The sequence below is a fragment of the SAR324 cluster bacterium genome, from assembly GCA_015232315.1.
In the GTDB taxonomy this organism is placed as follows: Bacteria; SAR324; SAR324; order SAR324; family NAC60-12; genus JADFZZ01.
In genome coordinates this window covers 1-56,074 of sequence record JADFZZ010000033.1, presented here as the reverse complement: position 1 = coordinate 56,074, position 56,074 = coordinate 1, and the positions used below count along the sequence as shown (strand labels likewise).

37 protein-coding genes and 1 pseudogene are annotated in these 56,074 nt (G+C 46.2%); 25 read left to right on the top strand and 13 right to left on the bottom strand.

Features of this window, described 5'->3' with window-relative positions:
• Positions 1-904 precede the first annotated feature (904 nt).
• On the bottom strand, positions 905-1,930 hold the full coding sequence (locus HQM11_17490; GenBank protein ID MBF0352831.1) for a lipid A deacylase LpxR family protein: 1,026 nt from the start codon (positions 1,928-1,930) through the stop codon (positions 905-907).
• A gap of 521 nt (positions 1,931-2,451) precedes the next feature.
• On the opposite strand from HQM11_17490, the gene HQM11_17485 reads away from it, so the two are divergent.
• The 21 genes and pseudogenes from HQM11_17485 to bioA all read left to right on the top strand — a co-directional run bounded on the left by HQM11_17485 (position 2,452) and on the right by bioA (position 23,390).
• On the top strand, positions 2,452-2,934 hold the full coding sequence (locus tag HQM11_17485) for a hypothetical protein (GenBank protein ID MBF0352830.1): 483 nt from the start codon (positions 2,452-2,454) through the stop codon (positions 2,932-2,934).
• Between the two features lie 534 nt (positions 2,935-3,468).
• Positions 3,469-4,812, top strand: coding sequence for a Na(+)-translocating NADH-quinone reductase subunit A (locus tag HQM11_17480; protein MBF0352829.1), 1,344 nt, complete (start codon positions 3,469-3,471; stop codon positions 4,810-4,812).
• Entirely contained in the window at positions 4,812-6,026 is a 1,215-nt protein-coding gene (locus HQM11_17475; protein MBF0352828.1) for an NADH:ubiquinone reductase (Na(+)-transporting) subunit B, read from the top strand. Before HQM11_17480 ends, HQM11_17475 begins: the two co-directional genes overlap by 1 nt.
• A complete protein-coding gene (locus tag HQM11_17470) occupies positions 6,016-6,798 on the top strand; it encodes a Na(+)-translocating NADH-quinone reductase subunit C (protein MBF0352827.1) in 783 nt (260 codons plus the stop codon). Before HQM11_17475 ends, HQM11_17470 begins: the two co-directional genes overlap by 11 nt.
• Positions 6,791-7,411: an NADH:ubiquinone reductase (Na(+)-transporting) subunit D gene (locus HQM11_17465; protein ID MBF0352826.1), complete on the top strand. Its 621-nt coding sequence runs from the start codon at positions 6,791-6,793 to the stop codon at positions 7,409-7,411. The genes HQM11_17470 and HQM11_17465 overlap by 8 nt, the downstream gene beginning before the upstream one ends.
• Before the next feature lie 4 nt (positions 7,412-7,415).
• A complete protein-coding gene (gene nqrE, locus HQM11_17460) occupies positions 7,416-8,024 on the top strand; it encodes an NADH:ubiquinone reductase (Na(+)-transporting) subunit E (protein MBF0352825.1) in 609 nt (202 codons plus the stop codon).
• A gap of 74 nt (positions 8,025-8,098) precedes the next feature.
• A complete protein-coding gene (locus HQM11_17455) occupies positions 8,099-9,325 on the top strand; it encodes an NADH:ubiquinone reductase (Na(+)-transporting) subunit F (GenBank protein MBF0352824.1) in 1,227 nt (408 codons plus the stop codon).
• Between the two features lie 3 nt (positions 9,326-9,328).
• Positions 9,329-10,357: an FAD:protein FMN transferase gene (locus HQM11_17450; GenBank protein MBF0352823.1), complete on the top strand. Its 1,029-nt coding sequence runs from the start codon at positions 9,329-9,331 to the stop codon at positions 10,355-10,357.
• A gap of 6 nt (positions 10,358-10,363) precedes the next feature.
• Positions 10,364-10,549 carry a (Na+)-NQR maturation NqrM gene (gene nqrM, locus HQM11_17445; GenBank protein ID MBF0352822.1) on the top strand — a complete coding sequence of 62 codons (186 nt, stop codon included), beginning with the start codon at positions 10,364-10,366 and terminating at the stop codon, positions 10,547-10,549.
• A gap of 866 nt (positions 10,550-11,415) precedes the next feature.
• Positions 11,416-11,991 carry a 50S ribosomal protein L25 gene (locus HQM11_17440; protein MBF0352821.1) on the top strand — a complete coding sequence of 192 codons (576 nt, stop codon included), beginning with the start codon at positions 11,416-11,418 and terminating at the stop codon, positions 11,989-11,991.
• A pseudogene (locus HQM11_17435) lies at positions 11,991-12,563 on the top strand (aminoacyl-tRNA hydrolase). The gene HQM11_17440 and the pseudogene HQM11_17435 overlap by 1 nt, the downstream one beginning before the upstream one ends.
• 3 nt (positions 12,564-12,566) lie before the next feature.
• Positions 12,567-13,658, top strand: coding sequence for a redox-regulated ATPase YchF (gene ychF, locus HQM11_17430; protein ID MBF0352820.1), 1,092 nt, complete (start codon positions 12,567-12,569; stop codon positions 13,656-13,658).
• A gap of 157 nt (positions 13,659-13,815) precedes the next feature.
• Positions 13,816-14,223 carry a 30S ribosomal protein S6 gene (gene rpsF / locus HQM11_17425; protein MBF0352819.1) on the top strand — a complete coding sequence of 136 codons (408 nt, stop codon included), beginning with the start codon at positions 13,816-13,818 and terminating at the stop codon, positions 14,221-14,223.
• Between the two features lie 29 nt (positions 14,224-14,252).
• Entirely contained in the window at positions 14,253-14,543 is a 291-nt protein-coding gene (locus HQM11_17420) for a 30S ribosomal protein S18 (GenBank protein ID MBF0352818.1), read from the top strand.
• 61 nt (positions 14,544-14,604) lie between these two features.
• Positions 14,605-15,141 carry a 50S ribosomal protein L9 gene (locus HQM11_17415; protein ID MBF0352817.1) on the top strand — a complete coding sequence of 179 codons (537 nt, stop codon included), beginning with the start codon at positions 14,605-14,607 and terminating at the stop codon, positions 15,139-15,141.
• Positions 15,142-15,192: 51 nt separating this feature from the next.
• Entirely contained in the window at positions 15,193-16,548 is a 1,356-nt protein-coding gene (gene dnaB, locus HQM11_17410; GenBank protein MBF0352816.1) for a replicative DNA helicase, read from the top strand.
• Positions 16,549-16,561: 13 nt separating this feature from the next.
• Positions 16,562-17,575 carry a hypothetical protein gene (locus HQM11_17405; GenBank protein MBF0352815.1) on the top strand — a complete coding sequence of 338 codons (1,014 nt, stop codon included), beginning with the start codon at positions 16,562-16,564 and terminating at the stop codon, positions 17,573-17,575.
• A gap of 218 nt (positions 17,576-17,793) precedes the next feature.
• Entirely contained in the window at positions 17,794-19,404 is a 1,611-nt protein-coding gene (locus HQM11_17400; GenBank protein ID MBF0352814.1) for a CTP synthase, read from the top strand.
• An 8-nt stretch (positions 19,405-19,412) separates the two neighbouring features.
• On the top strand, positions 19,413-21,683 hold the full coding sequence (locus tag HQM11_17395; GenBank protein ID MBF0352813.1) for a hypothetical protein: 2,271 nt from the start codon (positions 19,413-19,415) through the stop codon (positions 21,681-21,683).
• Positions 21,680-22,102 (top strand): FKBP-type peptidyl-prolyl cis-trans isomerase, encoded by a 423-nt coding sequence (locus tag HQM11_17390; protein ID MBF0352812.1) that lies wholly within the window; start codon positions 21,680-21,682, stop codon positions 22,100-22,102. Before HQM11_17395 ends, HQM11_17390 begins: the two co-directional genes overlap by 4 nt.
• A gap of 1 nt (position 22,103) precedes the next feature.
• Entirely contained in the window at positions 22,104-23,390 is a 1,287-nt protein-coding gene (gene bioA, locus HQM11_17385) for an adenosylmethionine--8-amino-7-oxononanoate transaminase (GenBank protein ID MBF0352811.1), read from the top strand.
• On the opposite strand, the gene HQM11_17380 is transcribed toward bioA, so the two are convergent.
• From HQM11_17380 to HQM11_17365, 4 genes are all read right to left on the bottom strand, one after another.
• Positions 23,385-24,785 (bottom strand): hypothetical protein, encoded by a 1,401-nt coding sequence (locus HQM11_17380; GenBank protein MBF0352810.1) that lies wholly within the window; start codon positions 24,783-24,785, stop codon positions 23,385-23,387. The two genes, bioA and HQM11_17380, sit on opposite strands and share 6 nt — an antisense overlap.
• 647 nt (positions 24,786-25,432) lie before the next feature.
• Positions 25,433-26,728 carry an adenylate/guanylate cyclase domain-containing protein gene (locus HQM11_17375; protein MBF0352809.1) on the bottom strand — a complete coding sequence of 432 codons (1,296 nt, stop codon included), beginning with the start codon at positions 26,726-26,728 and terminating at the stop codon, positions 25,433-25,435.
• Between the two features lie 9 nt (positions 26,729-26,737).
• A complete protein-coding gene (locus tag HQM11_17370; GenBank protein ID MBF0352808.1) occupies positions 26,738-27,415 on the bottom strand; it encodes a hypothetical protein in 678 nt (225 codons plus the stop codon).
• A complete protein-coding gene (locus tag HQM11_17365; protein MBF0352807.1) occupies positions 27,412-28,176 on the bottom strand; it encodes a hypothetical protein in 765 nt (254 codons plus the stop codon). Before HQM11_17365 ends, HQM11_17370 begins: the two co-directional genes overlap by 4 nt.
• Positions 28,177-28,334: 158 nt before the next feature.
• Here HQM11_17365 and HQM11_17360 point away from each other — a divergent pair, with 158 nt between their 5' ends.
• Positions 28,335-31,364: a long-chain-acyl-CoA synthetase gene (locus HQM11_17360; protein ID MBF0352806.1), complete on the top strand. Its 3,030-nt coding sequence runs from the start codon at positions 28,335-28,337 to the stop codon at positions 31,362-31,364.
• Positions 31,365-31,737: 373 nt separating this feature from the next.
• Here the strand turns inward: HQM11_17360 and HQM11_17355 are convergent, their stop codons facing one another.
• From HQM11_17355 to zorA, 5 genes are all read right to left on the bottom strand, one after another.
• The gene (locus HQM11_17355) at positions 31,738-32,367 is read right to left on the bottom strand and encodes a c-type cytochrome (protein MBF0352805.1); all 630 of its coding nucleotides are present in this window, start codon (positions 32,365-32,367) and stop codon (positions 31,738-31,740) included.
• Positions 32,368-32,527: 160 nt separating this feature from the next.
• Entirely contained in the window at positions 32,528-33,919 is a 1,392-nt protein-coding gene (locus HQM11_17350) for a polynucleotide adenylyltransferase (GenBank protein MBF0352804.1), read from the bottom strand.
• Positions 33,920-34,171: 252 nt separating this feature from the next.
• Positions 34,172-35,635, bottom strand: coding sequence for a hypothetical protein (locus HQM11_17345; GenBank protein ID MBF0352803.1), 1,464 nt, complete (start codon positions 35,633-35,635; stop codon positions 34,172-34,174).
• Positions 35,636-35,649: 14 nt separating this feature from the next.
• Positions 35,650-36,543, bottom strand: a complete 894-nt coding sequence (locus HQM11_17340; GenBank protein MBF0352802.1) for an OmpA family protein — start codon at positions 36,541-36,543, stop codon at positions 35,650-35,652.
• The gene (gene zorA, locus HQM11_17335; protein ID MBF0352801.1) at positions 36,543-38,801 is read right to left on the bottom strand and encodes an anti-phage defense ZorAB system ZorA; all 2,259 of its coding nucleotides are present in this window, start codon (positions 38,799-38,801) and stop codon (positions 36,543-36,545) included. Before zorA ends, HQM11_17340 begins: the two co-directional genes overlap by 1 nt.
• 588 nt (positions 38,802-39,389) lie before the next feature.
• Between zorA and HQM11_17330 the strand changes: the two genes are divergently transcribed.
• Positions 39,390-39,782, top strand: a complete 393-nt coding sequence (locus tag HQM11_17330) for a hypothetical protein (GenBank protein MBF0352800.1) — start codon at positions 39,390-39,392, stop codon at positions 39,780-39,782.
• Here HQM11_17330 and HQM11_17325 read toward each other — a convergent pair.
• Both HQM11_17325 and HQM11_17320 read right to left on the bottom strand, forming a co-directional pair.
• A complete protein-coding gene (locus HQM11_17325; GenBank protein MBF0352799.1) occupies positions 39,775-40,473 on the bottom strand; it encodes a hypothetical protein in 699 nt (232 codons plus the stop codon). The two genes, HQM11_17330 and HQM11_17325, sit on opposite strands and share 8 nt — an antisense overlap.
• A gap of 51 nt (positions 40,474-40,524) precedes the next feature.
• On the bottom strand, positions 40,525-50,013 hold the full coding sequence (locus tag HQM11_17320) for an Ig-like domain-containing protein (GenBank protein MBF0352798.1): 9,489 nt from the start codon (positions 50,011-50,013) through the stop codon (positions 40,525-40,527).
• Between the two features lie 404 nt (positions 50,014-50,417).
• On the opposite strand from HQM11_17320, the gene HQM11_17315 reads away from it, so the two are divergent.
• Complete coding sequence (locus tag HQM11_17315) at positions 50,418-51,392, top strand: SDR family NAD(P)-dependent oxidoreductase (GenBank protein ID MBF0352797.1); 975 nt, start codon at positions 50,418-50,420, stop codon at positions 51,390-51,392.
• A gap of 123 nt (positions 51,393-51,515) precedes the next feature.
• The gene (locus tag HQM11_17310; protein MBF0352796.1) at positions 51,516-54,701 is read left to right on the top strand and encodes a hypothetical protein; all 3,186 of its coding nucleotides are present in this window, start codon (positions 51,516-51,518) and stop codon (positions 54,699-54,701) included.
• Between the two features lie 28 nt (positions 54,702-54,729).
• Here the strand turns inward: HQM11_17310 and HQM11_17305 are convergent, their stop codons facing one another.
• Entirely contained in the window at positions 54,730-55,491 is a 762-nt protein-coding gene (locus HQM11_17305) for an SDR family oxidoreductase (protein ID MBF0352795.1), read from the bottom strand.
• Between the last annotated feature and the right edge of the window lie 583 nt (positions 55,492-56,074).

Sequence of the window (56,074 nt, the reverse complement as noted above, 5' to 3'; positions counted from 1 at the left end):
GCAGGGAGTGTGGCCTTGGCTTCGGTGACGGCCTTAAAAAAGAATCAGGAATATCCAACCTGGTTTAAGCATCATGTCCTTGAGTTTAAACTGGTTGCGTAAAATACACCTGCACAGGTGGAAAAATGTTGTCCTTTGGAATGGAAGAGGAGGGAATTGATCCCTCCTCTTTTGGATTAGCAGGCATACCCATAACTGGGTTGAACATAAAAACCTTTTCTCCAACCTTTTTCCACAAAATCTATTACGGAATCAGGGAAATACGGTTTGTCACTTTTTGACAAAATAATATCCATACCATCTACATGCATGGTGTCATCACTGTCTTTTGGCTCATCCAGAGCCAGGCCCCAGCGGGGCCCGCCTCAACCAAATCCTGCAATAAATATCCGAACTTTCTTTCCAATATCTTCTTTTAACAATTTAGCCAGTTCCTGCCTGGCTGTCGGTGTGACTTTGATTTGCATATTTCTCCTGCGATCAATGATCATTAAATGGATTTTGTAAATCACCTCCTGAAAAGTTCAATCCCCCCTTTCAAAAAATAATTCACTGTTTTATTTATAATTAATTTATATATAGATATTTGAATATTTCAATAGAAAATTTCTGTTTATTTTCCAGAGTTTCAACAAATGGATATGTCCCGATTGAACCCCATTAGTTTCTTAGAAATTAAATTCTGCGGAAAATGGCAAAAGAATTTAACCACAGAGTCGCAGTATCACAAAGTATGTTTTAAAAAATTTTCTGTGGCTCTGTGGCAAAAATTGGTTCCGGCTATGCCGGGTTAGGGAATGCTGATACTGGCGGCAAAGAATTGCTCTCTTTTGATCACGGAGGGTTTTATGATATCGGATGAATTGCTGGTCAAACACTGAAAAATCTGGAGAACCAAAAGATTTTAGAAACTACCAGTTAGAGTGATTCTTCCCCATCGGGAATTTTCAGATTGAGCAACAAATTCTTTGCTACGCAGAAACACAGAATAACCCAAGGATACACCATAATGGCTTTTTAGAGCCAGTGCTCCTTCCAGAGTGGTTACAATCGGTACTATGTCTTGATATTCATAATGGTGAGGACTGCCACGTCCACGATTGAACACTCGATCCAAACCACCACCCTGGAAAGTAGCATCATAGCCCACAATTTTAACATCTGTTTTCAATGAAAAGAAAATCACGGTATGAGGTGTCGAATAGGGAGAGAATAGCGGAAAAAGCGGATTGAACAGGCTAACCCTGACTATTGTTCCAAGGCCGGCATCAATAAAAATATTTCCGCCACGTCCATTAAATAACCAGTTCAGATCCATTTTATGGCCGTTACTTCTGAACATTAAATCCGAAAAATGATAGACAGCCACTAAACCCGGTTCAGATCCAATTTGATGTTTCCATCCCTGGGCATTGTTTTTACTGTTTCCATAGAATTTTCGGTGAAATAAATTTTGAAATTCTTCCGCTTTTGAATATTTCCCGAGAACACCCACCTCCAATTCTCTTCTTTCATAATTTTCTTTGGACACTGTTTCCCGAAAATAACTACCATAAAGCCATCCTGCATAAGGTCTGTCATTTTTGATAATTTCATGATTCTCCAAATCTGCCGGGGTAAATATCATTTGCCCCAGACCAAAACCAACGTGGTGATTGGAGTCATTTTCGGTGGTCTGATACCTTCCCTCGTAAAAAAATCCGCTAGTATACCATTCATCTTCATTGGAGCATTTATAGGGCAGTTTTAGACCGATTTTTTTACCATCACGATCGACACATCGAAAATTAAGAAAATCGTTTTCATAGGAAATGTGCTGGCTGGATTGATCGGAATAGGCAAGAGGTGGAGCGATTGATATAAAAATTATGGATAAATAAATATAAATCCTAAGGGTTGCTATTTGTGGATACCTACAAAACTGGATCATTTTATTATTGGCCTGGTTCAAATCAAGGTAACAAAAGGAGTGGTGTTGCCAAACCCTAACCCGGCATAGCCGGAACCAATTTTTGCCACAGAGACTCAAAGACACAGAGAATTTTTTAAAACATACTCTGTGACACTGTGACTCTGTGGCTAAATTCTTTTGCCATTTTGCGCAGAATTTAACTTCTAAGAAACTATTGAGGGATGTTAGTATTTGTTTAGAAGCAAATACGATATTCCCCGAATAGTGAGGTTTTATGACAACACCGTTGAATCATATACCAGCCGAATTCCAGCAATCAAGTCCGCTCCTCCTTGGGGCCTATGGATTAGACAGCGAGCAACGGAGCCAAGCGCTGGATGAGGTATGCCAACAAGTCTCCGTCAGCGCCCAAGCTGAAGTTCACCAGGTCAGTAGTAAATTTGTGTACCAACAAGTTCACAAAGCCCAAGCCGCAAATAACGCCTCCGCCGCCTTGGGTCGGAGCGCTCTCGCGTTCGCAGGATCGACAAAAAGAACGCTTGCTTGCCTTCGCCCGTTACCAGGACGCGGTTTATGCGATCACGACCATTCTTGCCTTTGCGGCGGTGATCTATTTTTTTGATAATGACACATCCGACGATCTGGAAGGCTTCAAGGGGATGTTCATGAAAAAACCCCTGGCAGCCGGATTCCTGATTTTCGCGATTTTTTCACTGGCAGGAATCCCTCCATTCCCCGGTTTTTATGCCAAATTTTTTATCTTCAAGAATGTCGTCGCGTCAGGGTATTCAATGCTTGCGCTGTTAGCGTTCATCTGTAGTTTTCTGGGGATTTTCTTTTATATCCGCATTCTGGTGTATGTCTTCATGCACTCTGAATCAGAGACCCACGGAACAGCTAAACTCATCCCTCCATCAAATTCAGGAACGCATAATTTCTGGGTGTTCGAGGCGTTGGCTATCAGTCTGGTGATCATGTTAGTCATGGCAGTGAGTCCTCAAAGTTTCATCCAGGTATTTTAAGGAAGCATGAACAGAATAACCTGAAAAATCAGAATTCCAGCCAATCCCCTCTATACTTGATGTGGGGATTCCTTCAAAATTATTGCCTTCCAAACATTCATGTCCTTGCTTTCAAATTTTGTTACATTGATGTAAGTCTTTGTAATCATTCATGTCACCTGAGTCCTCTCGAACAACCTGGGCTTGATTTTGAAAACAATTGAATCAAAAAATAAATCTTCAGGTGCTCCAGAAGATACTGTTACCATAGAGAAGGCGTTGTTAACTCAAGCCTTTTAAACGCGGTCCCTCAGAAATTGGCTTCAAATATAATACTTGAATATTCTTAAAAATTCTTTTACTTGTCCAACAAAAAGTATAGCTCAGAAACGCAAAGGTGTGGATAACCTGTTTCGGAAAATGTCAGAAAAGGTAACTTGAAAGTCCGCACACACTGTGAGCAGCGCTGGTGATCAACCAACTGCGATTCATCCCAGAGATCGCAAGATATTCTGGTTCCCCCTGAAAACTCATTTCCATCCGATACACATGCAAATCATCAATATTAAAAAAGGACTGGATCTCCCGATCACCGGAGCTCCGGAACAAAAAATTCAGGCCGGTCCTAAGGTCAGGAGCGTGGCTGTGATGGGGCCGGATTATGTCGGAATGAAGCCCACCATGGCTGTCAGTGAAGGCGACCGTGTGAAGCTCGGACAGGTTCTGTTTACTGATAAAATGAATCCTGAAGTGAAATATACAGCACCGGGATGCGGCACCATCAAAGCAATACATCGCGGTGAAAAACGGGTGTTTCTATCGCTTGTTATTGAACTGGATGGCAATGATGAAGAAACATTCACCTCCTGGGAGCCTTCTAAAATCAGTGGCATGACCAGAGAACAGGTCGTGGAAAACCTGGTCAATTCCGGTTTATGGACGGCATTGAGAACCCGCCCGTTCAGCAAGGTTCCGGTTCCATCCTCCAAACCCAATTCAATTTTTGTCACAGCGATAGACTCTAATCCGCTGGCGGCTGAACCCACACTGGTCATCAACGAACGCAAGCCCGATTTCAATATGGGCCTCAAAATTTTGTCAAAGCTGACAGAAGGCAGTATATTTCTGTGTCAATCTCCCAAAGCCAATCTGGATGGCGGCAACGCGGAACGGGTGATTCCTGTAGGTTTCGATGGCGTTCATCCGGCAGGATTGCCGGGAACACACATCCATTTTCTTGATCCGGTTCACGCCCATAAAACGGTCTGGTATGTGAATTATCAGGACGTGATTGCCATGGGCCATTTGTTTCTGACAGGGAAACTGGATGTTAGCAGGGTGATCTCGTTGGCGGGCCCTGTTGTCAAGTCCCCGACACTGTACAAAACCCGTTTGGGCGCATCCATTGAGGATCTGGCCGCAGGAAAACTGGCAGAGGGAGACAATCGACTGATTTCAGGATCAGTGCTTTCCGGGCGAACCGCTACAGGCACAATGGCATACCTGGGGCGATACCACATGCAGGTTTCCGCACTCAAAGAAGGGCGTGAACGGTTTTTCCTTGGCTGGCTGGGGCCTGGCTTTGAAAATTTTTCTGTCAAACCCATCTTTTTGTCAAAACTGAACGCCGCGAAAAAATTCGCGTTTACCACCACAACCAATGGAAGTCCCCGCGCAATGGTTCCGATCGGGATGTACGAAAAAGTCATGCCGCTGGACATCATGCCGACCTTTCTGCTTCGTGCACTGATCACAAAGGATGGCGACAAGGCACAAGATCTGGGGTGTCTGGAACTGGATGAAGAAGATCTCGCGCTGTGTACTTTTGTATGCCCGGGAAAAACGGAATATGGTCCTATTTTAAGAGAAAATCTTACCCAAATCGAGAAGGAGGGTTGATGAAATTTTTGAGAAAAGCTCTGGATCAGGCGCATCATCATTTTGCCAAGGGCGGAAAACTGGAGAAATTTTATGCCATTTATGAAATGGCTGACACGTTTATGTTCACACCGCCTGATGTCACCCGGTCCGCGTCTCATGTCAGAGATGGCATGGATCTCAAACGGATGATGATCACGGTGGCTGTGGCCTTGACCCCCTGTATGTTTTTTGCCATGTACAACACCGGTTATCAGGCCAACATGGCCATGATGCAACTGGGTTTGACCTCCACAACCGGCTGGCGTGGAGGGGTGATGGACATGCTGGGAGTTGGATTTGATCCGAACAGCATTATTTCCAGTATGATTCACGGTGCCCTCTATTTTTTGCCGGTGTTTCTGGTTTGTAACATTGCCGGAGGGTTCTGGGAGGTTTTATTCGCCTCAATCAGAGGCCATGAAATCAATGAAGGCTTTCTGGTCACAGGGATGCTGTTCCCCTTGATTCTGCCCCCCACAATTCCCTTGTGGCAAGTGGCTGTGGGAATCAGTTTTGGAGTCGTGATTGGAAAAGAAGTATTTGGCGGAACCGGCAAGAATTTCATGAACCCGGCTCTTACCGCACGGGCCTTTCTCTTCTTTGCCTACCCGGCTCAAATATCAGGAAACAACGTCTGGACCGCAGTGGATGGTTTCAGTGGTGCTACTCCTCTGGGGATCATGGCTGAAAGCGGAATCAAAGGCGTTACCGATGCCGGTTTCACCTGGAGTCAGGCTTTCATGGGATTTATTCCCGGTTCGATGGGAGAAACATCCGCACTGGCGTGTCTGTTCGGAGCGGCCATCCTCATCATGACCGGTGTGGGTTCCTATCGGGTGATGCTGTCTATGCTGATTGGTGGGCTTGGGATTGCTTCCTTGCTGTATGTGATTGGGAGCCAGACAAATCCTATGTTTGGAATTCCTCCTGTCTGGCACCTGGTTGTGGGCGGTTTTGCTTTTGGACTGGTGTTCATGGCAACCGATCCGGTTTCTTCTGCGATGACGTCAACAGGACAATGGGTTTATGGATTTTTGATCGGGGCTATGGCGATTGTGGTACGTTCACTCAACCCGGCATTCCCTGAAGGTGTGATGCTGGCAATTCTGTTTGGTAACATCTTCGCGCCAGTCATAGATTATTTTGTTGTCAAGGCTCACATCAAGAGGAGGAAATTGCGCTATGTCCAATAATTCGATCAGTAAAACATTTATTGTCGCGACATTGCTGTGTGTCGTGTGTTCTGTGATGGTTTCCGGTGCCGCGGTTTTTCTGAAACCCGCACAGGAACGGAACAAGGCCCTGGATAAAAAGAAAAACATTCTGGCGGCCGCGGGATTGTATAAAGACGAAAGCCAGAACATTGATGAGCTTTTTAAAAAAGTGGAAACACGATTGGTGGATCTGGCGACAGGAACGTATGTGTCTGATATCAACGCTACAAGTTTCGATGCTTATGCGGCGGCAAAAGATCCCAAACTTCAAGTGATGCTCACCCGTGAGCAGGACAAGGCTGGCGTTAAACGGATCGCAAAATACGCGCCGGTCTATCTGGTACAGGAAGGCGGGATAGTGCAAACCATCATTCTTCCGATTCATGGAAAAGGGCTATGGTCCACCCTGTATGGGTTTATCGCACTTGCCACAGACACCAACACGGTCAAAGGACTCGTGTTTTATGAACATGGAGAAACCCCAGGACTTGGCGGCGAAGTGGACAATCCCCTGTGGAAAGCAATCTGGCCGGGAAAAACAGTGTTTGATGATTCATGGAACCCTGTGGTTCAGATTCTCAAAGGGGCTGTCAATCCTCAGGATGCCGGCGCGATTCATCAGGTCGATGGACTTTCAGGTGCGACACTGACCTCACGGGGGATCGAAGGCTTATTACGTTTCTGGTTGGGTGAAACAGGTTTCGGCCCATACCTGACAAAACTCAGACAGGAAGGAGGGTCCAATGGATAGTAAAAAAAAGGTATTACTGAGTCCGGTTTTTCAAAACAATCCGATCGCGTTGCAGATTCTGGGAATCTGTTCCGCGCTTGCAGTAACCAATAAACTTGAAACCGTGATAGTCATGGCCGCCGCCGTAACGCTGGTCACCGCTTTTTCCAATGCGGCCGTGAGTGCTATCCGAAACCATATTCCTTCCAGTATCCGGATCATTGTGCAAATGGTGATCATCGCATCGCTGGTGATTGTGGTGGATCAGTTGCTCAAAGCGTATGCGTTTGCTATCAGCAAACAGTTATCCGTCTTTGTGGGCTTGATCATCACCAACTGTATCGTCATGGGACGGGCAGAGGGCTACGCCATGAAAAACGGCCCATGGATGAGTTTTCTCGATGGGATCGGCAATGGTTTGGGATATAGTCTGGTTTTATTGCTGGTAGGCATTGTACGTGAGTTATTTGGTGCTGGAAAACTGTTGGGTTTTGAAATTTTGAAACTCACTACCGATGGTGGCTGGTATGTCCCTAACGGTTTGCTGGTTCTTCCACCCAGTGCGTTTTTTCTGATTGGCCTGCTGATTTGGGCACTTAGAACCTGGAAAACCGATCAAATAGAGGAAGGTTGATATGTTGGAATATTATCTGAGTTTGCTGATCAAATCGATCTTTATTGAAAACATGGCTTTGGCCTTTTTCCTGGGGATGTGTACTTTTCTGGCAGTCTCCAAAAAAGTGGACACCGCCATAGGTTTGGGCGTTGCGGTTGTTGTGGTACAGACGATCACTGTTCCAGTCAATAACCTGATTTTTCAGCATGTGCTGAAAGAAGGCGCACTGGGATGGGCCGGTTTGCCTGAACTGGATCTGAGTTTCCTCGGATTTATCAGCTATATCGGTGTGATTGCGGCCATTGTCCAGATTCTGGAAATGACTCTCGATCGTTTTTTCCCGGCGCTTTACAATGCGTTGGGTATCTTTCTGCCCTTGATTACAGTGAATTGCGCGATTATGGCTGGATCGTTGTTCATGGTGGAACGAGATTACAATTTCCCTGAAAGTGTCGTGTTTGGTTTTGGTTCCGGCTTTGGTTGGGCACTGGCTATTGTGGCATTGGCAGGCATTCGTGAAAAAATGGCTTACAGCGATGTTCCTCCCGGCTTACGCGGATTGGGGATCACGTTTATTACCGCTGGTTTGATGTCTCTGGCATTCATGTGTTTTTCAGGCATTCAGTTGTAATTCCTTTAGAATTTTCCATGGAAAGCTCGCTTTCCTCTTCTCATGGTTAGAACGGCAAAAATACAAAGGGTATTATGTTGCAGATTGTATTAGGAGTCACCATGTTCACCGTCATCGTGCTTGCGCTGGTGACGGTGATTTTATTTGCCAAAGCCAAACTGGTTCCTGCGGGAGATATTAAAATTGAGATCAATGATGATCCCAATCTTGCGGTAACCTGTGGTGGTGGTGGAAAACTGCTGGGTGTTCTGGCAGATCAGAAAATTTTTCTGTCCTCCGCTTGCGGCGGCGGCGGAACCTGCGGTCAGTGCAGGGTTCAGATTCACGATGGCGGCGGAGAAATTCTGCCAACCGAACTTGGGCATATTTCCAAGCGCGAAGCACGCGAAGGCTGGAGGCTTTCCTGCCAGGTCGCCGTCAAACAAAACATGAAAATTGAAGTTCCTCATGAATTCTTTCATGTGAAAAAATGGGACTGCGTCGTCAAATCCAATCATAATGTGGCCACGTTCATCAAGGAACTGGTACTTCAGTTGCCCGAAGGTGAACATGTGGATTTCCGTGCCGGTGGTTATATCCAGATCGAATGCCCCCCTCATGAAGTGCATTACAAGGATTTCATTGTTGAGGAAAAATACCGTGGCGATTGGGATAAATTCAATGTATGGCGTTATTCTTCCATCGTGAAAGAAGACGTGATACGGGCCTATTCCATGGCCAATTATCCTGAAGAACGCGGCATCATCATGCTCAATGTCAGGATCGCGTCACCTCCGCCCAATAATCCCAATGTTCCCGCGGGAAAGATGTCGAGTTTCATTTTTAATTTGAAACCCGGTGACCATGTGACCATTTCCGGACCATTTGGCGAATTTTTTGCCAGAGATACGGATGCGGAAATGGTATTTGTCGGGGGTGGTGCGGGAATGGCGCCGATGCGGTCTCATATCTTTGATCAACTGCGACGGATTAAAACCAACCGTAAAATCACATATTGGTATGGTGCAAGGAGTTTGACAGAGGCTTTTTATGTGGAGGATTTCAACAAACTCCAGGAAGAAAATCCTAATTTCAAATGGCATCTGGCCTTGTCAGAACCGTTGCCTCAAGACAACTGGACTGGTTACAAAGGCTTCATCCATCAGGTGTTGTTTGAAAATTATCTCAAAAACCATCCGGCCCCTGAAGATTGCGAATATTATATGTGTGGGCCTCCAATGATGAACAACGCTGTCATCAAAATGCTGGAATCACTGGGTGTTGAACGTGAAAACATCATGTTGGATGACTTTGGCGGGTAAACAATGAAACACCTGTCAGTTTTTAGCATCCTGTTATTTCTGCTGACAGGATGCGATCTCTTTTCATCAAAACCTTCCGAATGGTCATGGAGTGGTTCCACCATGGGAACCACTTTTTCCATCAAAACATCCGCGCTACCTTCTGGAATCTCAGAGCAATCCCTGCAAAAAGGCATCACTCAGACACTGGACCGTGTCAACCAGCAAATGTCCACCTATCTGAAGGATTCCGAACTGTCGAAGTTTAATCAGTCCACGTCCCTTGATTGGCAGCCTGTTTCAGCAGATATGGCTGGTGTGATCACACTTGCGCTGGATATCAGTGAAAAAACCCGGGGTGCTTATGACATCACGGTAGGACCACTGGTCAACTTATGGGGCTTTGGACCTGATGCGGTTCCAGAGGAAATTCCGGATGAATCCTTGCTTGAATTGGCTCGTCAAAAAATCGGTTTTCACAGGTTGAAAGTGCAGGACAATACCCTGAAAAAAGAAATCCCTGAATTGTATGTGGATTTATCCTCCATTGCCAAAGGCTATGGCGTCGATCAGGTCGCAAAGTACCTGGATTCACAGCAGATTGATGCTTATATGGTCGAAATTGGAGGAGAAGTTCGAACCAAAGGAAAAAAATGGAATGGCGATTTCTGGCGCATTGCCATTGAAAAACCTGTCATCCATGAAATGCATCAGATTCAGACTGTACTCAAGGTTGAAAATATGAGCATTGCGACTTCAGGGGATTACCGCAATTATTTTGAACAGGATGGCAAACGTTATTCACACACCATTGATCCTGCTTCAGGAAGACCGATTCAGCATTCCCTTGCGTCAGTGACATTGCTTCATGAACATTGTGCTGATGCTGATGCCTGGGCGACCGCCTTGATGGTTCTCGGTCCTGAAAAAGGCTATGACCTTGCTGTGACACATCATCTTGCGGCGTTTTTTCTAATCAAATCAGGGGCCACCTTTATTGAACGAACAACTCCTGAATTTGAAAAATATCTGCAGAAGATGCAGAATGATTGAGGTTTTATGAAAATATTTATCGCGTCCTTTGTGATTTTTTGTTTGTGTGTGCTGGGAATGGCTCTTGGCGTTATTTTCAGCAACAAATGTATTCAGGGTTCCTGCGGTGGACTGGGAAAATTAAAAAAAATGTTTGGCGGTCCATCGTGTGAGGCCTGTGAAAACAACAAGGAACTTGAATTGAAAACCTGATTAAACAGGCTTGATCACATTTTCGGCCATGTGTCAAAACTCGGTCTGAGATACCACTGGTTTGGATTTTGTCCCGTAGGGGAAGCCCTGTGTGTCTGCCCGGGATCAGTGCGAACACACAGGTTCGCCCCTAAAATGTGTAGCCGAAAATAGGATGAATCCCTCCCTAAAAACTCCAGATAAAACCCGTTCAAAAAATAACATAGGAAACTTTCTGGTTAAGAACTTCCCGTGCGTAACCGTTCCATGACTCACCTCCGGTGGGTGCGAAGCAGAGCTTCGTCTGGTGGATAACGTGCCCCACGGGATGTGGTACGAGCAAACTTTTACAACTTATTCTTTTGCCATTCCTAACCCGGCATAGCCGGAACCAATTTTTGCCACAGAGACACAAAGACACAGAGAATTTTTTAAAACATACTCTGTGACACTGTGACTCTGTGGCTAAATTCTTTTGCCATTTTGCGCAGAATTTAACTTCTAAGAAACTAACCAGTTCAAAGTATAATTCAGGTCGATTTGCACCTTTTGGGGTAAAGGACATTCGTCCATAGTCATTGTTTCCAATGTCAGATGGTTGTCGATAAAGAAAATGCGGAATCATCGAAGGGTAAATACCCTTTCGAAGACGGTAGCAACAGGTTACGTCCCAATGTAATTTCACGGTTTGTGGCCTTCCCCGGGACTACCGTTCCCGGTATCGTCCTGCCCTGTTTGCGTCACTCACTGGCCAAACGATGACCATAGCCAAGAATGTGTGCTTTTATTTATCTAAAAATTAGTATTGACTGCTACTTGAGTTAAGGTTAAGTAGTCCGTTTATTTTTTTGGACCACGTATTTTTGCCTTTCAACAGGAGTTGAACCATGTCTCAAGCCGAACTTGTCGCCTATACGCGTGAAATGACCGGGAAGTCCTTCAACCGCACGTTAAAACAAAATAAAAAAATTCCCGCGGTGATGTATGGAGCAAGTGGGAATATTCTGTTACAACTGGAAGAAGAACACACACGTCGTGTGATGGAACGTCTGACAGGAAAACACCAGATGGTTCCTTTGCGTATTATCAATCCTCAAACCAATGAGGAAAAAACCCATTCTGTGCTGATCCAGGCAATTCAGAAACATTTTTATAAACACAAACTGGTTCATGTGGATTTTCGTGAATTGAATAGCAGTCAAACTGTTGTTCTGCCGATTCCACTAAAACTGGTTGGTGAAGCTCCCGCTTTGAAAAAAGGCGCGCTACTTCAAATGATTGTTCGCACCATCAATGTGGAATGCAATGCGGCCAATATTCCAGACTTCCTTGAAGTGGATGTTTCAGCCATCGATGTTGGCAATGTGTTACGTGTTCAGGAAATCAAGTTGCCAGAAAACGTTGTTCTGAGCGCGAAGCAGAATTATACTGTGCTTTACGCTGGTAAAACCCGTTCCAAATAATATCAGGATAGCGCATGTTTTTGATTGCGGGATTAGGCAATCCCGGTCCTGAATACAGTCACACCCCGCATAATGCGGGTTTCATGGTGATCGACGCGCTTGGCGAATTATTAAATCCGGGTATCAGAGAAAAAAAGTTTTCAGGGGATGTTCTTCGAGGGACAACCAGGGGACATCCGCTGATATTGCTCAAACCATTGACTTTCATGAACCGCAGTGGGTTGTCCGTTCGAGCATGTGTTCAATTCTATAAAATCCCCATTGAACAAATCCTGATTATTTCTGATGATCTTGATCTCCCTCTTGGAAAAGCTCGCCTGCGGACGCAGGGCAGTCATGGCGGTCATAACGGTTTAAAGTCCATTGCCGAAGAACTGGGAACACTGGATTTCAAACGGTTGCGTGTTGGTATTGGTCGCCCTCCTGAAAATATGATTGTCAGTCAGTATGTCTTGAAACCTTGGGGGAAGGAAGAATTTGCTTTATTTGAAAAATTATTACCGGGGCTTCTTGAACATATCGTTCAGTGTCTTGATATATCAAAGTTTGAAAACACATCATTGTCGGTATAGGACATGGGATTGGAAGTTGGAATTGTAGGATTGCCCAATGTTGGAAAATCAACGCTGTTTCAGGCTTTGACCAAAGCCCATGCGGAAATTGCCAATTATCCCTTTTGCACTATTGAACCGAATATTGGTATTGTGCCTGTTAAAGATGATCGCATGACCAGACTGGTACAATTGGTGGAACCAGACAAGGTGGTTCCCAGCACCTTGAGAGTTGTGGATATCGCAGGACTGGTGAAGGGCGCCAGCAAGGGTGAAGGTTTGGGAAACCAGTTTTTAAGCCATATTCGACAGATTGATGCCATCATTCATCTGGTGCGGTGTTTTGAGGATGAAAATGTAAGCCACGTTTCTGGAGCACTTTCACCACTCGATGACCTGGAAGTGATCAAAACAGAATTGATTCTTGCCGACCTGGATCAAGTGGAACGCAAACTGGAACGCACCATAAAACAGGCCAAAGGGGATAAAACAGCAGCAGAGTCTATCCCTGTTCTGCAGAAGCTTCTGGACACTTTGGCCAAAGGTGAGCTGGCACAAGCCATACAACTGAATGAACAGGAAAAATTATTGATCCGTGATCTGAATCTGATCACCATGAAGCCATACCTCTATGTGGGCAATGTCAGTGAAACAATGCTGACCGAAGATGAAGGCCACTTTTTGAAATTGAAGGAACTGGCCGAAAAAGAGGGAATCCAGGTGGTGAAAATCTGTGCGAAGATCGAGGCTGAACTAGCTGAAATGGACGCGGAAGAGGCTACACTGTTCATGCAGGATCTTGGTATTGAAGAATCAGGTCTTGATCAACTGGCAAGAGCCGGATATCACTTGCTGGATCAGATCACCTATTTCACTGCGGGCAAGCAGGAAGTTCGTGCGTGGAATATCATGCGAGGCACCCAGGCTCCCAAAGCAGCCGGCAAAATTCATTCTGATTTTGAAAAAGGATTCATTCGTGCCGTAGTGTATCATTATGACGATATCAACCAGCTTGGCTCAGAAGCCGCGGTCAAAGATGCCGGGAGGTTACGGATGGAAGGTAAAGATTATGTGGTTCAGGATGGAGATGTGATTCATTTCCGGTTCAATGTCTGAGATCTGTTTGGTCTCTGTTTTCCGTCATTCATTGACGGCTAGTCTGCCGAATTGCTTCGGCAATAAACTCCTGGTTTCAGGAGATCCAGTGGTGTCAGTTCCAACGAACTGACTTAGTCCTTGTCTGCTATTGCAGGCTTAACTCGAAAGGAACAATATGAAAGGTTTTGAAACTGTTTTTATTACAGACAGCAATATAAGTGAGGCCGAAACTCAAGCCACACTCGAAAAAATTGAGGGTGTGATTGCCCGATATGAAGGTGTTACCAAACACAAAAATGTTTGGGGACGGCGGCGATTGGCATATCCAATTCAGAAAAAGAATTATGGATTGTATCACCTCTGGTACATTGAAGGCACAGGCGAAATGCTCAAGGAACTTCACAAACAATTGGGGTATTTGGAAGAAGTGCTTCGTTTTCAGACGGTCAGTGTTGACGATGTGGATGCCGCAAACCATGCATTTATGAAGCTCAGTGACAAAAACTATGAACGACCTGATGAAGCTGAAGTTATTGTTGATGAAATCGAAGCTGCTGATGAAACTGTAACAGAAATAGTTTAATACCTAATCACGGATAACCGGAGAAACCTATGAACAATAAAAAAAAGAGTAAACGACCTGGTCAACGTGGAGGTGTACCCGCTTCCATTTTGCTGAAACGCCGCAAAAGCTGTCCCTTTAAGGAAGCCGGCATTGATGTTATTGATTATAAAGATGTGGATTTGCTGAAAAATTACATCACGGATTGTGGCAAGATCATTCCCAGCCGTATTTCAGGAGTGTCCATGCCCTATCAGCGCATGTTGCGTCAGGCAATCAAACGCGCAAGGAATCTGGCGCTTATCTCCTATACAGCAGGATATATCAACCCTGAATCTTGAAATCCAGCCCCTGATGGAAGTGGATTTCTCTAAATTTAAAACATTTAACTGAGGTAACACTGTGGCAATTAGAATAATCCTAGCGGAAGATGTCCCAAATCTGGGGGTGATTGGGGACATCGTACAGGTCAAACCCGGATATGCCCGCAACTTTTTACTTCCCCAGAAAAAAGCAATACTGGCTGACAGTCAGGAATCCAGAGAATTCAAACATCACCTTCAGCATCTTGAAAAGAAACGCAAAGCAGCGGTCATGGATGCACAGGACAAAGTTGCGCGGCTTAAATCGCTCAACATTGAAGTTCTGAAAAAAGCAGGCCCGGGAGGAAGATTGTTTGGTTCAGTGACGATTCCGGAACTGATTCAAGTCTTTGCACAAAATGGCTTTACACTGGAGCGCAGATCTATCATTTTGCAGCAACCAATCAAAACAATAGGGAACCACACCATTGATGTTCGCCTGCATACCGAGGTAAAAACCGCGGTAATCGTGAAAGTGAAGGCCGATGGCGAAATCCCTGTGGCATCCGCACCTGTTTCCGAAGCACCTGTCGAAGAACCGGTTGATGATTATTATGATGATGAAGCGGATGAGTGACACCTGTGAGGTTCTGATCCGCAAGGATTGAAGAATTTCAGGTCTAAAACAATGTCCTCTACCAAAATAGAAAAACTGGATGAATTGCTTCCCAATGACAAACTTGCTGAACAAGCGGTTTTGGGAGCAATCATTATTAAAAATGATTTATATCCAGTAATTTCTGATGTTCTGGAAGCTTCCGATTTCTTTTCTCCCGCACACCGGCATTTGTATGAAGCCATGCGGGAGCTTTTCGAAAAAAACTCCCCGATTGATGAACTCATTCTCCATCAACTCCTGACGGATACCAATAAAATAACCCAATCCGGTGGTGTTGAATATCTTGCGACGCTTGCGCAAACCGCGCCAGTTCCAGACAATGCCATTCATTATGCCCGCATCGTTGCTGAAAAAAGCCAACTACGCAACATTATCGTCACGGCTAACGATATTGCCCGCCAGGGACGTGAAGGCAATATCAATATTCCCGGTTTTATTCTTGAAGCGACCGAGAAGCTCAAGGCCATTGAATCCCGGACAAAATCCAGAAATTATGAGCATCTCAAAACCATTCTGCTGAGAAATTTTGAACTGCTGGAGCAACTGTCACAGAATCATGATACGGTGACAGGACTTCCCACTGGATTTACAGATCTGGATGAACTCACACGCGGGTTGCAGGCAGGAAACCTGGTGATCATCGCGGCACGGCCTTCGATGGGGAAAACAGCCTTTGCCATGAATATTGCCTATTTTGCATCGCATGCACGACAGTTGCCGGTCGTTGTGTTCAGTCTTGAAATGCCGAAGGAGCATTTGGCAATGCGCTTGTTGTGCAGTGAAGCAAAAATCAACAGTAAAAAATTATGGTCCGGGAACCTGGACAGTGAGGATTGGGAAAAACTGCTACAGGCCACATCCGTTATGGCCGAAACTCCGCTGATTATTGATGATCAGGCGGCAATCACACCCAACCATATCAGGCAGGTTGCTCGACAGATCCATCAGGATCATAAGGGCTTAGGCTTGATTGTGGTTGATTACCTTCAACTCATGCAGGCTTCACGCAAGGTCAATTCCCGTGAGCAGGAAGTTTCTGAAATTTCAAGAAATCTGAAAGCGATTGCCAAAGAATTCAATGTGCCAGTCATTGCGTTGTCACAACTCAATCGTGACCTCGAACGCCGGCCTAACAAACGGCCAATGATGGCGGATCTGCGTGAATCCGGAGCTATTGAGCAGGATGCGGATGTAATTCTCTTTATTTATCGTGATGAAGTGTATAATGAAAATACTGCGGATCAAGGGATTGGAGAAATTATCGTCGCAAAAAACCGTAACGGCGAACTCGGTCATCCCATCCGGCTGGCGTTTATTGGTCAATACACCAAATTTGCCAATTTAAGTCTGCAAGACACACCATAATATGGATTCCACAATGGATAATAAAGTGTCCCAAACAAGACAAGCTGAAGACTTTCTGGAATGGCTGGATTCAGATAATCTCATTAAATACATGGTGATCCTTTCGCCACCCAAGATCCCATTGACCTGTTTTCCTGAAATTGTCGGAGGCATTTTAAAACAAGTACTGTCAAAAGAATGGTCGGCCTTGAGCGAACGAGCCAGAAACTACGTATCCTGGATGTCATCCAAGGCAGAAGCGGTTGATATGCTGGCACCACCCCCAACAGGTCCTGCCACCAAAGGCTTTGAATTACTGGCCATTGACCTGCATGGCAGAAGTTTTGGCGGGATCATGGAGCAATGCAAGGAATTGAATATCCCGTCAGTCGTCATCAGGTTTGCCTCGCTCATTGTCACATTTCTGACATTGAGGCTGTTGAGAAAATACATCGCCATCAATCAGGATCAGGTTCCATCGTTGATGTTCACACAGAATGTGGATGGAAATTATCTGAATTATCCCATGGCACTCAAACAGATTCTGAAACTGTTTCCTGAACACAAAAACCGTTTTTATCTGGAAATCAATGAATACATCACAGAAGATTATCTGAACACAATCAGAACATTATCCAATGAACTGGGCATACGTCTGGTGCTGGATGATTCCAATAAAATGGATAGTGCTGTGCATTGGAAACTTCTGGATCTTGCGGACTGGATTAAAATAGATTTTGAAGCGACACGAACGCTGGAACAATTGCTGATAGCAGGGCATGGGCCACAAATTCTTGAACACTATGAAAATTACGCAAAAGGAGCGAAATCTCCGGTCATTGTGTTTGAAGGTTTGATGGAAAAATCTCCGCTTAAACCTTTTTTTCAGGAAAACTGGAAACATCCGGGAACAGCACTTTATTATCAGAGCCGGGAACGTCTACCCATTCCACCATGGGATAAATATTTTGGACTCCTTCAGGATTATAAGCCGGAAGAGTTTGGTTTATTTTTCAAAGGGTTTGATAAAATGATTCTTTCTGAATAAAGGATGACAGTGACTCAGGAATGTATTTCCATGAGAGAACAATTAACAGGTTGTCCGGTTTTTAATCAAACCGGTGATTTCTTCGCACTTCAATCGAACGTCAAAAGTCTTGTGTTTAGATAGTCTGTGAATTATTTTCGCACCTTCCATTCAACTCGTGTCACATCATTATTAAAATCTTTTACAATCAATGATTTAATCGAAGCTGAGGCATTTCAATGCAAACCAAATATATTTTTATTACAGGCGGTGTTGTATCAGGATTGGGTAAAGGTATAGCGGCGGCTTCCATCGGTGCTTTGCTTGAAAGCCGTGGATTGAGCGTGAGTCTGATGAAACTGGATCCGTATATCAATGTGGACGCCGGGACAATGAGTCCCTTTCAACATGGGGAAGTGTTTGTTACGGAAGATGGCGCTGAAACCGATCTGGATCTGGGCCATTACGAACGTTACACCCATACAACTTTAGGCCGTGGACACAATTGCACGACGGGACAAATCTATGACACGATCATCCGCAAGGAACGTGCCGGTGAATATTTGGGACGGACTGTTCAGGTGGTTCCGCATGTGATTGATGAAATCAAAACAAGGATCATCAAGGCTTCCCAGAATGTTGATGTTTCCATTGTGGAAATCGGTGGTACCGTCGGTGATATTGAATCGTTGCCTTTTTTGGAGGCCATACGCCAGTTTCGACATGATACTGGCATGGACAACACCATTTTTATCCATCTCACACTGATTGTTTTTGCCTCGGAGGAAATGAAAACCAAACCGACACAACACAGTGTGGGAAAATTGAGAGAAATCGGGATTCAACCCAATATCCTGATTTGTCGTTCTAAAGCGCCTTTGCCTGAAAATGTTAAAAAGAAAATTTCACTCTTCACCAACGTACCCGAACAATCGGTCATCACAGGACTCGATGTGAAATCGGTGTATGAGGTTCCACTCATTTTTCATCAGGAACGTCTGGATGATATTATCGTGGAAAATCTGCGTATGTGGACCAGAAGTCCCAAACTGCAGGAATGGGCAGAGATTGTGGATCGTTTTAAAAATCCCCTGGGTGAGGTCAACATTGCGTTTGTGGGCAAGTATGTGCAGCAGAAAGACTCTTATGAAAGTCTGAATGAAGCATTGATCCATGGAGGCCTGGCCAATCATTTGAGTGTCAATTTGCATTATGTCAATTCTGAGGATATTGAAACACAGGGTGCTGATAAAATTCTGGCATCCATGGATGGTATTCTGGTAGCTCCGGGATTTGGCGAGCGTGGTGCTGAAGGTAAAATTCAGGCGGTTCACTATGCCAGAACACGGAATATCCCGTTTTTTGGAATTTGCCTCGGAATGCAGATGGCCATCATTGAATTTGCCAGAAATATGGCAGGCATTCCCAAAGCAAATTCAGGCGAATTCACACCTGGAAATCCTGACAATGTGGTCGATCTGATGCCAGAACAGGAAGGTTTTCAGGAAACCGGAGGCAGTATGCGTCTGGGCGGATACCCCGCGGTTCTGAAAGCTGACAGTTTGATTGCGCGCATTTACGGCAGCACCGAAATTTCAGAGCGGCATCGGCATCGTTATGAAGTCATGAACCAATTTGTTCCAAAACTCGAACAAGCAGGAATGGTAATTTCTGGACGACATCCAGAACGTCATCTGGTGGAAACCATTGAATTGAAAGACCACCGTTGGTTTGTGGCCTGTCAGTTTCATCCGGAACTAAAATCCAAACCGTTCAAACCTCATCCGTTATTTGCGTCGTTTATTGAGGCTTGTAATCAATACAAATCTGAACGCACGTCCGACACCTGAACCCGTCTATGAAATTATGTCTGATGATGGAGGGATACTCAAAACATCATAAACAATTCAACTTTTTCAGAGTGGTTGGGAGTATCCTGCTGTTAGTGCAACTCCTGACTGCCATAGCTATGGCACAATCCCCTACGATTGCGACTCGGGAAGAATTTTACAAGATCTCCGCCAAAACCATTCTTCAATTGAATCAGGATGGTTTTAAACCTGCTTTTCTTTCCAAACTCTCGCCCTTGCTGAACCAGTTGTATTCCTCCAAACAAACGTTTGTGAACGCCTTGAAACAATTACCGGATCCTCCTACAAGCAAGCAGATTGAAACGCTTCTGACATATTCCCGTTTAGACAAACTTCAGGTTCGTTCAAAGGAGTTTTCCGGTGATCTGGGGAAAGGCGAAGTCATTTTTTATGGTGACGTTGTTGGACAAATGCCGCAGGAAAGTATTGATTTCTGGGCAACAAAACTGCTTTTGCAAAATCAGACCGGAGATGCCTACGAAAAAATGATTGCCGAAGGCAAGGTCCGCATCAAGCAAATTGATCAGTTCATCGAGTCTGATTATATGTTGTATGATCAGAAAAATGATGTTCTAAAGCTGGATGGCAATGTGAAAATCAGAACACCCAGAGGTTTTATCCGTGGAAATGCCGCCATACTGGAACGGACAGCACAGAAGGCCGCTGTTTTTGGAGATCCCACTGTTCGCACGGATGGAAGGATCAAAATGCTGTTTTTTACCGGAAACTCAGCTTTGGATATTCCGGACAACCCGACAGGACTTCCTCTTCCGCCACTGGATTCCAACAAGACAGCAAAACCACAGGTTATATTTTTATTGAATGACGAAAATCTGGCTATCCTGGAAAAAGAACTAAATTTTCAAATCGCGGTCTTTGCCAGGTTTAAAACCCTGAAGGGTCAACGATTTGAGTCAATTGACTCCTTTTTTTCCACCCTGGAAGAGACCATCGGCTTTGATCGGTTTTTTCAATACAAAGCCAAGATTGTCCGGTATTCAGAAGCACCTCGTTATCTCCTTACCAACCAGACTTTGGTTCGGTTGGAAGAAAATGGCATTCCAACTGAAATTCTCGCAAAACTTGAAGCCTTCAAAAACCAATCGATTGTTACTCAGGAAGATTTTTATGCGAAAACAGAACAAATTCTGAAGTTGGTCTCCCAGAAACAAAAAAAACTCATTCAGGAACGCGCGTTGGATCAGCCCTTTTTTCAGATCAATCGGGAGTCCATTGACATCCTTGGAGAACCCAGAATTCCGATTGAGAATCTGGCTACACTCAATTTTATTAAAAACCAGAAATTTAAATCTGAATCAGAGTTATGGATTGCCGTTGAAAAAAGAATGGGATCAACAGCCTTCAATAAATCTCAATTACGATTAAAACGGCATGTTGAGACTGTGGATGATGATCATGACGGGATTCCTGAGGCCTGGTCACTCACCAGCAAATCGTTTGAAAAACTATCGGAACCCCCCTTGCCTGATCCTGTGTTGAAGACACTGAGCAGTTTGGATGGACAACGTTTTACAGATTCAGAAGATTTACTCCGTTTTCTTAAAAATATACTTGGTTCTGAGGAAACGCTCCTGTATGGCAATCGGATTCTGGAACAGGTGGTACACTCCAATCTCCGTATCACAGAATACAGTCTGCTCCGTCTCAAAGAGGATGGGTTGTCCACTGAAATACTGGATTATCTGGAGTCCATTAAATACAACTCCTACCAGAATAAAACAGAATTCATGAAAACCTTAAGAAAACTTCTTGGCGAGGACATCGCCACCAAATATGGCAAAGCGATCATGCCCTATGCATTGAGTTCTCTGGAACTTGGCAAAGTGATGCTGTTACGTTCTCAACAAGTCACCATTAACAAAGCTGAAGGCCTTTCACGTTTTGAAGGGAATGTGGAATTGTATCGAGAGAGTGAGCAATTGTTTTTGAAAGCAGGCAACATCAATCTTACCTTTGGTGCAGAGGAAACCCTTAAAGAAGCTCGCGCCCTTCAAAATGTTTGTCTGGAGCAACCTGGCCGGGTAGCAAAAGCTGATTTTGCATTGTTCGATGAAGTGCAACAGAATATTTTACTCGAAAACAATGCTGAAGTTCATGCTGAACGCTATAATCTGAAAGGAAATAACATTCATCTGGCCATTGACGTGAAAAAAAGTATCGCCCAGGGAGACAATAAAACACCGATTGAAGTGAACGTTTATCCGCAACCACAACCCGTACCATTTCACTGCCGATGAAAGTAGGTTCTGCAAACACTCCTCCCAATGCTGAAAAAAAGATAAATAAAAAACCAAGAATAGCAGTGGATTCAGCGTTCAAGAAAACCCGTTCCGGTCTGAAAATCTATGTGGAACATTTCGGAGAGGGGAAGGCCTTACAAAAAGGGGATAAAGTGAAAGTGCATTATGAAGGCTGGTTGGCTGAAGACTATACCATGTTTGACAGCAGTCGTAAAAAACGGAAACCTTTTGAATTTGTTCTGGGTGAGAATCAGGTGATTCCAGGATGGGAAGAAGCCATGTCCGGCGTGAAAGAAGGCTCCAAAATACAGTTAATCGTTCCTCCGGAACTTGCTTATGGTCAACAGGGTTTTGACAATATCAAGATTCCGCCCAATGCTACCCTGATTTTTCAGGTGGAAGTCCTGCGTGCGTGATATGACAGAAGATCTTAGTGCCAAAGACACACGTCTCATTTGGCATCCCTTCACTCAACAAAAAACATCCCCCCCGCCAATCCATATCGTCAGAGGTGAAAACACCCTGTTATTTGATGTGCATGGAAAAAGCTATATTGATGCGGTCTCATCCTGGTGGGTCAATCTGCATGGCCATGCAAATCCTTACATTGCGGAAAAAGTTTCCCGGCAACTGACCATTCTGGAACATGTGATTTTTGCCGGATTCACTCACACTCCGGCAGTGGAGTTGGCTGAAAGGTTGTTATCTCATTTACCGCATCAACAGCGACTGTTCTTCACTGACGATGGTTCGACGGCAGTGGAAGTCGGACTCAAAATGGCCTTGCAGTATTGGCGGAACCAGGGACAGCCCCGACAAAAAGTGATCGCCTTTGAAGAGGCCTATCACGGAGATACCTTCGGTTCAATGTCAGTCAGCGGCAGGAATGTCTTTACCGCACCGTTTGATCCACTTCTGTTTGAAGTCAAATTTATTCCGCTACCGTTGCCGGGTAAGGAGCAACAAGCGTTGGATCAATTGAACGCATTGATCAAATCTCAGGACACCGCGGTTTTTATTTTTGAACCACTGGTCCAGGGTTCCGCAGGAATGCGGATGTACCAAGCCGATGTGCTGGATGACATGGTCAGGCTTTGCCAGCGTGAGGAGGTCTTGACGATTGCGGATGAAGTCATGACGGGTTTCGGCAGGACAGGACACTGGTTTGCCACAGACACACTCAGGCATAAACCGGATATCGTGTGTTTGTCCAAGGGACTCACGGGTGGAACCATGCCCATGGGCGTTACCACCTGCAACTCAAGAATTTTTGATGCTTTTTATTCAGATGATAAAACCAAAACACTGTTTCATGGCCATTCTTACACAGCAAATCCTCTGGCTTGTACTGCCGGACTGGCAAGTCTGGATCTTCTGGAAAAACCGGAATGTCAGGAACGAATCCAAGAAATTGTCCGCCAGCATCAGGCATTTGTCCAACGAATAGGACCTCATCCGCGCATCAGGGACATACGGCAACAAGGGGTTATCCTGGCGATAGAGATCTCCACAGAGTCTGAAACCTCTTATCTCAATACGATCAGGGATCAACTCTATGCGTTTTTTCTGGAAAAAGGGGTACTGCTACGGCCTCTGGGAAATGTGGTCTATATCCTGCCGCCTTATTGCATCACAGCGACAGAACTGGATTATGTGTATCAGGTGATTGAAGAGGCGTTGGCCACTGTGGGGATCGACTCATAAGACTTTTTTTCGGCCCTCTTCAGCGGCCCTGCGGATCTCGTCCTTGCGTTTTTCTTCTTCCTTCCATTCATGTTGATCCTGCTCCAGTTTGTTCGATTCATGGACCACAAATGATTTGTATTTTTCACCTTTAGGTCCGGGCATTTTACCCACACACTGTTTCATCAGGTTCAGAATATCCTCTTTTTCCTTAAAGATTTCAGGGGAATTTCTTTCTTTTCCCAGCAACAGCAGCGAATCCTGCAATCGAGACGCCGCATCAGATACCTTGCCCATCTCCGCATAGGATCGTCCTACCACGGCCAGAATCTCTGAACGTTTTTTCCGGTTTTTCTCAGCAGGAAAATATTTCAATGCGGTTTCATAATGATTGATAGTGAGTTGTTTGATGTCTTTGTAGGATTGAGTGATCGTCATTTTATTAACGGGACCACGGATTGGTGTGATCGGCGTTCTTGATTTGATATGAATTTCAGCGTCACGGTTATAACGAAACAGAAAATTCTGAAATATCTGACCATTTTTAAAATCCGCTTCCCAGTTATAAATAGCTTTGTACATTTCAGCGATATTAAGGTGCAGCACACAGACTTTTTCCCGGTCCGCAGGAGTCATGGGTTTTTTAGACTGAAAATAATCCAGCATACTTTCATATTGATAGAGCGAGTCTGCGTAACATCGCTGTTGCAAATAGAGTGAAGCCAGTTTATTTCTGACATTAATGGTAGGTTGCTGTTCCTTGATGGAACGTTTCAAGGCAACATTCTGGTTAAAAATTTCTTTTTCCCTCGACATGTGTTTTACAAATGCTTTGGGCATTCTAGCCATGATCTGCAACAGGAGGAACGACGCGATGTTGTCTACGCCCTGATCAGAATATTGCACAATCATTCTCAGACAATCAATGGCCTTGAACAATAGAACGACCTGGGTCCCCATGGTTTGACCTGTTTCCCTGGACTGGTCAATCAGCATCTTGATAATGACTTTGAGATGTCCAATACATTCCCTTGGGCCTTTTTTAAGATAATGCCTGACATGCTCATCCAGAGCATCTTCACTGAATTTATTCTGTTTGATCATGGTCTGGAAATGTTCCAGTGTTACCTTGTAACTGCCATACAAGGCCACATCCATCATTTTATGGAGAATTCCCATTTCGCGTTCTTCCTGCTCAATGGATTTATTTCCCAGAAAAAAACGGTCTTCTTCCTTGAATTTTTCAGGAAGTTCCAGCATGGCCATATCTTTGCCGCCATCCTTGCCAGTCGATGCGGAACCACCTTTGGCAGGCGCACCTCCTTTGGCAGGCGCACCTCCTTTAGCCTGAGCACCCTCCTTGGCAGGAGCCTCTTTTGCAGCCTTTTCATTTTCTTTTTTTACTTCTTCTGCCACGTGCGAGGTTTCCTTTCCAGTTTCCAGACCTTAAAATATTTTCAGTGAGATACCACTAATTGATGAAAACCAGGTGACCAAACCTGATTTTCATGAATTCATCTTATCTACCAATTACATAGCTCCTGGAAAAAACGCAAATATCTTGTTCCGGTCAATTGCTGTCGCATACTTCAGAAGGCCATAGTCATCGTTTCGCCAGTTTCAGACGGTGGCCAGTAAAGAAAATGCTAGAATCATCGCGGATAAATACCCTTTCGGAGAGGGTAGCATCGGGTTACGTCCCGATGAAATTCCACGGTTTGTCGCTTTCCCCTGGACTCAAGGCTGTTCATTTCTTCTTATTTTGAGCTTCAACCAGATGGTAGGCTGGGGGATTACATGCCCCGCAAACGCCAAACATCGTATGTTTGACGGGCATGTAGTCCCGTCCTACCGTAGAACTGAACAGCCCTGCTCCTGGATTACCGTTCCAGGTATCGTCCTGCCCGATTTGTGCCACTCACCGGCCAAACGATGACTATAGCCATTTTAACGTCGCAAGCGGTGGGAAACTAGACCCACGCTACGCATTAAACGTGCAAAACGATATGGAAAATAAACTTGCTGATCAAGCTATTAAAACCATTTTGAATGAATAGGTCTGTCTATTTTTGCTCAGGACTGAGGAGGTTGGTCATCTCAAAGATTGCTACAGGTTCTTCCTTGCCACGAACCATTTGCGGTGGAAATGTCTGGAGAACAGCCTGATCCGCAAGACTCAGTCTGGTGCTTTCACTGATCAACACTGACGTTCCCAGTCGCCCATTCAATCCCTCGATCCGAAATGCCGTGTTGACCGTGTCGCCAATCACAGTGTACTCAAGTTTTTCAGAGGCCCCCACATTGCCGATGACCACGGGTCCTGTATTCAAGGCGGCACCCAATCTTAGTTTTTCCGGAGATTCGGGCCAGACTTCATGTTGCAGAGCCATGATTTCCAATGCGGCTTGCGCCGCGTGCAACGCATGGTTTTCATCCGGAAACGGTGCACCAAACACCGCCAGCATGCCATCTCCCAGAAATTTATTCACATGCCCATGATATTTGCTCACAATTTCCTGCTGACGGTCAAACAACGCATTCAAAAATCGCACAATTTCGGCAGGTTGTTTATGCGATGAAAAACTGGTGAACCCTCTGATGTCTGTACAAAGAATCGTGACCTCTCTCATTTCACCTTCCAGAACACTGGTCTGGCTCAATAAATGTTCTGCGACCACTGGCGAAACATATTTACCAAACATGCGCCGAAGGTATTCACGTTGTTGCATTTCTTCGGCAAATGACGCGGAAAGTCGTCTGGCTGTACCCGAGATCGCGGCTGCCATAATCCCTGCAAGTACCAGATAAATGGCTCGTTGCGAATAGATAACGACATTCAGAGAGGGCAGTTGTTCCACCAGTTCCTCTGGAATCCCCGGCGCCAGAAAAACATACAGACACATCAATTCCAATCCTGCCAAAATTCCGGCATACACACTGAGTTTGATGCGAAAGCGGAGGGTTGTCGCGCTCACTGCGATAAAATAAAGATAGGTCGGAGAACTGGTGAGTGCATAAGCCGGTGACTGGTGCAGCGTATCAACCAGAGCGATCAGGGTTGGCGCACTGACTTCCAGAGTGCTGGAAACATACTTGATCCAGGGATGATATTTTCCACGTTGGATGATCTTGATGATCAAGGCGTAATAGACAGCGTACACCATGGCAATGGCGCATAAAATCTGACCCAGCCTGACATTGAATCCAAGCAGGACCGTCAGACCGAACAACCAGCCTGTCAAACAAACCATCACCGCGACTTTGGATATTTTCAATTCGCCGGCATCTTCTTCCTGTCTCAGCATTTCTTTCATGGACTGCTGGAAGTCCAGCTTGTTTGTTTCAGCGTCTTTAATCATCAGGGGCTCTTAGTGGTTCTGAATCATCAGCAGCATTTCCAGTCTGTCAGACAACAACAGGATTTCCTGATCGTTGAGGGATGGCATGATCTTGTGAATCATTCCATGAACGGCTTTTTCCACCAGGCCAATTCCCCAATGGATTATGCGAAACGCCCATTTGCCGGCATCGACCCTTCTGGCAGCTTCAAGAAAACCATAATCCAGCACAACATCGAGCAGTTCTTTCTGCAATTCCATGCACAACGGTGTGTGTTGGGTCGGCGGAGGGGCCTTGCGGGTGAGTTCTATGTTTTGATACAAACGACCGGCGAAATCATCTGAGATCGGAATGCCGAAATACGCCTTGTTTTCTCTGATGATCAGCATCTCTTCCAGAAATTCCGTCAGGGGGCCAAACTGTTCCGAAGTTAATCCGTGAACAACTTTGCGAATAATCATGTGCAGACCACTTTTGCTGGCGGCTGTTCCCAGGTGAACAATTCGGGTGGCCCATGGCCCAAGTTGAAGTAATTCCGCGGTTTCCAAAAAAATAAAGTCAATCGACTGATCCGAGATTTCAATCACAGTTTCAGCATAATCATCGGCATGGTTGGTTGCCGGAGGCTGGTTGCGGACACGCTGTATGATTTCTTCCAACCGTTTTCGGGTCTGCTCTGTGAGGGGATAAATAATTCTGTGACTCATGCGGACTCCTCAACGGGGATGGCACAACGTAAAATCAAGGTTTCCTGTTGACTGGAAATATTCCACTGCAGAACCATTAAATGCTGTTTTTCAGTGATCAACTTCTGGCTGAGTTTCAATGTTGGAACAAACTTTTTCAAATAGCCGGTTCCGGGTTCTAGCAACGGACATAGGGCTTCACTCCATTGTTTTACTATTCCACCAAAGCGGATGAACATCGCGGATTCCGGTTTGTCTGTCACACTCCAGGAAATAACATCCTGACCATCCTGATTCAGCGAACAGAGAAACAGGACCAGACTTGAAGGAATATGCCAGATGAAGGGCTGCTTTTGTTGCCCGCAATACCCCAGAATGTAATAGGTTGTGTTTGCTTCCAGCAGTCTGAAGTTTTCATAAAGTAGTTCCTGTTTCTCACAGGACTGGACTGTAATCGGATCTCTGGTTTTTCCGGTAAAAAAATTCGAAAGAAAGACAGCCAATTTTTCAGAAAGTGTAGAGTTCGCCTTATATTCCACAGGCTTGGCCACGGCCCGTGGAGAAACAGGTGGAGTCTTTTTTTTATGGACGGGAAGCGTTTTTTCTTTTTTTTCAGAAGTCAGAATCTCAGGCGGAATTCTGGATTCGTTCTGACTGTTCTGCACAAACGGTTCCACATCATGCGCGGAAAAAGTATCATCGATCATCTCTGCAAGCAGATCCTGATCCATGTAGATGTCATTGCTCAGTAAATCATCATTGGGTTCTTCATTCGGATTCATACAGCTTCACAACAAATAATTCAGATTTTTGAAATGTCCCACAAAACTTAGAATGGAAGTCTGTGAAAAAAATCACATTGAAAAAACCAGCGTGGTACGCCATAAACAAAGAGTACAGGAAATAACTGTGCTTTGTTTATCTTTTTCATAGAGGAAATATGCTGGAAACCGCAAGGAATTTTAAAACTGTTCGTCAGTTACAGCGCAAAGTCCGTGTTTTTCAAAAAGGGGCTCAAAATGCGATGGAATTGCTGAAAGAAGGTCGTCTGAGTGCGCCTTACCAAACACCGTTCGCAATTTTACATGACACACAGGTTTACAAACTCAGACGGTATGTCCACGAAGGCGATACTCCCAGAAAAGACAACGCACCAGTCATTTTACTGGTTCCGCCCTTAATGGTTGCATCGGAAGTGTATGATATTTCACCTGAACTCAGTGCTGTGGCCTGGATGGTCGCTCAAGGCCTGGATGTCTGGCTCACAGACTTCGGCGCGCCGGAACATCAGGAAGGTGGCATGGATCGGACACTGGATGATCATATACTGGCGATCAGTGACTCCATTGACCGGATTCGCAGCGCAACTGGAAAAGATGTGCATCTCATCGGTTATTCTCAGGGCGGCATGTTCGCATATCAATGCGCCGCCTATCGAAAATCGGAGGGAATCCTCTCGCTGGTCACCTTCGGCAGTCCTGTGAATCTGCACCGGAATCTCCCCAACATCAAGGAAAGTGTCGCCCAGCAGGTGATTCAAAGGGGTAGCAAGGTTCTCACCAAACCACTGGAATATATGGATGGTCTGACAGGTGCCATGTCCAGCACTGGTTTTAAATTGATGAGTGGTACCAAGGAACTTCAACAGATCATGGGGTTTTTCAAAGTTCTACACGACAGGGAGGCTCTCGAAAAACGTGAACGTCAGCGTAGATTTCTTGGTGGTGAAGGCTTTGTGGCGTGGCCGGGACCTGCCTTGCGCAAATTCGTGGATGAAATGGTGGTGAACAACCGGATGATTTCAGGCGGGGTTGTGATCAATGGACGTTCGGTCACTCTGGCTGATATCTATTGTCCCGTGCTGTATTTTGTCGGCAGTCGTGATGAATTTGGCCGTCCGGCGTCAGTAAGAGCCATCAGGAATGCTGCACTCAATGCCAGTCTTTATGAAATCGAACTCAAAGCAGGGCATTTCGGGTTGGTGGTCGGTTCCAAAGCACTGAAAATCACCTGGCCCACCGTGTATGAATGGACTCACTGGATTGAAGGCAAAGGCAAAGAACCCAATTTTAATCCTGAAAATATCGAACATGAGCAAACAGAGGATCATACCCCTCGTGAAGGTTTCATGGGTAATTTGTATGATGCGGCAACTGAAATGTTTGATGGGGTGTGGAATCGTCTGGGAAATGTTTCTCTGGAAACGTCAGAAATGATTGATGTCCTTCGCTGGCAACTTCCCAGAATCGCTCAAATCTGGAAACTTCAGGAATCCGGTTTGAATATCAGTTTGAGTTCAGCTCTGACAGAACAGTCACAGGCCATTCCTGAGGCCACTTTTTTTCTGTGGGAAGGCAACGCGTTCACCTATAAACAGGCCGAATACAGGGTCAACCAGATTCTTTCAGGGTTAATCAACGCCGGTGTCAAACCGGGAATGTATGTGGGAATCTACATGAACAACCATCCGGATTTTCTGACAACACTGGCCGCTCTGAATCGTATGAATGCTGTGGCTGTGTTGTTGAATGCGGAATCAAGGGGCTTTTCCTTCAAACAGGCTCTTATGACCGGACAAGTCAGGATGTTGATTGCCGACAAAGAGCATCTTGATGGTTTATCGGACAATCTGGGTCTTGAAAAAATATGGATACTCGGGGCGGATGACGAGACAAAACTGCCTGAAGGACTGATTTCGTTCGATCCCTATATTGAACAAGATCTTGATAAGTTTGAATCACCATTTCCTCTCAATGCCGGCAGGTCAGAAGATCTGGCCATGCTTATTTTTACGTCAGGAACCACCGGAATGCCCAAAGCGGTAAAAGTTACCAACCGGCGCTGGTGCATGGCGTCCCTGGCAACTGCCGCAGCCGCAACGCTTACCACCCGTGACACCGTTTATTGCTGTCTGCCTCTGTATCATTCCTCAGGACTGATGATCGTGGTGGGTGGGGCGCTTATTGGGGGCTCCCGTTTGGCCTTGGCTCCCAGATTTTCGGTGTCCTCCTTCTGGGGCGATGTGCGGCGCTATGGTGTCAGTGTGGTGGGCTACGTCGGAGAAATGTGTCGGTATCTGATCAATGCGCCGGAAACTCCGAATGAAAAAAATCATTCCATTCGTTTGTTCATGGGAAATGGCATGCAGAAGCATGTCTGGGAGGATGTGATGGAGCGGTTCCATCCTGAAAAGATTCTTGAATTCTATGCCTCAACGGAAGGCAATGTAGCCCTGGTGAATCTCAGTGGCGAAAAAATCGGTAGTGTCGGGCGGCCCATGTATGATCCCGGACGAATCCAGTTGATCCGGTTCAATCCGGAAACCCAGCAACTCATCATCAGTTCCAAGGGGCGGGCGATGCCCTGTGAAACCAATGAAACAGGACTTCTGGTCGCCCGGATTGATGACAAACATCCTGCCGGAAAGTTTGATGGCTACATGGATCCCTCGGCCACTGCCAGCAAAATTCTGCGAGATTTGTTCAAAGATGGCGATGCCTGGTTTTCTACCGGGGATTTGATGCGCATGGATGAAGATGGCGATTACTGGTTTGTGGATCGGATAGGGGACACCTTTCGCTGGAAGGGTGAAAATGTTTCAACAGAAATGGTTGGCGAAATTATCAGTCAATTGCCGTTTGTGGCCGCCGCGACTTCCTATGGTGTGCTTCTGCCCGGACGTGAAGGACGGGTGGGTGTGGTGTGTCTGGAAATAAAGCCGGATGAAATTTTTGATGGGAAAGCACTGTTTAAGCATGTCGAACAGAACCTCACCAAAGCGGCTCGTCCCCGGGTGGTACGCCTGGTGTCACGCATGGAAACCACAGGCACACTCAAATTTGTGAAATCCCGCTTGCGTGATGAAGGAATTGATCCCTATCGGATCAGCGATCCGTTGTATTTGTATGATGTTGAAACGCAAAGTTATGTGCCTATGACGCCAGCCGATTATCCCGCAAAAATTGATTGATTGTTATGTGTAGGGGGCAACCCGCTGGTCGCCCTCTCCCAATGTCGTCAACTTAAGGCGTTCTTCGCCGAGGAATCCCCCTTTTCAAAGGGGGCATGGGGGATTTAACGCTCAGAATTACATCCCCCAACCCCCTTGAACCAAGGGGGAACTGAAACACAGCACCATTCAGAATGCTTAAGTTGATGACATTGCGCCCTCTCCTGGTCATGGCAAAGACTTCCATTGCTCAAAAAGATCAGTCTTCTGTCGTATGTTCCACAGGATCATGACCATTCCAGGCATGAACAGGGATCTATGTGTTTTTGGGAAAGTTTTCAGGGATTGCCTGAAAAAGAAGACAGGCCCCCAGGCAGGGAGCCTGAAAGACTGCTTACTTGAGGGAGTTGATATAAGCCGCAACATCAGCCGCTGCTTGATCGGAGGCAACAGTCATGGCCATTGGTCGCATTTGAGCACCAAAAATATCTTTGGGATCAGCACCACGGATACCGGCTTTGAAATTGCTGATCTGGCGAACGATGTACCAGTCTGGCAGAGTAGACAATTTGGGAGCGTTCAGTGCTTTGTTTCCTTCACCATTTGGTCCATGGCAACTGGAGCATACCATAAAAACCGCTTTTCCGGCATCGACTTTTCCTGAACCGGTAGCCACGGGTTTTACTGCTTTCAGTGTCTGGATATAAGCCGCGACATTTTCAATTGCCTTCTCATCGGCCAGAGTCATTGCCATTGGTCGCATTTGTGCGCCATACATATCTTTCGGATGCAATCCACGAACTCCAGCTTTGAAATTTTGAAGTTGTCGTACTACATACCATTCTTCCTGTCCCGCAATAGAGGGCGCATTCAATGCCTGATTTCCCTCACCATTCGCACCATGGCAACTTGAACAAACAGCAAAGTTTGCTTTTCCCGCCGCTGCGTCCCCAGCCGCATTCACATTCATACCGATCCCCAGACATACCAAAGCCATCAAGCCGGAAGCTAACCATTTTTTCATTGTCTTCTCTCTTTACAGGTTACAGTTGATTTCTTCTCACCATTGAGAAGGGCGAAACCTTCGCCAAACGCTGGAAACTTAGTCATCTTGTCAGGAAACTACAAGAACTTTTTTACAGGCAAATCCGGGAATTTATTATCAGCAAGACATCCATGTGTGTCTATTCGACCAGTCCGTTACAAATCTGAAGTTTGGCCCATGAAAGACAGGATTCCAGAGTGGTCAGTTCTCCATCAAGCTGAAGTTCAAAGGCCTCTTTCAGTAAATTTCCCATTGCGGGGCCAGGTTTCATGCCCAGTTCCAGCAGATGTCGGCCCATCAATATCGGTTTGGGAGCACTTGCGTTGATTTCCAGGGATTGTGCCCGTGAAAGCAGCCATTCCGCCGCCGGAAATTCACGGGCAAGCGCATCGGGTGTGGTTCGTCCGAAATGATCCGCAGTGGCAACGTTGAGGAGATCCGGAATATTAATTTTCAATGCCAGCCGCCTGATGGCGCCATCACGGATCTGTTCCCTGACTTTATAAAAATGAGCGGGTTTGAGGTGTTCCTGAACATAAAGAACCACTTTGTCGATCAGAACCTGATGATCTGTCAAACGGTGCATAAACGAAAGGGTTGGCTCAGTTCCACGGGACTCATGTGCCGGACTCCGCCAGCGGTCATCCTGAAACACCGTGGTGAGCGGTTTACCAAAATCATGGCACAAGGCGCCATACATCAGGGCCAGATCTTCCGTTTCATTGCCGTTTTTCAGTTTTGCGGCCTCGTCCATCACCATCAGGGTGTGTACCCAGACATCTCCTTCGGGATGCCATTCCGGATCCTGCGGAACGCCTCTCAGCGCATCCAGTTCAGGAAATATTGACAAAATACCCAACTGCTCTGCGGCCTTCAGTCCCAGTGACGGTTTTTCTGCTCTGAGAAACAGTTTGTTGAATTCTCCAAACAACCGTTCTCTAGGCAGTTCGGTCAAATCCATCTGTTGACAAAGTTGAACGGTGGGTTCAGCGATTTCAAATTCAAAACGACCGGCGAATTGCATGGCTCTCACGACCCTGAGCGGATCTTCGCCGAAGGAAGCACCCACATGCCGGATGAGTCGCTGTTCCAGATCTTGAATTCCATGAAACGGATCAATCAATTGCTGACGACAGATATCAAACCCAATGGCATTGATGGTGAAATCACGCCTGGAAAACGCCTCCTGCTGACTCATTTCAGGATCCGCCTCAATCAGAAATCCGCGGTGGCCTTTGCCGGTTTTATTGTCCCTGCGGGGAATACTGACATCATATTCTCCTTCTGCTGTGGATAATTTAAGAACACCAAAACTTTTTCCAACCGCATTGACCGCACCAAAGGACGATAAAATTCCTGATAGTTTTTCAGGAGAAATCCCATAGATTTCGAGGTCCATGTCCTTGGAACTGGAACCAAGCAACAAATCCCGCACGGCGCCGCCAACAAGCAGGGCGTTGCCTCCGGCGTCATGGATGGTTTGCGCTATCTGGAGGAGTTCTTCAGATAAGGAAAATTTGAAATAACTCATGGGAACCTACGTGAACTTTGTCCGGGAACAACTGGGAAAACGCCTTGATATTGCCAAAACCTTTAAGGATCAACCCAAAAACCCAGGGCTGTTTAATTGTAAGCTTTCAGCTTTCAGTATTCAGCTTTCAGTGTTTATGCGCCTCAGAAGCATTATGATTCAATAGCAGAAAATATCGTTAGGCTTCAAGTCTTTGATAATTTCTGAAAACTGATAGCTGACGGCTGAACGCTTCCCCTATGTTTTGCTGTTTTACCGGGAAGCATCCGGGATCATACCCAGAGCATTTAACTGGCGGGATAATTCATTTTCCCAGATTTGAGGGGTTTGAATCAATCGGGGTTTTACAGATTCTCTGTTGGTATTGAGCATTTTTAATTTACCGGGATCTTCTTTTTTGAGATCAGAACTGATGGACTGCTGATCAAACTCGAAGGGGAGCCTGGAAATGGAATAAAAATAGGATCCATTGCCTGCTCCGGAAAATTCCACAAACACTGAGGAACCAAGCTTCATCAGCAGTGTGTTGGATTTTCCATTGCTATCCAGGGTACCCAACCGGTCTTTCTTGCGTGTGATCAGTGGCACATATTCCTCCTGTTGACGAACCATGGGTTTGAGCATGATCCTGGAATATGAAACCTGCTGGCTATAGCGATTCCAGAAATCAATCATCCGTTTGCAGTTGACAGGATCTTGTTCAATCATTTCAAAAAAATCCTGTAAATCCTCATTCACCAACCAGCCTGTCACCATGAATCTGGTTTCAGGAAGCACCCTGTTCCATTCGGGAGAACGGGAATCCCGTTGAGGATTTTTCCAGTAATGCAGAATCACGGTCAACAATCCCGGATGGAGTCTATGTTCTGAACATTGTTGATAGCGGTTCATTAACAAACCCAGACCTTCATGCAGATACAAGGAATGACGTTCCAGTTCTGCACAGATCAACGGCCATGGTTCCTGTTGACGTTCTTCTGGTGGTTCACGCTCTGGCAATGCCAGAATTTCCTTGAAGCGATTGTCGTCATAGTGAATGGATTCATGAACCGCTGAAAACACAATAGCAGACCAGAACCAGCCATCTTCGGGCATTTTCATTTGTTCCTTGAGGGCTTGCAGACGAGCGTGATCCCCCTTCAAAAATTCCATGACATAGGGCTGACAGGGATTGGATTGCAATAAATTGAGATGCTGTTCCAGCATAGCAATCCAGACTCGAGGTTTGGATCTACGTTTCATTTCATCAAAGGTCTCAGCCAGAAACTGGCGGATATTTTCCCAGTTTTGCTGTCCGATTCCTGTACCTTTGGATGGAATGAACCGGAAATAACCAAAAATGAGTAGTTTGCGCCAATGGAGGGAATTCAACTCAAATTCTTGCCAGGACTCTTTGAAACGTCCCCAGTATTGGTAAAACAGAGGGCTGTTTATCAGTTTTAACGCATCAGGAAACAAGCCTGGATCTTCGTGATTGAGGCCCAAACTAATGAAAAACAAATCCCGTTTTTGCAGCGAATATCCACCGTAATCTTTCAATTTTCTCAGTGACGCAATGATCTGGTGCGACGCCCGGTGCAGCTCTCCGGAAGGATGAAAGGTTTCAATCAGATTTTCCAGCAACGGATTCAACGATTCTCCGGGAAATGGATTGTATTTCAAATCCCAGTTTTGCTGAATCAATTCGAGCCGCCGGGCCAGTGATGTTTGAGACATAGAACTCATGGCTGTTATAGTTGGCATCGACCAAAGTTACTGGCAACATCCAGCAGATTTTCACTGTTTTTCAGAACAAGGTCCCGGCCTAAAACAGTTTCAACCGCTTTGAGGAACTCTTCTGAACCTGTATATTCGTTTCCAACCAATCCTCTGAGAGCGTATGCTTTAGGAATGGAACTCTGTTTATCCAAAGCATACAAACCCTGCATGGTCAGTTGATATGTTTCCGGAGCATTGACAGGCTCTTCCGTCAAACCATAAAAATCCAGTTTCCATTCAACACGCCGACTTTCATCCGCGGAAGATTTGCTGGAATTTGAGGAAAAGCCTCCAACCAGAAAGAGTTTCTGGATTTGCAGTTTTTCCGACAAAGTCAGAACGGATGATTGATCTGGTGAAATCAGTGAGCAAAGAACCGATTGAGAACGTTTGAGACTCAGATCAAGATTGTAGAGATACGACCCCTTGGAATCGGTGAATCCTTCCACAATGATTCGTTTTAACCAGCGTTTGCCATTTGGACTTTCCGCAACCTTGAGCAGTTCGGACGCAAAATAACGGAGCTTTCCCTGAGTGGTACTGGAAATATGATAATCCGCATAGGGAAAGAGTGCCTCTGTTCCAAAATTGATTTTTTTCCGCTCACAATCTACCTGGATCGAAGACAGTTTTGCATTGGCACCAAGCATTTGTTGAAGATCCTGACAAAATGTCATGATTTCCTGTTTTCGAATGTCTTCATTAGCGAGACTTTCGTTGATTTGCCGTGTCACATTGAGCAGTGTCACACACATCACCACCAGAAACAGAACCATCAACGCGGTCATCAAATCCGCATAGGAGATCCAGAAAGGTTTTTCGCCTTCATCAGAAGACTTCACGGGAATTGAGGGAGAACGAAACATCAACTTCTCCTGCTGGAATTTTGGGCCAATTGCAGTTCCGCGGCCACTTCACTGAGAATATCCGCGGCTTCCTTGAGGCTTTTTTGAAATTCCTGATTGGATGTTTGCAAACTGCGGGCAACCCCCTCACCGAAATTTTCAAACGCGGAGGAAAGGGTATCGTCCAGTTGTGTGGTATATTCCCTGGTCGCGTGGATTAATGCTTGAGTGTTTTCTGAAAAGGACTGGATTTTTTCAACCGAGTTTTCCAGTTGATCGAGCAGGTTTCTGTTGACGCTCACATCCCGTTTAGAGGTTTCGAGCATGCTCTGTAAACTTTGAGTCATCTGCAATATCTGCTCATGCGTTTGACGGTATTCCTGATTCATGTGGTGCAGATCCATGGCGACCTGCTGTAAGACGGTGGAAGTCTGCCCCATATTTCCAGTGGATTCCAACAGCTTTGCATACCCCTGATCAGCCTGCCTGGTGGCTTGTAGCAGCGTTTCACTGGCTTTATTGAAGTCGCCCCAGATTCCACTCATTTTCTGAACAGTACCCGATAAGGTGGTAGCACTTTGATTCACTGAAACATCCAGTCGTTCAGCGGTGCGGCCCATCGCCTGAGCCGCGGTATGGGTGGAACTCACCATACGGTCGACTTCCTGTTTGAATTGGCCGATAAAGGTTTGCATGACCTGATTTTGTGACTCAATGGATTCCATCCCCTGTACTTTCATTCGATCCTGAGTTGCCGCGGATTCCTGCTGAATTTCCGTGATGGATTGCCAGGTTTGTTGATTACGCTGATCCACACGGAGCAGCAGATCATCAAAACGCTGACTGAAGTCTGTCATCAGCCTGTTTTGTTGAACAGCCACTGTTTCCATCACGTCCCTGATTTGACGCTGACCTTGCTCATCAAGCGATTCCCGCTGAGTCTGAAGATCCCGGACCATTCCCTGAATCTGTGTATCCAGTTGAGAAACCATCCGTTGGGTCATGGATTGAAGTTCAGACTGGGACGCTGTAGAGTTCATGCTCATCCTGGTCAGCATGTCTTCCATGTGTTGTATCATTGAAGTTTGAGTTGCCTGAACCTGAGACAATGCGTCTTTCAATTGCACACTGATGCTGTTGGTCGCATCCTGCCCGGCATGTCCCAGATTGTTGAGTAATCCCGCAAAATTATCCTGCATGGACCGCATGGAGTTGACGGATTGCCCCATCATGGAATCCAGTTGCCCCATTTGACTGCCCACTGTTGTTTGCAGTTGCCCCATGAACATGGTGATCAGATCCTGCAACCCTGTGACATGACTGTTGCCGACATCGCCTGAAAATTTGGTGATCTGTTTCAACGGCCCCTCAAACGTTTTTTGAATACTTTTTGTGATCGCGTTTGCCAGTTCTGTGGCCATTTTTTCTGATTGGACCCGTTGTTCACGGATTTGTTCATAAGTGTTTTTTTCCGAGTCTTTTCTAAGCGCCTCGACGACCCCATCCATAATTCGTTGCAAGTCGTCCACCATGCCTTGTTTGAGATGCTTTGCCTGATCCGTGCTTTCCCGGGAAGACTTGACCAGCGAAGCCAGATATTCCTCACCTACCCCGGATTCAAACAGTGCATCCACCACACAGGTAAAATTTTCCAGATAGCGATAGGCCCTGGTTAGCAGAATCTTTTCAATGAATGTCAGGATGATGGCACAGGCAATGGCCAGAAAGGAAGCGGTAAAGGCTTTCATGACCCAACCGAGGAGTCCCTGTAATTCCTGAGTGGTCTGGGTGGGATTGTCCACATGAAATCCTGTCAGACCAATGATCAATCCGGAAAAAGTTCCAATGATTCCAAGGCCTGTGAGGATTCCCGGCAAGTGTTTGAAAAAATCCGTGTGTAACCAGGTTTCGACAACAGACTGGGGTGAGAAAAAAGCGGCTGCTGGCAGGGTAGCCCTGACTCTCAGAACTCCCGGAGAAACTTCCTGTTCATGCAGGGTTTCCTTAAATTCAACCCACAAATGCTGTAAGGTGTTATGCCAGCCTTCAATCGAAATCTGGTCCCTGGTCAGAAAGGTCGCGTTTGTTTTAAGTTCTGCCTGTTTGGCCTTGAGTTCCCTGGTTCTCCGAAGAAGTTCCTTTCGGAGATTGATCCAGGGATAGACATAAAACATTCCGAAAATGATGATTGCGATTCCAATCAGCGCTTCAACGACATGATTGCTGGCAATAAACTCAATGATCGGCAAAAATAAATTCTGAATCCAATTCGTATTCATGATTTTCCAAGATTCACAGGTTACTCTTCCTCACGGAAAAAATTACTCAGCGATCCATGCTGAGCACAAAAACGACGCATAGTAGCATTACTTATCAACATGTCAATGAACTCCTGACTCAGTCAGGGCTGTTCAGTTATCAGGCAGGACGGGACTACGTGCCCATCAAACATACGATTGTGGAATTGGCGGGGCCTGTAATCCAATGTCATCAACTTAAGCATTCTGAACGGTGCTGTGTTTCAATTCCCCCTTGGTTCAAGGGGGTTAGGGGGATGTCATTCTGAGCGTTAAATCCCCCATGCCCCCTTTGAAAATGGGGATTCCCCAGCGAAGAACGCCTTAAGTTGACGACATTGGCCTGTAATCCCCGCCTATCATCCGGTTGACCCTCAAAAGCAGAAGAACTGAATAGCCCCGGGGCGGCCTCAATCCTTAATAAAATATATTTTTTTTATTTATTAACTTCAATAAACTAAGTGAATAATCTCCCTTTAAATAATTTTCCCAGCAACTGGATGTTATGCTTTTTGCATGAGAGTCGAATGTTCATTCGTGACCAGGGGTTCATCACAAGCAAGGAAAATTATGAAAGATTCATTTTTCTCACTCAAGGCTCGATCATGCCTGTTGATCGCCAGTTTTGTAGTGAGTCTCGCAGGATGCGGAACAGAAAGTTACAGAGCCGATATTCATTTTGATATTCTTGAACCCTATCAATCCGCAGACAAAAGCACTGTTACCGCCACGGTCATTGCCTATGAACTGAGCGATCAATGCGATGCTTCTGACGTAACAACCACGATCAGGGTTCATCTTGAAAACGGCAAGATCAGGGATGAAGAAGTTCTTTTGGGACCCGTCATGAAAGGGGAATCCGCACTGAAAACAATCCGACTTCCGTCTGGTGGGGTGAATGCTTCACAGGTGGAATATCTGGAACCCTCGTTTTCATCAGAAAATTGCAAAAAATCTATTTGAAGGCCAGTATCCAGGCTTCCCAATGTGTCCCGAAATAATAATCAGCACTGACACTCAAGGGTAACAGACTGGCCTGCATCAAATTCAATCCTGTCATATTTTCAATCAGTTTCGGTGCGATCATAAACCTGAAAATCACCACATACAGCAATAACATCACAAAGGACGCCATCATTTTCTTGAAAATCGCATGCAGAATAATGTTGGTCTGCAACGCAATGTATTGTTGACGTGAAGGTCCGCCTCCCAGAATGCTCACCATTTTTTTCCACATGGCCATGGATTTGTAGGCTTGGTGCACTTCCGGTTCAATCTTGCTGGCGATCCAGTAATGCAGGGCATCCAGACGGTATTTCAGCAGATATTTCAGAAACCCGAATATTTCTCCAAAATTATATAAAAAACGGATAACGCCATACAGAACCGATCCCAGATAAACCTGGGTGATCCACAAGGTGGCAGAATAGGAGTCCAGAAACCTGGGGAACGCAAACACTGAGGCGGTGATGAGGACGATATTGAGCAGAATGTTCCAGAACATTTCCCTGAAGGTCCTGTCCATGTGCTGGAGCGCGAGACTGTGGCCTTCCTCCAGGCTTTTGAAAACCTGCCAGGATACCACCATGTTTAAAGTTTTGTGGGCACCAACCACCAAATCAGCCGCATAATCCCATATCTTTTTTTCACTCAAACATGTCTCGCAGGCAAATGAGGCTGAAATAGCAAATGAGGCAAAAATCTATTAATCCGCATGATAAATCATCCGTTCATAGTTAACGTCTCCGTTCAGACCTAAGGTTGAACCGCAGCGATAGCCTCCTGAAATATTACCGCTACTGGTATGAAAACATAATCTTTCACCCGGATAGCTTCCGGATGCTGTATCACAGGAATTTTTACTGACCCCATCACCCGTGTGAGCAAAGCCCCAAGCCTGACTGGTGTTATAATACCAATCCACTCCATTTGCGGTATGAACCGTTGTTGTATCCGCCGTAGTGACATAGGTGACATCAGCCCGGGGAGCGTGAGCCGCAATGATCAGTGTTGAAGAACTGGTGGCACGACAGGCAATCAGTAGATTGTTCTTGTTGCAAGCACTGAGAATGCTACTGAGAGCCGTGCTTCCATTAGCGTATGTATCCGAATAACATTGGGTCCAGCCACTGAGGCTGGAAATGGCTACATTGCTTTGAATTCCTGAAAATGTGGTTAAACTACCCGTTGTCGCAGATGTTGAAGTATAGCTTGATTTATTGTTCGTGGGATCTTTTACCACTACATTAAAATAATACAGGGTGCTGACCGACAATCCTGAAATATTGGCGCTGGTAATATTGGTTCCACTGGTTGCAAGAGTTCCGCTGGATTCCGCAGTGACAACAGTAGAAATGTTGTTGCTCAGAGAATAATACACATAATAGGTCAGTGTGGATGGTGTGGCGATGTTGTCCGTCGCGGCTGTCCAGCTCAACGTCAGACTTCCTCCGCTGATGTTTGAAGTGGAAAGTGTGCCTGTATTTCCCGCTGTCGGCGTTGTATAATCCACAGTAAAAGTGCTTACAGTCAGTGAATTGCTTATTCCTCCATTTGCGTCAGTTACCTGAATTGTACAATTGCTGTAGGTTCCTTCTGTAAGAGCTGTGAACGATATCGTGTTGTTTCCGGAAACAGATGAGGTTGTCACACTTGTACAGCTTCCACCATAAGTGATGGTTCCCGCCTCTGTTGAACTGAAGGTATAGGAAGGGGTTGTGCTGGTGGTTGAACCAATCGAAGTGACTTCCGCCAGGACAGGAGCAACCCCATCAACAACCAGAGCTTTTTGTCCGGCAATCGAACTAGCACCGCCCACAGCAGGCAACGTCAGAGTCGCGTCATTGCCGTTGCTGTCTTTAATGGTGCCACTATTGAGTGCCAAAGCGGAAGTTGACGTGTAATCCAGATCCGCTGAATTATCCCCACTTTGAACGGTGTAAGTGAAAACCAGGGTGGTGCTACCACTGCCACTGGCATAACTGGCATTACGGTCGGTGGTTCCTGTTTCCAGGGTCAGGTAGGGTGCACCAGTGACGATCACAGCCTCGTTGAAGGTCACCGTCAGATCAATGTTTTGGCCCAAAATATACGTTCCATTTGCGGTGGAAGAGGACACCGAACTGATTTCTGGAATAACGCCATCAATCACAATGGCTTTTTGTCCGGCAATCGAACTAGCACCGCCAACGGTAGGCAACGTCAGAGTCGCATCATTGCCGCTACTGTCCTTGATGGTTGCACCATTGAGTGTGAGCGCGGAGGTGTTTGTATAATCCAGATCAACAGCATTGTCTCCATATTGTACCAGGTAGGTGAAGTTCAAGGTATCACTTCCGCTCCCACTGCTGTAAAGAATGCTACGATCTGTGCTTCCAGTTTCGAGGGTCAGTAATGGAGTCCCCCCTGCCACGGTAACCACATCATTGAAGGTGACACTGATGGTAATGCTATCCCCTAATTTATAAGTTCCGTCAGTGGTGGACGAAGAAACCGAACTGACGGTGGGAATCACTCCATCGACCAAAATCGCTTTTTGTCCAGCGATGGAATTGATACCACCCACAGCAGGCAACGTCAGGGTCGCGTCATTGCCGTTGCTGTCTTTGATGGTGCCGCTATTGAGCGCCAATGCGGAAGTTGAGGTGTAATCGAGATCCGCTGAATTGTCGCCACTCTGAACGGTGTAAGTGAAAACCAGGGTGGTGCTGCCGCTACCGCTGGCATAACTGGCGTTGCGGTCAGTGGTTCCTGTTTCCATGATCAGGTAGGGCGTTCCAGTCACAGTCACTGCTTCACTAAAAATCACAGTCAGGTTAATGCTTTGGCCCAGAATATAAGTTCCATCAGAACTGGATGAAGAAACTGAACTGACCGTGGGAATCACCCCATCAACAACCAGAACTTTTTGTCCGGCAATCGAACTAGCCCCGCCAACAGCAGGCAAAGTCAGGGTCGCGTCATTGCCGTTGCTGTCCTTGATGGTGCCGCTATTGAGCGCCAAAGCGGAAGTTGACGTGTAATCAAGATCCGCTGAATTGTCCCCACTTTGTACCGTGTAACTAAAGACTAGCGTGGAGGTACCGCTACCGCTGGCATAACTGGCGTTGCGGTCGGAAGTTCCTGTTTCCAAGGTCAGATAGGGTGTGCCAGTGACGTTCACAACTTCACTAAAAGTCACAGTCAGATTGATGTTTTGGCCCAAAATATATGTTCCATTTGTGGTGGAAGAGGACACTGAACTGACAATCGGCAGAATCCCATCAATCACCAGCGATTTATTGTAGGCTAATGAGCCAGTCGCTCCAGGCGTAGGGAGTGTCAGAAGGGCATTATGACCGGCTGCATCCTGGATGGTGGAACCATTGAGCGTGAGCGCGGAGGTGTTTGTATAATCCAGATCAACGGAATTGTCTCCAGCTTGAACCATGTAGGTGAAGTTCAAGGTATTACTTCCGCTCCCACTGCTATAAAGGATACTGCGATCTGTGCTTCCGGTTTCGAGAGTCAGTAACGGATAGCCTCCCGTCACCGTCACCGTTTCATTGAAGGTGACACTGAGAATCAGGGTATCTCCCAGTTTGTAGGAACCATTTGCGGCAGAGGATGACACCGAACTGATTGAAGGACTGACGGTATCAATCTCAAAGGTGCTCACGGTCAGAACGGTACTCTGGTTGGAAGCCGAGTCAGTTACGCGAAGGGTACAGTTGCTATAAGTGCCATCGGCCAGCGTTGTAAAGGTGATCGTGTTATTGCCAGCCGTCACTGATGAAGTGCCGCTGGAGCAACTGCCGCCATAGGTGATGGTGCCGGCTTCGCTGGAACTGAACGTATAGGACGGGGTGTTGTCTCCCGCAGGTGTCGGAATGGGGGTCACTTGAGCCAAGGTGGGAGAAGTCAAATCGATCGTGAAGGCACTCAGGCTTAATGAGGAGCTTGCATTACCAGCGGCATCAGTGACCTGGATGGTACAGTTGCTATAAGTGCCATCGGTCAGCGTTGAAAGCGTGATCATGTTATTGCCGGTTGTCGCGGAAGTCGTACCGCTGGAGCAACTGCCGCCATAGGTGATGGTGCCTTCTTCACTGGAACTGAACGTATAATTGGGCGTCGCGTCATTGGCTGGTGATGTAATTGCGGAAATTTGTGCTAAAACAGGCGATGTCTGGTCGTTAAGCACCTGGGTTCCAGTGGTTTGGGTGATCATGAGCGGATTTCCACCTTGATCAAACACCGCGTTAGCGACCGCATGAAGGCTTATGGTTTCTACACCAGAGGGGGTTCCTGTGTAGCTGATGTGTATTCGAATGACAGTTTCTCCTCCGGTCAAAGGATTACCCTCGGCATCGGTAATACTGGTGATCATCGCCCCCGTTGCACCGCCATTGTTGGATGTAAAGACCAGTTCCCAATCACCAATTGAGACCGCGCCACTACCATAAGGAGTTCCATAAACCCCTTCAGACAAGACAATTTCAATATAACTATTATCCGCGGAGACTGTTGCCGTGCTGAAGTTTGGGGAATTGGTATCTTGTGTATTGAATAACGCGGTCACTTCAAAAGGTGCCAAGGGTCGGTTATAGATGCGGACTTCATCCATGATCCCGTCAAAATAGCTGTCACTGTCTTTACCCAGAATCAGCGCGCTTGCATTGTCAACCAACGTAGTACTTCCAGTAGCCAGAGTCTGTGCAACGCCATCAAGATACAGCGTTCTGGTTCCAGCACTGTTCACAGCGGCCAGATGATACCATTGAGTTGTGGACAAAGTGCTAGTAGCTACACGCTGATCCATCATCGGCGCACCTTGGCTTAAACCAAGCGAATAGCCATCGGTGCCTTTTTGGATCAGTCCATCATCCTGCCCTGGATTCTGCACGTTGATCCAGGCTGAGAGGGTGTAAGATGAACCAGGATTCAGCAGCGAATTATGGGGAATCTGAACATCAGCGCTGATACCATTAAACGCATACGCGGACTCGGCATTTGAAAAACGATCCGCGGCAAGTACGGTATCGGTGACGGTTCCATTGAGATCATTGCCACTGATATCATTTCCAGTATGGGTGCTGTCGAAGGGATACCAGGCGACTAAACCCCGGTCAAGTTCCGTATAGAGATCCTGAATTTCATGGACCGTTAACTCACGGCTATACACAAGAATTTCATCCAGACTGCCTTTGAGGCGCTCATTGCCCTCACTGTTTTTACCAATATAGTAAATCGGCAAAGAGTAATCATCAATGCTCAAGGAGTCTTGAAACACTCCATTTACATACAGCGAAACGGCATTGGAAGCCGCGGAAAAGACCAGATGAGTCCAAATTCCTGTTGGCGCTTCATAGTCAAAAAAATAATCCGAGATTCCACTCAATCCTACTTTGTTGGTGCCCTCCAATTGTTCCAGTTTGAGACAGCGCGTGCCTGTGGACTCACAAAGAAGGGCCGCGGAAGTTTCTGTGGTATCGAGCCTCTTGACCCATAAAGCCGCAGTCCATGGCGGTGACACACTGTCAATTCCGGTAGTCATCTCGCTGGTGGAACCATCAAACAAATAGGCACTATCGGCATCTCCGTAACGATCAGTGGTCAAAGACGCACCGGTCACTGTGGCATTATGTCCATTGATCCCACCGTCATTGGCGTTTCCCGTAAATGGATAATACGCGACCAATGAGCTGCTGAGATCCACGGTTGTGAAGTTGAAGGTGTAGTTCACAGGCAACGCGATTGCCGGAACATCAGCACTTTGAACCTCAGTCGTCAGTGTCGCGGTGTAAATAGTGTTATCCTGTAATGCGCCGAAAGGGGTGAAGGTAGCGGTTAAATCGGTACTATTATAAGTGACATTTCCCGAAACATTTCCTGTGCCGTCATTGATAGTGAAACTGCTGGTTGTTAACGACGTTGGCTCAATCGGGGTTGAAAAATGAACCACAATCGATGAATTCAGGCTTAAGTCCGTTTGATTATCGGTGGGAGAAGTGCTTTCAATAAGACCCTGTATCACCAGATCCTGATTATCCGACAGCGAATTCCCACTGCCAATCGTTGGCAGGTTTTGAGCAACGCTCGCTCCCGTTTCATCTGTTAAAATTCCTTCGGGATTGATGGCAGAACCTGACATATACTCCAGATCCGCGGAGACATCACCCGCCTGGATGGTATAGCGGAATACCAGTTCGTTGGTGCCACTGCCGGATACATAGCTCGCTATTCCGGATGATGTTCCTGTATCAAGGTCAATACCAGGTGTTGTATCAGTATCAATATACACCAGGTCATCGAATGTCACATGGATGTCAATGGTCTGGCCATAAGTATAGGTGCCATTCCCTGTGGATGCAATCACGTCGATTATTCCTGCCAACGTAGAATCAATAGTGAATTCATTGATGTTCAGTGTGTTGCTTTCATCATCGCCATCATCGGTTAAACTGACAGTACAGTCACTGTACATTCCATCGGCCAGACCATTGAATGTGATTGTATATAATAGCGAGCCATCCTCAGCTTCCGTTAGTGACGTATCAGGTGCTGTATCAAAACAGGAACCTGCCAGATTCAATGTTCCTTCAAAATCAGAACTGAAGGTGAAACCGGGAGTCGTATCATTCGTAGGAGAAGGTACGGGTGTAACTTCGGTAATCACTGGGTAAATGGTGCCTATGGTAAATTCTGACAGCGTCAGGGTCGAATGGTTGCCCAGGGAATCGGTGATTTTGATCTGGCAGGCTGAATAGGTTCCAAAGGCGAGTTGGTTCAAAGCGATGCTGTTGTCACCTTTCACTGCGGTTGTCTTGGCACTGGAGCATTGACCCGGATAAGAAATAGTGCCGGCAATACTGGAGTTGATCACCACTGTGGGTGTGGTGTTTTCTGTCACTACGGGCACTCCGGTTACAATAGACAGTGTTGGGGCCTCTGTGTTGATGACAAAGGTTGAAACCGTCAAAGCCAGAGACTTTGCGCCCTCAGCATTGGTTAGATAAATTTTACAGTTGGAATAGGTGCCGTCATTCAGTTGATTGAAGGTAATGCTGATATCCCCCGCAGTGGGCACCTCCGTGGTGGTACTGGAGCATCCTCCCTCATAAGTCAGTTTGCCTGGTTGATCAGTAAAAAATTTATAGGCTGGAGTTCGATTCGAAGTGGGGGTGGAAACCGGTTGCACTTCCAGTAACACAGGAGCCTCTGTTCCAGCAAGTATCACCTGAGATGCCTGCTCCAACGTGGTTTGGGCAGTTTGGGCCTGTGAAATAATGGTGGCATCATTGACCAGACTTCCCGCTACAATGGTTTCTCCACGGTCCATGGACGCTCCAAGGTTCTCCAGAAAAGCGTCAAAATCAGGATCATCATCGTCATTGTTGGAACTGGAATTGACCGAGGCGACAACGACTGAAGCAATGACATTGATCGAACTCATCGCTTTGGCCACATCGCCCTTTTGCAATAAGGTATCCGTGGATTCCGCCATGGTGTTGGTCGCCATGAACAGATCCTCAAAATTCAGATTGGCGCCACCCGCCTGAACCACCTGCTGGATGGCTGACGTTGAAACCGCCGCAATTTGCAGGGCCTGATCCAGAGAACCACCGGCTTCAAGAATTTTGTTGGCGCTGGTGGCCGCCGCAGAAATCAATTCTACAGAAGCACTGGCGTTTCCACTGCTTTTTCCGACTACAGAGGATACCTGTTGCATAATGCTGTCCAACGCACTGGCATCCAGATCACTTTCCAGCAATGAATCCATCATTAACCCGAGATCAGCTCCGGCGGTTTCCAGTTTCTGAAAGGTGGATTCCATCGCTTTTGCGGAATTCTGTGCCTGGGTGGAGGCTTTTGCCGTCATACTGGCTAACGCTGTGCTATCGACAGTTCCGGTCAGATCAACCTGTGATTTAAGGGATGTGGTAGCAGAGGAAGCCGCGCTTTTAAGCATTACTTCCATATTCTGGCCTTTACGCCCCGATGAATTGTCCAGAGTCTGCGAAAGAGCGGCCCCCAGAGACTGTGACAGGTTTCCGGCCAGGTTCGTGGCTTTGGCTGGGGGCGAATTCCCGGTCAGGTCGATTCCAAGTTTGACGGTTTCAGTCAGAATCTGCTCCGCAATGGCAGAGGCGATCGCGGCCTGATTGTCATCATTTGTATTGGAGCTGACAGTTTTGGCTGTGCTGACAACGGCAAGAGTTGTCAGATTTGATACCAGATTGCCCATTTTGGTAGTTGAGGCCCCACTCAAATCCTGTTTACGCAGTTGAGTTCCAGCGGTCGATGCCACTGTTTGAGTCAAATTGCCCAACGTGGCTGTTGACAGATTCTGGCTGTCTGCACCCGTATAAATTTTTGTCAGTCCTGTTGTCAGGGCATTGGTCATGTTGGTGGCCGTGTTGAGTGCCGCTGTGGATACGATGCCTTTTGACAGATCATTCATGAAAGGCTTGAGCGATTTGGTCACTTCAGCCGCGGCAGCTTTGGCAATAATATCTTTTTGCTGATCGGAAATACCGGTTGTGGAACTCAGGTTACTGCTGATGGTGGACGCCAGGATCTCAGAGAGTTTGTCACCTTGTTTTTTGAGTGTGGCTAAATTGGCTTTGCCGCTGGTCATGGTCACGGTGGAGGATGTCGCCAGTGCAGCCAATTCCTGGGCCAGACTTTCCATCAAGGTGTTTTTCTGGGACCCATTGAGCAAGCGCGGCAAAGCAAATTTAGCGGTTCCAGTATTGCTGGAAGTGTTGGCATTGAGCATCGAATCTTGACTCAAAATAACCGTGTTGCTAAACGCGGTACCAGCTTTGGTGCTGTCAGTGGCTTTTGTTTTGGTTATCACTTTGGAAGCAGTGTCCGAAACTCCATTGATGACGGCCTCGAGGATTATGGCATCACCGCCTGTAGACTGAACTTTTTGCGCCACGGTTTCCAGGGACTGACTGTAGGTGGAAAGATTGTTTTGCAGTGCCACAACACGGGCGTCTGTTTCAGAAAAGGCTCTTCCTGTTTGTCTGGCAAAACGCGCGGTGCTTTTAATCCCTTCCTGCACCACGGTTCCAGCTTCTGCCGCAGTGCGGCCCTGCCCGATCATCACGCCGGCAACCCGTGCCTGAAACGCGGTAGAATCCAGCAGTTTTGAGGGATATGACGGATCGGAAAGATCCCCGATTTTGGCGATGATCGTTTCAGGCGTTCTCAGTTTGTCCTGATGGATGATGGTATCGACCAGGATATCCGCCATGTTGCCCCCTTTAGGTTCCTGAGGGGTCCGGGCACGGAAATTTTTGTCGTTATAAAACTGACTGAAACTGACAGAAGAGCCAAATACCTGAACGGTCAAGGCATCCGCTTTGGTGTTGTAACTGTTTTTGGAAAGACCTTTAAGAACTGAAGAAATTCGACGTCTCACTTCCAACGCATCGGGATTCTTGCCAATTTCACGGAAGCAGGACGGGTTGGTGAAATATGCGCTACGCAAACTGCTGATCACATTGTTGCCCAGCAACTGGGTACTCAAAGCCTGTGTGACCGGATTCACATTCAGCACCTGTTCCACTGGTGGTGGTGGATCTTCATAGGCTGCTACCGGTTCAGGGATACTGCCTTCAGTGGGTTCTCCCGTAACCACGATGGAACTGACGATCCGGTATTGCCCCTGAGCGGTGGTGTTGGCACGACCCATGGTGCAACCACCGCGCTGAGTGGCTAGTTCCTGTATTGTGATTTTTTTATCACTGGCAGAGGGCAATACCCCATATACCAGCAGGGGGACCGTTGGATTGTGCACAAACACCTTGCCGGTTTTATCTGTTTCACAACGAAAAGCGGTGTCTTTGCGTGGCTCGGCGAGTTGTTCTTCCAGAGGCCGGTCATCATAATCGTAACCAAAATTAAAGGTGCCTTCCTCGTCAGAAATACCGATGTTGCAGATGTTCCCCTGTGCATCGATGGCAAACATCGGGGTATTGGGCTGAGCGACTCCGGCAGTGATGCGCCCTGCGGTGATGCGCCCTGCGGTGATGCGCCCGGCAGTGATGCGCCCGGCAGTGATACGCCCTGCGGTGATACGGTTGCCGCCTTCTATCGGGATATCATCGCATCCATGAAGTAAGAGGAGAAGTGCTATGGCTATGCCAAGCAATCCCAACAGGGAATAGCGGATAAATGCTGAATATTGTCTGATGAGTCGCATAGTATTTTGGCAGAATAATAGTTCTTAAGCATGCATGTCTAATGTATCAATCATGCGATTTGATTGGGTTAAAATGACATACCCTCCTGAATATATCAAAATAAATGAAGCCATCATCTATATGGAAATGAGTTGCCATGTATATTGAAAAAAAGCCTGGGTAATGCTTTAAATACTTTGAAAAAGATAAGAAAAATGAGTATCAACTTCCTGAACTTCATATTGTCCAATCTGATGGAGTAGAAATTCCTTTCAGGATGATTATTTTGATGTTTTATTTGCATCAGCAGTATTAAGTCATATTTGACTCGAAAACAGCGCGCAGTTCGTTTGCGAAAGTTTGTTTTGGCTTTGAACCGATGTATTGTGTACACTCTTGGAAAAATAATAGGGAGATTCCTACCATGACAAAAGAAATCAAAACAGTTCATTTGGAAAAGGTTATTAAAAACCACACAGGGGATATGACAGGTAAAGTGATTGTCATTACCGGAACTACGAGTGGAACGGGGTTTGTTTGCGCAAGAGAGATTGCCCGATTAGGTGGTTCGGTTGTGCTGTTAAATCGTGACAGTGAACGTTCAACATCATCTTATAAAAAATTGACTGAAGAGGTTTCAACAGGAAAATTTGATCCTATTACGTGTGATCTGCAAGACTTTGACAGTGTTCGTAAGGCAATAGCTGAAATCAAATCAAGATATGAGAAAATTGATGTATTGTGTAATAATGCCGCTGTTATGGCATTGAAAGATCAAGCCACCAAAGATGGCTATGATATTCAAATGCAGACTAACTGTATTTCGCATTTCCTGTTAACAAAGGAACTGTTTTCCTTATTGATGAAAAGCAGTGAGGCACGTGTAATCAATCATTCTTCAGGTGCAAGGTTAGGTAAGCCATTAGAAATCAAATACTTCGAAAAAAATGGTGGAAATTTGGGCGGAAATGGAAATGAAAAAGAAAATTCAAGTTTTTCCGGGCCACGATGGGAAAGATACCATCAAACCAAGTTAGCGAATTGTGCCTTTACCTATGGTTTAAAACAGAAACTCGAGCAACATCATATCAATAATGTAAAATCGCTACTGGCTCATCCGGGACTTGCTTTGACCAATTTGCGTTTTCCAACCATAGAAACAGGAGGTATGGAAACTGATAGTCCAATTATGGAAAATGCTCAAACCGCAGAAGATGGTGCTTTAGGCATTATCCGTGCCTGTTGTGATGAAAAAGCAAAATCAGGTGACTTCTTCGGTCCTAAAGGATGGACAGGCTTTCCTGAACTTTTGCCGCCGGAAGATCTACTGCTGGATCCTGAAAACATCCGAATCAACTGGGAAGGATGTGAAATGGCCGTTGGTGAATTTGTGTTCTAAGTGAGCGACCTCCAATGGGGGCAAAACAACGCTTCGCCTGATGGATAACAGGCCCCACGGGGCCAGGGCACGAGCAAACTTTTACAAATTACTCTTTTCCATTCCTTAGTGGATCGTTTCTTGATGCGTGTCATTGTTTTATTGCTCACTACGGTGTTATTGTTTCACTCGAGTCTTTACTGTGTGTCAGCACAGGAACAGACCGTGGATAAATTTACACATCTGGAATGGGAAACTCTGGAAACGCCCCACCTTAAAGTGCATTACCAGAAAGGTCTGGAAGAACTGGCCGGGATGGCCGCCAGGTATGGTGAGGAATCGCATCAGATTCTTTCTCCCTTGGTGGACTGGGAACCCAAAGAAAAAGTCCATCTGATCATCAGTGACATCAAGGATGAACAGGATGGAAACGCGGTGAATTTTCCTTATCCGATCCTGAGACTCTTTCCCAATGCCCCGGACATTTCCAGTCCGATCGCTGAATACGAATCTGGCGATTGGCTCCGTGCGCTCATTCTGCATGAATATTTTCACATCCTGCATCTGGATACCGTGGCTGGCTATTCCAAATGGTTGAGAGAGGCCTTCGGACGTCCGGGTTTTGCCCCCAATGCCAAAGTAAACGGTGCGTTTCTGGCGTTGAACGGCCCCAACAATTTCGCGCCTTTCTGGTTATGGGAAGGCCTGGCGGTATATTTTGAAACGGAACTCACCCAGTCCGGTCGTGGAAAAAGTCCCCAATCCGAAATGATTTTCCGGCTAGCGGCACTGGAAGACAAGTTCACCAGACTGGACCAGCTTGATTTCTTCCGTCCGGGAGGGATGCATGCGGCCCGCTATCTTTATGGTGCCTATTATGTCAACTATCTGGCAAATCTGGGTGATAACTGGTTTGTCAGGGATATGAATCATGACATTGCCAAATTACCACCTTATTGGGGAATTCTGTTTTCTCCTGCCAATCAAGAAGTTGGGGGAGAATATGAAAATTTTATTGAATTTCAGCGACAGGTTCAGATGGAACGGGTGGCTGTTTTGCAGACCCAGGAATTCACCCCGATACAATCAATGCGTGAAGATGGTTATTTGCAAAAAACATTTGCCCTGTCTCCTGATGAAACCAGCATGGCGTATGTCGATCACAGTGGTGATTGGGGAATACAGTTCATGCTCCTGGATCTGAAAACCGGATCGCGAAAGAAAATCAGCACTCAGGATGCCAGTTCCGCGGTGTGGCATCCCGAGGGACGACATCTGTTTTATACTTCGGTTCATGAACAGGGCCTTCATGCTTTTAGAGAATTGCATGTGTATGACAGCCAGACAGAAACAACACTGAGACTGACGACAAGTGCCCGTTTGGGAGATATTGATATTTCTCCCGATGGTCGCGAGTTTATTGGTGTGGAATATCATCAGGGACATCAGAATCTGGTGCTGTATGACATTCAAAAGAATGACGATTCGTTCAAAGTCATGAAAAAACTCGGATTGACAAATTACGTTTATCATCGGGTCTCGACGCCTCAATGGAATCACAAAGGCGACAAAGTGGCCTTTTCCTTGACCGACCGTCAGGGGAAAACATCAATGGTGGTGCTTGATTTGGCCAATGGTCAGGAATTGCTTAAAATTGAACAGGGGCATTTACAGGCGACTCCCCGCTGGGAACCGGAGGATCAGGGTCTGTTGTTCAGTTCAGATCATTCAGGTGTGAGCAACATTTATCGTTATGATTTCAATTCAGGGACATTATCGCCGGTGACCCATGTCATGGGCGGGGCCTACATGCCTCTGCCTGCGATCCAATCAGGAAAACTGTATTTTCAGAATTACACGACCAATGGCCTTGAACTGGCGAGCACCCAATGGCACCCCGGGATGCGTCGATCACAACAACTTCCAGTCATCACGCCAACCTGGAGGTATAGTTCCGAATTGAGCAGGAAACGTGATGCATCGGTGTCCCATGAGATTGAAGCATCGCCAAAACCTTATGATTCGATGCATGAGTTCACTCAACAATTCTGGTTTCCCTATGCGGAACTGGAGGATGATACCTATGTGCCGGGAGTGATCACTTCGGGCGAAGACCCTCTGCAAAATCATGCCTGGTATGGGGTTTTGGCCAAAGGACAGTATTGGTACCATCGGTTGGCCTACACCAATGATCAGTTGACGCCAACGTTGTCCCTGTCGTCGTCGCTGTTGCCAAGAGCTTATGTGAGTCCGGCCGCGGTTCCGAAATTTCAGGAACGTTACCACGAAGCCAGTTTGACCGCATCCAAAACAACTGAGGAAGGTGTAGCTCTGAGTGCCAGCCTGCTTTACAGCCATCAGCAACCGTTTGAAGGCTCTGAGTTTACAGAAACCATGAATCTTCGACATCGAAGCCAGATTGCCGGCTTCACCCTGAAACCTCTCGATCAGATTCCAGAACTGTATCATGATCCGAAAGATTATTTCAGCAAACGGACGTTCACAGGCCGACGGGTTGGTTTTTCAGTATCGCTGGGATATGGCGATTCCTACCATTATCCCTTGTCGATTCAGGAAGAAAATGGATTTGGGTTCAGCACCAGTTTTACCATGTATCCCGAAACCTGGGGTTCCAATCCCAAATTGAGGGTGTTGGATTCGCTGGATTTTGACAAGAGGTATCAGGAAGTGGGAGATCTCAATCCGGATGAGGATCAATTCACCATCAAGGAAGAAAACATCCTCATTGAAAATCTAGGAAACGACGAAATAAAGTTGTCCAATACGATGATGGTTTTTCAGGCCAACATGACCAGATTTTTTCCACTTTTCTGGAAGCATCATGTGTTGAAACTGGATGTTGGCTTGGGACACAATTTAAACCAGAATGAAACCCTTCCCGCGTTTTATACCAAATACAACATGTTAATCCGGGGCTACCGTAATCACCTGGAAACCGCACAAAGTTATCAGGCATCCAACCTGGAATGGGACTTCCCAATCAAAGAAGTCTTTCGCGGAATTGGGCTGTTACCATTTTATTTTCGCTTATTGCATGGCGCGTTGTTTTATGATTATTCGCAGTTTGATGGAAAAATGAGCTATTCGGATGTCATTGTTTCCAATCAGATTTTTTATATGCGCACGCTCGAATCAAAACAAATACGCCGCAGTACCGGATTTGAATTACGCTTGCTCAGCCGCTTCGGATTGAGATTCCCCATCAACCTGATTCTCAGATTCGCCTATGCTACGGATATCCAGCAGATTGCAGGTGCGGAAGAGGTAGATCCATTCTGGGTTGAATTTACCTATGGGATGTCGTTTTAGGCGAAAGTGTTCCTTATTTGCACATTCTTTATTGAATAGTCAGTCCGCCATCAATGACGAGTGAATGTCCATTGATATATGAGGCTTCATCAGAACTCAACCAGAGTATTGCCTTGGCGACTTCCTGTGGTTGACCAAATCGTTTGGACGGATTAACTGCCTTCATTTTATTGGTGAGTTCCACATTGTCGCCAAATCCACGTAATGCCATTTCAGTTTCGATCACCCCCGGGCATACCGCATTGACTCTGATATGGGATCGTCCCACTTCCAACGCCGCGGTTTTGGTCAAGCCAATCACAGCATGTTTACTGGCAATGTAGGCACCCATTTTGGGACTGCCAAATAATCCTGCAACAGAGGCGGTATTGACGATGGAGCCCCCTCCCTGCTTGAGCATCACCGGGAGTTGATACTTCATGCAGAGCCACACTCCCCGAACATTGACGGCCATCGTTCTGTCAAAAGTTGCTTCGTCGCAATCAATGATCGAAGCAATATTTCCCTCGATACCCGCGTTGTTGCAGGCGACATCAAGGCGTCCAAAAGTGGCCACTGTTTGATGCACCATGCGTTCAACATCTTTGGCCTCAGCGACATTGGTGTGAACAAAGAGCGCCTCCTGTCCAATATTTTTGATCAGGCTCACGGTTTCTTCCCCTTGTTGAATCTGGATATCCGCAACAACAACCGTGGCGCCTTCCTGCGCAAAAGCGAGCGCAGTCGTCCGGCCAATCCCATTGCTTCCGCCAGTCACCAATACCACTTTCCCTTCAAATTTCCCTGTCATACCAATTCCTTGTTTCATGTTGTGTTGATGGATTAACGCCAAACGTCAGTATACAGCAACTGATGTTTATGGAGGGGTGATTCATTCATTAAAACTGAGAACTTAAAGCTGAGAATTTACCACTGTCGAGAAACAATAGTGGTATTCGGAAATTATAATAAGATCGGTTAAGGACATCTTTCCGATACAATCAGGCCAACACAAAAAACAATTCCATATTTCTCGAGGCTTCATGTAACAAGCGACAATACTGGCGTTACCTTACTCGCTGTCTTCATGCATTACCTGACTCATGGATATTCTGTGTGCTACTGGAATTGACTGGAACTTGCCACAACAGTTCATGCAAAAATTCGCTACAACTTATCAGCGTGGTTCCTCAATTTTCATCCAATATTTCTAAAACTGGCGAGGGTATAGTTCATCAAGGGTTGTTTTTTGAGAAATAGGGAATTACTTGGGTTTTCGAAAAAAACATCTGTTGAGTTGTGTTGATTTGGCATAAAAATTTTCTGAGCGCCATTCACCCCAGGAGGACGTATGAAAATCCCTTGTATTGAAGCATTACCTTGGTTAGTAGCTG

Bases quoted from the DNA above. Each gene is read 5' to 3' on its own strand.
- HQM11_17490 (MBF0352831.1), bottom strand. From the start codon at position 1,930: ATGATCCAGTTTTGTAGGTATCCACAAATAGCAACCCTTAGGATTTAT.
- HQM11_17475 (MBF0352828.1), top strand. From the start codon at position 4,812: ATGAAATTTTTGAGAAAAGCTCTGGATCAGGCGCATCATCATTTTGCC.
- HQM11_17470 (MBF0352827.1), top strand. From the start codon at position 6,016: ATGTCCAATAATTCGATCAGTAAAACATTTATTGTCGCGACATTGCTG.
- HQM11_17465 (MBF0352826.1), top strand. From the start codon at position 6,791: ATGGATAGTAAAAAAAAGGTATTACTGAGTCCGGTTTTTCAAAACAAT.
- HQM11_17455 (MBF0352824.1), top strand. From the start codon at position 8,099: ATGTTGCAGATTGTATTAGGAGTCACCATGTTCACCGTCATCGTGCTT.
- HQM11_17450 (MBF0352823.1), top strand. From the start codon at position 9,329: ATGAAACACCTGTCAGTTTTTAGCATCCTGTTATTTCTGCTGACAGGA.
- nqrM (MBF0352822.1), top strand. From the start codon at position 10,364: ATGAAAATATTTATCGCGTCCTTTGTGATTTTTTGTTTGTGTGTGCTG.
- HQM11_17440 (MBF0352821.1), top strand. From the start codon at position 11,416: ATGTCTCAAGCCGAACTTGTCGCCTATACGCGTGAAATGACCGGGAAG.
- ychF (MBF0352820.1), top strand. From the start codon at position 12,567: ATGGGATTGGAAGTTGGAATTGTAGGATTGCCCAATGTTGGAAAATCA.
- rpsF (MBF0352819.1), top strand. From the start codon at position 13,816: ATGAAAGGTTTTGAAACTGTTTTTATTACAGACAGCAATATAAGTGAG.
- HQM11_17420 (MBF0352818.1), top strand. From the start codon at position 14,253: ATGAACAATAAAAAAAAGAGTAAACGACCTGGTCAACGTGGAGGTGTA.
- dnaB (MBF0352816.1), top strand. From the start codon at position 15,193: ATGTCCTCTACCAAAATAGAAAAACTGGATGAATTGCTTCCCAATGAC.
- HQM11_17405 (MBF0352815.1), top strand. From the start codon at position 16,562: ATGGATAATAAAGTGTCCCAAACAAGACAAGCTGAAGACTTTCTGGAA.
- HQM11_17400 (MBF0352814.1), top strand. From the start codon at position 17,794: ATGCAAACCAAATATATTTTTATTACAGGCGGTGTTGTATCAGGATTG.
- HQM11_17395 (MBF0352813.1), top strand. From the start codon at position 19,413: ATGAAATTATGTCTGATGATGGAGGGATACTCAAAACATCATAAACAA.
- HQM11_17390 (MBF0352812.1), top strand. From the start codon at position 21,680: ATGAAAGTAGGTTCTGCAAACACTCCTCCCAATGCTGAAAAAAAGATA.
- bioA (MBF0352811.1), top strand. From the start codon at position 22,104: ATGACAGAAGATCTTAGTGCCAAAGACACACGTCTCATTTGGCATCCC.
- HQM11_17375 (MBF0352809.1), bottom strand. From the start codon at position 26,728: ATGATTAAAGACGCTGAAACAAACAAGCTGGACTTCCAGCAGTCCATG.
- HQM11_17370 (MBF0352808.1), bottom strand. From the start codon at position 27,415: ATGAGTCACAGAATTATTTATCCCCTCACAGAGCAGACCCGAAAACGG.
- HQM11_17365 (MBF0352807.1), bottom strand. From the start codon at position 28,176: ATGAATCCGAATGAAGAACCCAATGATGATTTACTGAGCAATGACATC.
- HQM11_17360 (MBF0352806.1), top strand. From the start codon at position 28,335: ATGCTGGAAACCGCAAGGAATTTTAAAACTGTTCGTCAGTTACAGCGC.
- HQM11_17355 (MBF0352805.1), bottom strand. From the start codon at position 32,367: ATGAAAAAATGGTTAGCTTCCGGCTTGATGGCTTTGGTATGTCTGGGG.
- HQM11_17350 (MBF0352804.1), bottom strand. From the start codon at position 33,919: ATGAGTTATTTCAAATTTTCCTTATCTGAAGAACTCCTCCAGATAGCG.
- HQM11_17345 (MBF0352803.1), bottom strand. From the start codon at position 35,635: ATGTCTCAAACATCACTGGCCCGGCGGCTCGAATTGATTCAGCAAAAC.
- HQM11_17340 (MBF0352802.1), bottom strand. From the start codon at position 36,543: ATGTTTCGTTCTCCCTCAATTCCCGTGAAGTCTTCTGATGAAGGCGAA.
- zorA (MBF0352801.1), bottom strand. From the start codon at position 38,801: ATGAATACGAATTGGATTCAGAATTTATTTTTGCCGATCATTGAGTTT.
- HQM11_17330 (MBF0352800.1), top strand. From the start codon at position 39,390: ATGAAAGATTCATTTTTCTCACTCAAGGCTCGATCATGCCTGTTGATC.
- HQM11_17320 (MBF0352798.1), bottom strand. From the start codon at position 50,013: ATGCGACTCATCAGACAATATTCAGCATTTATCCGCTATTCCCTGTTG.
- HQM11_17315 (MBF0352797.1), top strand. From the start codon at position 50,418: ATGACAAAAGAAATCAAAACAGTTCATTTGGAAAAGGTTATTAAAAAC.
- HQM11_17310 (MBF0352796.1), top strand. From the start codon at position 51,516: ATGCGTGTCATTGTTTTATTGCTCACTACGGTGTTATTGTTTCACTCG.
- HQM11_17305 (MBF0352795.1), bottom strand. From the start codon at position 55,491: ATGACAGGGAAATTTGAAGGGAAAGTGGTATTGGTGACTGGCGGAAGC.